The organism is Chitinophaga eiseniae (assembly GCF_012641265.1).
Taxonomy (GTDB): Bacteria; Bacteroidota; Bacteroidia; order Chitinophagales; family Chitinophagaceae; genus Chitinophaga; species Chitinophaga eiseniae_A.
Genome location: NZ_JABAHZ010000001.1, coordinates 1,834,818 through 1,892,488, shown reverse-complemented (window position 1 = coordinate 1,892,488; position 57,671 = coordinate 1,834,818). Strand labels below are relative to the sequence as shown.

The following is a 57,671-nucleotide window of genomic DNA, read 5'->3' as shown; positions in this document are numbered from 1 at the left end:
ATCATAAAACCAAATACCAACCAGCCGGGTGAAAAGCCGGGGGGCAATAATATGTTGAATGAGCCCCCCCCGGCTCCACCCATTACCGTCACCGGTAAGGTGTTGGATGAGGATGGGAATCCACTGGTAGGAGCCTCCGTTGCCCTCAAAGGACAAACCCAGGGAACGGTAACTGATCAATTAGGGAATTTCTCCATTAATATACCTGCTAATTCAGCGGGTATTTTGGTCATTAGTTTCGTGGGGTATGAACCCCAGGAGTACAGAACAACGAAGTCGGAAACAATTTCCGTTACGTTGGTGAAGAAAATAGAAAACGGGAAGGAAGTTGTAGTGGTGGGCTACGGTACCCAAAAGAGAGATCATCTCACATCTGCCGTGTCTACTATTACTGCAAAGGATGTAGAGAATATGCCCTACACCAACATTTATGAAATATTAAATGGCAGAATTCCCGGCTTCGATATTACCCAGGATTATTCTCCCGGTGGGAGGAACAGTAATATGCTGATTCGGGGGAAAAATACGGGTCTTGATATATTATCCACAGCTTCCGATGTTGGTCAGGCCACGAACCCCTCCAGTAATAATTTTGGATTTGGCAACGCGCAGCCGCTTATACTGATTGATGGCTTTGAAGGAGATATCAACCTGGTAAATCCGCAGGATATTGAGTCCGTTACAGTGCTGAAAGACGCTTCTGCTGCCATCTATGGTATCCGTGCTGCCAATGGGGTAGTGCTTGTGACCACCAAGAAGGGTCAAACAGGCGCTGTAAGAGTAAATTATGATTATTACGCAGGCCTTACTTTTTTTACCCGCAGGCCCAGCTACCTTCCTTCCTGGCAGCAGGCCACACTGGTAAATGAAGCCATCGGCAACGAGCAGGCGCCAGGCGGCGGCGGTGGAGGTTTTCCCGGCGGTGGTTTTAACATCGGTGGCGGCGGCGCAGCCCTTACTCCTTACACCGCTGATCAGATTCAAAAATTTAAAGATGGTTCCGACCCGGTAAATTACCCAAATACCAATTGGGAAAACCAGATTTTGCGCATTCCGGCTGTACAGCAGCGGCATAACCTCAGTGTATCCGGAGGGGACAAAAAATCCAAATATTCCTTGTCACTGGAATACCTGCAACAGAATGGAAATATCCCTGGAAATAAAAACGAACGATACAGCTCCAGGTTTAACCTTAACACCAAATTCAGCAAGCAACTGGCATTGACTGGTGGATTGAGTTTTGCATATAGTCCATTGTCTGGGCCCGTAATGAGTCCTGGCTTTTCACAAGGAACCCCTGATGGAAACGTCTTGGGAATTCTTGCTAGCTTCTCACCGACGATTCCTTTGAAATGGGCAAATGGGGCGTACAGCAACAATGGAGTAGTGATCAATCCCCAGGCATACCTGGAATCTCCATCAGGTTACAAGACAAGCAATGCAAATACCACCGGTAACCTGGGTTTAACATGGACTCCATTGAAGGGATTGTCAGTAAAACCTTCACTCGGCTTCAACTATACAACAGGCGCGCTGAAAACGTTCCTGAGTGAAATGGAAGTTTACGTGAATGGGCCGGCTGGGGCACCGCTGGTGGAATCGCCTTTTCTTTCTAATTATGTGGGTAAGCTGGATGAAACCACAAGCAGGTCTTATAGTCTTACTTACCAGGTGGTGGCTGACTATAGCAAAATTTTTGGCAACCATGAAATAGGAATTATGGCAGGAGCCATGCGCGGTTATGCCTATTCCGACTACCTGATGGTTCACAAAGAAGGGTTTCTTAACTCCGCCATACAAACACCAGGTGTAGCTACCGGCCAGGGAAACCAACCGCCTGTTGGCAGTGAACTCGAAGCGGTACAGCAATCTGTTTTTGGACGCCTGCGCTATAATTACAACGATCTGTTCATCCTGGAGTCCACACTCAGAACGGATGGAACCACCGCTTTTGCGCCAGAGAATCGCTATAAGCTGTTCCCTTCAGTTTCTGGCGGCTGGATTATTTCCGGCCATGATTTCTATAAAAATGCAGAACGGTTAAATAAAACACTGAACTTCCTGAAGCTCCGGGCATCCTGGGGTATACTGGGAAATAGTTCCGTGGGATATTATACCTATCTCCGCCAGCTGCTTGTTTCCAGCTACTCCTTCAATAACCAGGTACAAACGGCAGTAGGGCCCTTGAATGGTTTTAATCCGGATGTGAAATGGGAGGAGACGAATGTAGTGAACTTAGGCCTGGATGCCCGCCTGTTTAATGACAAACTCAGTGTTACACTGGATGCATATCATAAGCAAACCAACGGACTAATGCTCTATCAGAGTGTACCAGCCAACTATGGGTTGACCAGCCCATTTGGAAATGCCGGAAGCATGTATAATAAGGGGGTAGAATTTGATGTCAAATACAGCGGTAAGACAGGCGCCGTTAACTGGAGTGTGTCCGCAAATGGTTCCTACAACATAAATAAGATCGAAGAATACCGGGTGAAGCAGCGCTCAACAGACCTGGCGGTAGCCAGCGACAGAGTGGAAGGTGAGAATCTGTATGCCATCTGGGGCCTGGTGTCGGACGGAATTTACCAGAATCAACAGGAAGTAACTGGTTCTCCGGTGCTGAATTCGAAGGTAGGGCCAGGCGATATCCGGTATAAGGACCTGAGCGGGCCGGATGGTAAACCTGACGGAAAGATTGACGGGTACGATAGGGTGAAAATCGGACAGGCGGTAGCCCCATTCAGATATGGCGTGGCATTGGAAGGACAGTGGAAAAATTTTGGCCTGCGCCTGTTATTCCGTGGTGAACAAGGCAGGGATGTGCTGATGGGACCTGCACTCGGACAAATAGCAAATGCAAATAATAAAGTTGTGTCAGATTACTGGGAACGATGGACACCGGATCATCCGTCCGGCAAGTTCCCACGCGCCTGGAATAATTTTACGCAAAATAACCCTAACGCCACCATTTCAGACTTCTGGCTGAAGAAAGCTAATTATGTGAAACTGGCCAATCTCACTTTTTCATATAATCTGCCTGCATCTGCCTGCAGGGTTGTCAGGATGAGTTCCGTGCGTATGTACTATAGTGGGAATAACCTTTTCGTTATTGCCCCTGGTTTCTGGCATTGGCTGGATCCGGAAACAACTTCAGGGATTGCAGGTGTAGTCGCATATCCAAGTACCACATTGCATAGTTTAGGTATCACCATTGGCTTCTAGTGATGCTACTTACCACATATGAGAAAATAAAGATTTTTTCAATGTCAAAATTCACAAACATGACTATCAATCAACATAAATATGCTTCCCGGGTGGTAACTGCAATCTTTTGCTGCAGCCTGATGACAGCTTGTAAAAAAGATTACCTGGACAGGTCCCCGAAGGATGTGTATACGGATCAAACATTCTGGACCACCAGTAAGGATGTAACCGCGGCCATTAATGGCTGCTATCTTAACTGGGAGAGTGCGGACAATATTCTCTATAACGATTGCTATACTGATAATGCCCTGTATGCAACTGCGTTTAGCGGAGGACCATTTGCATTGAACTACGAAAATTTTACCAATGGTTCACTCACTGCCAGCACCAATAACAACAGGCCTAACCTCTACTCCTATCAGGCAATCTACGCCTGCAACTGGTTCCTGGAAAATGTAGACAGGGCCGGTGATAACATTGTTACCCCGGCACTGAAAACGAGGATGAAAGCAGAAGCCCGTTTCCTGCGCGCTTACCGGTATTTCATCCTGACGCAGTTTTACCGTGATGTGCCCTTTGTACTGCACACCATGACACTTACAGAAAGCCGCCTGCAAAAGCAGGTGAAAAGAGATATCGTACGTGATGCTATTATCAAAGAACTGGCGCTGATTGCACCGGATTTACCGGTAAGCTACCCAGGCCAGGAAGATATCGGTCGGGTTACCCGCGGTGCGGCGCTGGCGCTGAAAGCGCGTATTGAACTATTCAGCAATAAATACGATGATTGTATTGCTACCTGTAACCAATTAATGACAGCTCCCTTCAATTATGAGTTATACGCCAATTACGAAGACCTGTTCCGGCCGCAGATCGAAAACAGCCCCACTAACCGGGAAGTGATGCTGGACATTCAATACAAACTGGGGTACAATGTTAAGCAGGCGCTTTCCGGCTATGCTATTGCACCCGTTGGTGGCTCAACGGTGGCTGTCACACAGAGCCTGGTAGATGAATTTGAAACGCTGAATGGTAAAACTATCCAGGAAGATGCATCTTATAACCCCCTGCAGCCATATATGAATCGCGACAGACGACTGGATGCCACAATTATCCGTCCCGGGCTGTTTTATAATGGTATCTATTTTGATCCGATTACCCCATCGAATGCAGGTAGTGGCGGTCCCTTCGGAGGGGGTGGCGGTCCGTTTGGTGGTGGAGGTGGTCCCATTGGTGGCGGTGGAGGACCTATCGGAGGCGGTAGCGCTAATGGCTATAGCCTAAACCCCAGCAACTATAAAGGCGATATGGGGAATTCTATCACCGGCTATAATTTTAAGAAATACCTCAGCAACCTTAACGACTATTGGAATACCCCTTATGGAGCCACAACATTGCAGGGGACCGGTGGTAATGTAATCGTGATCCGTTATGCAGAAGTACTGTTAACTTATGCTGAAGCGAAAATAGAAGCAGGACAAATAGACGCATCTGTATACAATGCCATCAATAAACTTCGTCAGAGGGCAGGGTTACCCAATGCCACAGCAGTTACTCATCCGGACCAGGCATCCCTGCGAACACTCGTAAGACGTGAGCGCAGAGTGGAACTTGCAGGTGAAGGCCTCCGATGGTTCGATATTGTTCGCTGGCAGATAGGGCCGCAAGTCATTAAAAATGTGTACGACTGCCTGAATGGTACGGTAGACAGAACAAACGGTAATCTCATGCTGATGCCAAATTCCAGTACAGTCGTGAGAGCACGTCAGTTTTCCACCAGGTATTACGTTTTCCCTTTTGCTCCTTCAGAATTGCAGGAGAATACCAACCTGGTACAAAATACTGAGTACCGCTAACAACATATTGGAGGGAGCGCCTGTCGTTAAATACGGGCGCTTCCTTTACCAACTGCGTTTAATAAATCAATTTGGATTTTACGAGCCCATCATCTGTCTTTCTATAGGAAAGGTGCCAATCCTTTGCCAGAACGGAAATACATTTCAGTGTATTACAGATTTTTTCCAAAAAAACAAATGGTTGAAATAGTAGTTCTACCATTCTTTCACGTCTTCTTAATAATATGGTAACATTTCTTACATACTAAGAGTAAATCCAGCCTCTAATAACAATATAAAAGAAACCAAAAATGAAACGTAAAACATTGGCCTTCTTATTTTCGCTTTGTCTGTTGGCAGCGGTACAGCAGGAAAGTATGGCACAGGGAACCATGCCCGCTGTAAAAGTAGAAGCACTGAAAAATATGGTTGCGCTCAATCCATTTAAACTGAGCCCGGAACAGGCGAAGAGCTTTGATTTCAGTAAAGGGAAAGGACTGTATTTTGAAGACGGTACTGTGCTCACTACAGACCAATTTATTCAATATTCGTCCCGGCCGGAAAAAGATTATGTAATGGTGCCTTATGCCAATGCCGGAGATACTAGCAAGATTGTGGCTATGCTGGTACGTAAAGCCAGCAACGATGAGCAGACACAATTAAAGGGAGTGGTAGCAGCAATGGAGAAAAAGAAAAATTATGCAAGTGAGTTTCCCGCTGCCGATGATCCAGAGGCTATGAAGGCTATTCAATTTGACCCTAACCTTAAGGCGGCTGACTTCTTAAAGGGTCTGAAGAAAATGGACAGGAAAACAGCTGGCGCTACAGCCATAAATATGGGCAGGGTGGCTCTTTTTGATGAAAAAGGAGACTTGGTTCCGCTGCTGGGCACTGATGGAAAGATGAATCCGCTAGTAAGAAAGTATCAACGCAGCACCTCCTATGCCGACGATTATTATATCGATGAAGAAGAGGTGATCCGGGCAATTGTTTACCGTAAAGCTACCATGGAAGAGCGGAAAGCAAATGGAAGCGGAGAGGAAAAAATCGGCATCGTGGAAGAATCAGCTGGTGTAGACGATAGCGGCGGTGGCGGAGAATTCAGTGCTTCAGCTAAACTGTTGCAGCCAGGTAGCGCGGCTGGCAATAAATCCGGTAACATGGAAGGCGTAAAGTTGCTGACAAATACAGAAAAGCCTAAAGGGGAGAAACGCAAGCCATTCAACTTCAATGCCCCGGATATGAATGGGAATAACGTTGAATTAGCAGCTTTTGAAGGAGAAAAAGTAGTGGTGCTTAATTTCTGGTTTATCCAGTGTAAGCCTTGTGTAGCAGAAATGCCTGAATTGAATAAGCTGGCGGAGCAGTACAAAAACAATAAGAACGTAGAATTTATTTCTATCTGCCTGAATAAGAAAGAAGAAGTTGCAAAATTCTTTGAAAGTACGGAATTCAAATACCGTTGTATTCCTGATGCGCAGCTGATAGCAGGTAAATATGCCGTAACTGCTTTTCCTACTCATATTGTAATTGATAAGAAGGGGCAGGTAGTATTACGCCAAACCAGCTATTCTGATGATTTGGTTGCCAATATCAAAGCAGAAATAGATAGGGGCAGCAAATAAAATAGTCAAATCTAATCATAAATGCCTGTAAGGTGCAGATATCAATCTGGGTTACAGGCATTTTTTTTTCGAGTCGGATGGAAATATATATCCATATGGCGGATAATATTTGTTGTTAATCCCACTCTTTAATATATTCTTTCAAATACTGAAAATATCTGCTCATGTTGAAGCAACTGAAAGCAACTGCTATTATTGTGCTGGCCATTTGTTCAGCCTGCATCTGCGAAGCTCAATCCGGACTTCTTTTAAATATTAAAAAAGGGGATAAATATCTGGTGGAATATAAACAGCAGGTATCGGTGCGTGTAAGTGGTCAGAACCCCGACAGCGCATTTGTATTTACTACTGAAAACATAATGTCCACTGTTTATGAAGTTTTATCGGCCAACAATAATAAGTACCAGGTAAAAGCTACCTATCTGTCTGTTCGGTTTAATTCCAATCCTCCCGCAGGATCTGGTAATTCTCCTGTTCAATTCGACTCAGACAAACCATCCGATATGGAGGGAGAGATAGGAGATCCGGTGAAAACAGTCTTAGGGAAATCAACCACGTTTACTTTTGACGGTACAACCAAAAAATTGGTGAGCATAGATGAAGATCCGGGTATCCAGCCGGAAAATAGCCAGGGTGGACCTGAATTGGGTTTGTTCTTTTTCAATGAAGATGGGTTACGTGCTTTTGCTCCAAAATTGTTGGGCGGCGATCTTCCCGCTGACGCCAGAATAGAAGTTGGATATAAATGGGATCAGAATAATGCTAATAACAATAGCGGTATGGCCACAAAGTTTGAAAGGCATTCCAATATTTCAAAAATTGAACCAGGAAGCATCCTTGTTGACGTTAATCAAACGGTTACATCTGCAGGCAGCCCTGAAGGTAGCAGCATGACGATCGATTCAAAGTCAACAGCAACAGGCAAGAAAGTAATTGACCGTGCTACCGGCATGTTGCTGGAAAGCAGGTTCGACGACAAAGGCCTTATTCAGACAGAAAGTGAAGAGGGTAGAGGCACCACCGAAAAAACAACCATTACCACACTGACGGTTAAAAAAATGTAGCAGGCGTTTGCCAGCTTTTTCCGGTCAGCAGGAAAGTGCGCTTAAACCCGATATCAGTTGTAAAAAGACAAATGATCAATATGTTGAAGAAAATATTAATGCAGGGTGTAGTCATGCTGTTGTCGGCGGTTTCCGTATTCGGACAGTTTGCCGGCCCATTTCAGATCAATGGAAGCACTGTCAATATTGCAGATGTAGATAAGGTGGTACTGCGCTACAGGAGCGCCGATGGTCTGCAGAGCGATACCATAAAGGTGGTGGATGGCAGGTATTCTTTTTTCGGGCAGATCGTGGAGCCGCAACTGGTCTGGGTAAATATGCTGCACACCCCCAATGAATACGGCCGGGTAAAATATCCGAAAAAAGATGAAGTATATCAGATGTACCTGAATTCCGGGGTTGTCGAAGTACAATCGGCAGACAATTTTGCTAACATGCATGCAACCGGTACAGGTGCAAAATGGCAAAAGGACTATGCATACCTGGCGCAGCAACAGCAGTTAACAAAAGACAGCGGTGAAACGATGGTGATTACATACCGCGAAGCGTCGTTGCGCATGAAGGGTGGATTGGTGCCGAATTACACGGCTGCCGACAGGCAGAAAGACTCTATAAAGGTGAAAGAGATTGATGACAAGTATTTAACACTGACTGAGCATCTCAATAAAAATATCCTCCTTCCCTATATAAAAAACAGCCCTGGTTCACCGCTTGCACTCTGGGCGTTGAAAATCTATACCGGGGAAAGGGTAAATGATTACCAGGAAGCCAAAGCTTTGTTCGAATCGTTGTCGGACAATGTGCGGAACATGCCCATTGCGAAGCCTTATACTCAATTGCTGCAGGCTGTTTCAATCTCATCCGAAGGGGTTATTGCTCCCGAATTTTCCTTGCCGGATACCAGCAACACCATGGTTACACTGGAATCGCTCAGGGGAAAGTATGTATTGCTTGATTTCTGGGCCAGCTGGTGTGGACCATGCCGGGCCGAAAATCCCCATGTGCGCAAACTCTATCAGCAATACAAAGACAAAGGCTTTACTGTCCTGAGTGTATCAATCGACAACAAATCGCAGCTGAAAGCCTGGAAAAAAGCGATAGAGGAAGATGGGCTGACCTGGACACAGGTAGTAACAACAGATGGTAACGTAGCACGCCTGTATAACGTAAACAGTGTGCCGCAGAACTTTCTCATCAACCCTGAAGGAAAAATAATTGCGAAGAACCTGGAACGGCAGGCGTTATCCGATAAACTGAAGACATTGTTCGCTCATTAAATCAAAACCAATTGTACGCGATGAAAAAGATATTTTATCTCTTGGCCTCAGGCTGTTTTGCTGCCGGCTCCGTGGCGGCACAAAGTGGTTCCTTCCAACTGGATGGAACGCTTAATAATATGCCCTACGTAGAAAAGATATTTATGCAGTACCGGGGCGATGGAGGTGTGAAAATCAGGGATACCGCCACGGTAATAAATGGTAAGTACAGCTTTAAAGGTACGGTGAATGAGGCGCAGGATGTAATGCTGAGAGCTAAATATGTGAAAGACCAGCAGCATTTGCAACTGTCGCCTTTCGCAAAAAAAGGTAGCGACAGATTTAAAATATTCATTTCTCCTGGCGCTAACGCGACACTCAATTCTATTGATTCGCTTTCAAATACCTCCGTAAAAGGATTGCCCTGGCAAGCAGATTTTTTATTCCTGGATAGTTTGATGACAGCTTATAATGACAAATTCCAGGAAATTTCACGTATGGATATGAAACTGAATCCTGTACAGAAGGCGGCGTTCAGAGATTCAGTTATGGCGGATCCTAATGCCTTGGGGATGATTACGTTGCTACAGACAAATCTGGACTACGCAGCAACGCATCCGGAATCTCCTTTGTCACTGCATGCACTGTGGATGTGTAGCGAAAATTGCCAGCATGTGGGAGACGGGATGCTTATGCAGCAGCAGGTACAGCTGGCGTACGACAGGTTATCCCCGGCACTCCGTGCGTCGATGGCCGGTATAACGATTGGAGAAGGCATTAAGGAGAAACTGGCCACTATCAGTAAATTGGCCACTGGTAAACCGGCTCCTGATTTTTCGCTAGCTGATACTTCCGGCGCTATCGTTTCTCTCCATTCTTTCAAAGGTAAATGTGTACTGGTCGATTTCTGGGCCAGCTGGTGTGGACCTTGCCGGGAGGAAATACCTAATATAAAAAGATTGCATGAAAAATACCATACAAAAGGGTTTGAGGTAATCAATGTTACCGTAAACCGGGAGAAAGGCTATGATAGCTGGATGAGGGCTATCAGGCAGGAAGGGATGAACTGGTTCAATGTATGGGATAAAACAGGCGCCGTTGGTGAACTATACAACGTTGGACCCATACCGGATAATTTCCTCATTAATAAGGACGGCAACGTTGTAGCAAGGGACCTGAAAGGAAAAGCTTTGGGAAATAAACTAAAAGAGTTGCTGGGAGAGTAACCAACTGCAGAAAAATACCTGATAATCTAATGAAAAACAAAATAAGAATATTTACTGTGTTGGCTATTCTGCTCCCATTTGCATTGGCAGCACAAGCACCTGGTGATGATTTCAATAAGCTTTTTCATGGTGTGGCCAATGTCTTAAAAGCCAATCACTATAGCCAGCGCGCCTACGATGATTCTTTCGCTATAAAGGTGTATGCGCAATACATGAACTGGCTTGATAATGAGCAACTCATCTTCCTCCAACCAGATATTTCCCTGCTGCAGCAGGCAGGCATGAATATCGACGACGAATTGAATGGTGCTCCGGTTCAATTTTACCAGAAAGTTGCTGCTGTATTTAGAAAGCGCATAGTAGAAACAGAGGCCACCTGTAATAACATTTTGGATAAACCTTTTCGTTTCACTATTAACGAAACCTGGCAATCATCACAGCCGGGCCAGTCCAGCTATCCGGCCAGTAAAGCTGATCAGGTGGCGAAATGCACGCGGTGGCTGAAATCGCTGGCGCTGGAACGCCTGGCGGCTATGCCACTGAAAGAAATTGGAAATGTCCGGGCGGAACAAATTGTCCGAAAAATTCTGTTGCAGAATATTCGTAAAAAGTTTGCTGATTACAAGAGCTACTCAGACAGCCTGTTTTTCTATCAATACCTGAAAACTATTCCTTACTCCGCAGATCCGCACTCATTCTATCAAACGGAGGAGGAATCGCAGGCCTGGAAATCCACCATGGATGGAAAGCGGGCTGCATATTATGGCGTGGGTATGCAATTGAGTGAAGCAGGTGGCTACCTGACGGTGAAGGCGACTATTCCGGGTGGATCAGCAGCAGCATCACACCAGGTGGAGGCGGGCGACATTATTGTCTCCATTGAGCAGGAGAATGGTGAGAAAGAAGCCGTGGCGGGTCACAACATGAATGAAGTGCTGTCGCTCATTATTGGTCAGGAAGGGACCATTGTCAAACTACATCTCAGGAAACCAGGGGGGGCGCTGCATACGGTAGCATTGAAACGCGCCGAACTGTCGCAGGAACCGCCACGAGCAAATAGCCTGATAGTGGAAAAGGATGGGAAAAGAATCGGTTACCTCAGGTTCCCCATGTTTTATAACGGCGCCTTCATGGATATCAGAAAGGAGATGAAGAAATTGAAGCATGAACAGGTAGATGGCGTTATCATTGATCTGCGTAATAATGGAGGTGGATCTTTTATGGATGTTGCACAAATGATTGGCGACTTCATTCCCGCAGGGCCACGGGTACAGATCCGGGACAAAGATGGCAAAATAGATGACAACAGGGATATCGATGGTAAGACCATCTACGATGGATCCCTGGTAGTAATGGTAAACGGCGGCTCCGCCTCTGCATCAGAATTATTCAGTTCTGCTATGCAGGACTACAAACGAGCCATAATTATCGGGGCTCCCAGTTTTGGTAAGGGAACTGTGCAGGGTAACCAGCCTATCGTAGAGAAAATACCCAATTTCAATGGCGGATATATCAACACCGATCCCCTGGGCGGCGCACTCTGGCTGACCTCCCAGAAGTTCTATCGTATTAGTGGCCGCTCAGTTCAACTGAAAGGGGTTACACCGGATATTGTATTGCCCGACTACCTGGATTATACGAGAAGCAGGGAAAAAGACAATGCAAACCCAATTCCTTACGACGAAATCCAGCCTGCAGTCTATACGAATTGGAGTGCCGGCTACGACCTGAAGGCTGTAACAGAAAAACTGCAACAGCGGGTAATAGCAATACCTGTAATAAAACAGCTTCGGGAGAACCAGGACCAGCTCAGGAAATTATCCCAGTTACCATTAAACCTTCAGTGGAACAAATACATGGATCGTCAGAAAGCAATTGCCGAACTGCTGGCTGCCAGTGAAAAATTGCAGAAATCGGATATAACGCAGGCGGTACGATTGCTGCAGGCCGATGCTGACAATAATCGAAGAAGCCCCAGCCAGGTGTCGGGACAGCTATTGATGATGAAGGAAGTGGAGACGGACAGGGAAGTTGCAGTGGCAGCAGATGCTTTGCTGATGATGACCACCGCGAAAACAAAAGAATAAAAACGAATGCTGTTTATGAAAGATAATATCAGGAGTATAGCAATGCTATTATTGAGCATTGTATCGATGCAGTATGTAAATGCGCAGTCAACAGGAAAACCAGACTTAAAAGGCTGGCACCTAAAAGATAAAGCTACCGACGGTGTTTATGGTATCAGTTTGCAGCAAGCATACGATTACATCCGTGATCATAAGTATAAAGTTCATCCCGTAATAGTGGCCGTGATAGATAATGGCATGGACACCAGCCATGAAGATCTGAAAAACGTACTATGGAAGAATTCCCGTGAGGTGGCCGGAAATGGGGTGGATGACGATAGGAATGGCTATGTGGACGACGTTTTTGGGTGGAATTTTTTGGGAAATAAAGAGGGCGGAAACATTACTACAGAATCTACAGAAAGAGAAAGGGCATATCAAAAATACAGCACCAAATGGCAACATTTTGATAGCACACATATCTCATCCCTGTCGGCGGCAGATCAGAAGGAATATACAATATGGGAAAAGGTAGCCCTGGCCAATCGTAAGCCCGTTTATGTGAAGTCCGATTCCACGGTGAATTTAGCACAGGAAATGTATAATTCAGTTGACAGGGTGAACAAACGGCGTAAAGAGATAGTAGGAGATAATTGGGAAGATATAAATGACAGGAACTACGGGAATGCAAATGTTGCTGCCGGTAAACCCAGCCACGGTACGCACGTGGCTGGCATAATCGCGGCAGAGCGTAATAATGGTTTGGGAATAGATGGAGTGGCAGATAAAGCGCGTATTATGCCCATAAGGGCAGTGCCAGATGGAGATGAGCGCGATAAAGATATCGCCCTGGCTATACGCTATGCGGTGGATAATGGAGCAAGGGTGATTAATATGAGTTTTGGGAAAGATTTTTCACCGGGGAAAAATTGGGTAGATGAAGCGGTGAAATACGCGGAAGCCCACGATGTGCTGTTGATCCACGCAGCCGGAAATGATATGAAAAACCTGGACGTTGCTGAGAACTATCCTTCTCCGGTTTCCGAAGATACTACTTACAAGGCAGCTAACTGGATCACTGTGGGCGCCAGCGATGTGCCATTTGGAACAGCGTCTTTTTCGAACTATGGAAAGAAAAGCGTCGATGTATTTGCGCCCGGCACCAGGATCTATGCTACTGTGCCTAAAAAGAGCAACTACATGTTTATGGATGGCACCAGTATGGCAGCACCAGTGGTTGCGGGCATTGCAGCGCTGATCAGAGAATATTTCCCGCGGTTATCAGCGCGGCAGGTAAAATACATCATTGAACATTCTGTGCTAAAACCGCAGGAGACAGTTAATATACCCGGCGCCAAAAGAAAGAACGGTGTAGTGCCTGCGAAAGTAAAGCTATCCGAGATTTGCATCACAGGCGGCATTGTTAATGCCTGCGATGCAGTAAGGCTTGCTGCCGCTACAAAGGGGGAATTAAAGAAACGTGCGATGAAGAAGATATTAAAAGTTCAGGAACGCTAGAAGGTATATAGTTATAATACATAATATTTATATATGAGATTTATTACCGGTCGCTATTTCGTTTTGAATTGCGTAATGATTTTATGCTCGGTTGTTGCGGTTGCGCAGCAGGCTACAGACTCCATGCAGAATAGTTTACTTTGGAGAATAAGTGGCAACGGGCTAACAAAGTCTTCCTACCTGTTTGGCACCACCCACCTGGTTTGTAAAGCGGATTTGAATACCCTCTTGCCCGCAACACTGAAAAAAACAATCATATCTGCTGATGAGGCAATCTTTGAAGTATATGAAGCAGACCCCAATGTGCTGGCGCAACAGTCCATGCAATACAATATGATGACTGGAGGTATTACATTGGATAGCTTATTGTCGCCACAAGAATCGGATACCGTCAACAATTACTTCGAAACGCATCCTATGAGGGGCTTAATACTGCCTCTGGCCAAAAAAATGAAACCAGTTCTGCTGCTTGGTATGATCGGTGCAAGGCAATCATTTGTATGTGAGGGCGACAAGACCAGTAGCATGGAAGAAGAGTTGCAGTATCTGGCGAAGTTGTTTTACAAACCCTGCAGCGGGTTCTCTTCCTATAAGGAGCAGATGGGATACCTGGACAGCGTACCCTATAGGGACCAGGCTGTGATGCTGTTACGTGCAATGGGGAAGATGAATGCCAATCCAGCAACAACGGTGAGTGAGAACTCTATTCAGAATATGTATGAACTCTACAAACAACAGAAAGCTGCACAGCTCTACAGAATTATTGAGGGGGAAACAAAACCGGACGATCCCTGGCTGAAGTTTACCCGCAACGCGCGTAACAATTTGTGGGTGCCTCGCCTGGAGGCGAAAATGAAGCAAGGTTCAGTATTTGTTGCTATTGGGTTTGCACATATTCCGGGTAAAAATGGCCTGATACAGCTGTTGCGCAATAAAGGATATATTGTCGAGCAGATATCTAATAATTAGAAGTATATCTGTCAGAGGTTGGGTGTTAGCCTGTAAGTAAAACAAAATCTAAATAACTGATGAAGAAAATATATTTGCTGCTTATTTATATCAATATAGTGGTTTCAGCGCTCGCTCAGCAATCCTATCAGTACAAAGTTGATCTTACAAAAGCGGGTAAGCATTCAGTGTTGGTAACATTGCGGACGCCTAAAATGAATAAAAGGGACGTCAGTTTTTGCTTGCCTGCCATCATTCCTGGTACCTATCAATTCAGTAACTTTGGTCGCCTTGTTTTCGACCTGAAAGCGTATGACAGCAAAGGAAAGGAGTTGCCTGTAATGCATGAAGAGGGTGCCAATTCCTGGAAAATCAGCAAAGCATTAAATCTTGATAGTATCTCCTATACGGTGGAAGATACCTGGCATCAGCCTAAGGATTTAGGTATTTATCCAATGGGAGGAACGAGTATTGAGGCGGGTGAAAATTTTTCAATTAATGCCCCAGGATTTTTCGGCTATTTTGAAAATATGGAGAATCTTGCGTTTCAGGTAGAATTTATTAAGCCAACAGGATTCTACGGATCATCAGCACTGGAAGCTGTTAACACCAGTGACAGCTCAGATTTGTTTTCGGTGGGAAGCGTTCACGACTTATACGATTCACCTATTATGTACTGTAAACCTGATACCGCCAGCGTAAACCTGGGAAGAACAACGGTGTTGGTATCCTCCTATACTACAGATGGTAAAAAGCATGCTCCTGCGCTGGTGGCGGAAATGGAGCGGTTACTCACCGCTACGCAGAGCTACCTTGGAGGGAAACTGCCGATAAAGAAATATGCTTTCCTGTATAATTTTGCAAACCGGGCGCCAATGCAGGGTGCTCTCGAGCATAACTACTCTTCCTTTTATGCGCTGGGCAGTATGCCGGAATCTAAGATGAAAAGCATGATCGTAAGTATTTCGGCTCATGAGTTCTTCCATATTATCACTCCTCTTTCCATCAGCTCAAAAGAAATAAGGGAGTTCAACTATCAGGTACCTGTTTTGTCGAAGCATTTGTGGCTCTACGAAGGCACTACAGAATATGATGCGCATCACCTGCAGGAATTATACGGCCTCACAGATTATAAACAATTTTTTAAAGCACTGACAAAAAAAATAGCGGAATCTTACAATAAATATAATGATACGCTGCCATTTACTGTTATGAGTAAGGAGGTGGCCACCACCTACAAAAATCAATACGGCAACGTTTATGAAAAGGGGGCCCTGATCAGTGCCTGCCTCGATATTTACTTATTACATCTTTCGGGCGGCCGTTATGGTTTAGGACAACTGAAACATGATCTTGGCATCAGGTATGGCCGCAATACCTACTTTGAGGACGATAGCCTTTTCGATCAAATTGCTATGCTCAGTTTCCCGGAAGTAAAGGATTTTCTGAATAAGTATGTAGCAGGTAGTATGCGGATTCCTTACACTGATTTTTTTGCCATGGCGGGTGTGGACTATCACACCAATTTGCAAAGGCAGGTATATTCTATCGGTCAACCAGGTATCGCAGTTATGGCAGGGAAAAAAGTGACAATTGTTGGTGTTAGTAACCTGGACGACATGGGGAGAAAAATGGGATATAAACTGATGGATGAGATTGTAAGCGTAAACGGAGAACCTGCATCCGGGAGTGATTTCTACGAGCTAATTGATCGGCAGCGTGAAGCCTGGAAGGAAGGCGACGTACTGACGATGGTCGTGAAACGGAAGAATGATGCAGGTGAGGAGGAGTTGAAAACACTAACGGCACCAGTTTCGGTTAAGGAAACTATTACCGAAGCCTATAGAATGAAAATGATGCCTGATAAGGATTTGACGCCACTACAACGAAATGTTCGGAAAGCCTGGCTTAGCGGGATTTGATGTTTTACGGAAGAAAATTATGTAAATGGTTTGAATGTCAGAGATACCTTTGAGCTCATCGCAAATCTTGTAAACCTGTAGACAAAAGTACCCCAATTTGAGCACAAATTTAGACCCTCTTTTTTTCTCGCGGGTATATCTTTGAATGAAGTCATTGAGTACTGGGATTATATTTTTTGAACAATGTAAACTCCCTCCTGGGAGATCAACCAAAATCTGTTTAACATGTCTTCTACCCGGCCTGGGCTTTCTGTAAATGCAGATTAATATCAAATGGTAACCAGTTTCCCCAGGATCGGGATAGGGAGATTATTCATCAATTATACCGTTATGAAGACAGCTTCTTTCCGGCATCTGGTGCCTACGCATTAGTGCGCAGAATAATGTGTTAGTGGCATTGCGTAAATTCCAGAATGAATATGGCCAAGGTGGCGGTGGTATCCGTTGGTGGAATCAATACGTTTTTCATTATGCCTGAGTCTTAAAATGAAAAAGGCGGTTAGATAACCGCCTCTTCCTCATTTTGAACCAATTCAGGAAATACTCATCGCATTAACGGCATTTAGCCCATGATTAGTGGCCTGTATGCTTGCCCGTAATTCCGCTGTAAATTTTACCGGCGATTGGCCGAAGTGTTTCTTAAATTCCTTACTGAAATATTTCCATTCATTAAATCCTACCTCCCAGGCAACCTCCACTACCTTTTTATCCTGGCACAAGAGCATGATCGCTGCTTTTTGGAGTCGCAATAATTTAATAAGCTCTGCGGGAGAACTACTGGATGTTTCCTTAAGCCGCTTATAAAGGACAGATCTGCTTATTCCTATTTCCCTGGCCAGTTTTTGGGTAGTAAATGCAGAATTGCCAATATTGGCTTCTACTATTTCTTTCAGCTGTCCAAGAAATGCCCCCTGTTCTTTGCAAATCATCCCTTCCGGTACATTCATGTGTTTTTTGTGTTTGAAATGCTCACTCCAGGTGTGTTTCATTTGTAACAGGTTATGTATGTAACTGCGTAGAATCCGGATATTACATGGCTTGGTGAGATACAAGTCGGCGCCGCTGTTGAGTCCCATGAGCTGTTGTGTCAGCGTTGACTGCCCGGAAATAACGATAATGGGGATATGCTTTGTCCGACTATCATTTTTAAGCCGCCGGCAAATGTTCAGCCCATTCTCAGAAGGTAAATCTACATCTGCAATGATGAGATCAGGTATTTCTTTGGTGGCTGCGTCCACCCCACCAGCACCGGAACATGCCTGGATCAACTCATATTCCAGTTCAAGCTGCATTTTGATAAAGGCCCGGAGTTCATAATTGCTCTCAATAAGAAGAATTCTACTTTCAACCATTTTGCTCGCATTTTATTTTCAAATGTCAAAAGCAACGGCTCCTCTTGATAATACTTGGTTACAGGGGAACAATTGCACGACGTTTATTTCAAATAGTAATGCATAGGGGTTGTAACATTTTTTTTAAAGTGGGAAAATCTGTTGTTTTTAAAATTTTTTAATAATTCAGACAATTTGATCCGTAACTAAAAGTAGCATATTAGACAGTTGCGTAAACGCGCAGTACCCATCCTTTTAGAATTGCCCCCACAATTATTTAGGATTTCCCCCCAAGCGGAAATGCCCTGTGGTATTGTGTTAAGAGGAATGCTGCCAGGACGATACTGAATGTTATCTTTGCCGGGTGGGTGGGGGGACAGGCCGGCCATGAGGGCACGCCTTAATTTGGGGGAAAAGAAATCCCTGTAGTAAATGTTATTATGCGCTTGCCGGTTTATTGTCTCGCGTAATCTCCGGGAGTGACATCGAACATTTTTTTGAATTCACTGGTGAAATGTTTTCTGTCGTTGTAGCCCACCATGTTCATCACCTCGTACACCGCAAACCGTTTTTCACGTAAAAGCGAGGCTGCTTTTTTAAGCCGGACCTGTTTCATGAAATCGTTAACAGACATATCGGTAATCGCCTTGATCTTTTTATAGAGGATGGGTTGGCTCATCAGCATGTGTGTGGCAAGCAATGGTACGCCAAAGTTGCTCGCAGACATATTTTCCTCTATAAAACTGATTGCTTTCTGTAAGAATAGGTCGTCAATGGAGTTGATTGTTGCATTATCCCTGGCAGGTTGTTGCTGGCTGTATTTTTTGCGTATTTTTTCCCTGGATACAAGTAGGTTATACATATGAAGTTCCAAAATATGAATACTGAATGGTTTGGTGATATACCTATCAGCGCCCATTTGCAGTCCATTGATTTGGCTGGGGGTAGTGTTTTGGGCTGTAAGCAGGATGATGGGTATATGGCTGGTTCGTTCATCGAGTTTTAGTTTTCCGCAAAGTGTAAACCCATCCATGCCCGGCATCATCACGTCGCTGATAATAAGGTCGGGGATCTCAGTTGTAGCTGATGCGAACCCGCCTATTCCGTCTGCGCTTTCAAGTATATTGTAGCCAGGATGAAGAGTTTGAACCAGGAAGGATCTTAGATCGTGGTTGTCCTCTACTATTAATATGTTATACTTATTCTCACCCGGTCCATTGGGTGCCTGCACAGGATGGCTTTCAGTGGGGTCCAATGTTTGTGCTGGTAGGTGCGGGATGTGGTGCGTGTTTTTCCTCCGTGCTTCCAAAGGACCTGGCGTTGCTGAAAGATGCATGCATCCCTTTAGCAGGGAAACCGTAAAGCATGTTTTGACGCCCATTTCGCTTTCTACATATATTTGCCCATTATGCAAATCTATAATGCTTTTTGAAAGTGCGAGCCCGATTCCGTAGCCGGTATTATACTGACCATAGTCATTCTCCTGGAAAAAATTCTCAAAGAGCCGGTCTAAATTTTTATGGGCAATTCCCCGGCCGTTATCTGTAACACTTATCTCTACCAAAGTTGTTTGTTCCTCAATGAGCATAGTTACCATACCGCCATCCTGTGTAAATTTAAACGCATTCGACAGCAGATTCACAAATACCTTTGTCATCTGTTTACCGTCGAACAGGAGGGGGATATTGTCAGATGAAGCATTAAATGCAGTTTGAATGTTGCGGGAGCTGGCAACATCTTCGAATGTGGCATAAATATCCCTGGCAAATGATACGATATTCGTTTCTGCTACATGCAGGGGCGTATAACCGGATTCTGCTTTTCTAAAGTCCATTAATTCGCCTACCAGTTGTAACAAGTTATCCGAATTCTTTTTTACATATTGAAGTTGCCTGAGGTCTTCCCGATCCCTTTGCCGCAATTGCATTTTCTCTATCGGTCCTATAATGAGGGCAAGGTGTGTACGGATCTCGTGCGAAATATTGGTAAAGAAATTCAGTTTTGCATGGTATAGGGCATTTTCTTTTTTTACTAATTCCCTGAGCAGGAAATACCGGAAGATAATGGACAGAATGGAGGCCAATAAAATAAAGTAGAGACAATATGCCCACCAGGTGCTCCAGAAAGGAGGATATATCTGTATTTGCATTTGTTGTGGTTCGCCCCACATTCCGTCGTTATTAGCCCCTTTTACGTAGAAAGTGTAATGGCCGGGAGGAAGACCCGTGTAAGTGGCAGACGTAGTGTTGCTATGGTTCCATTCCTTCTCGATTGGCTCCATTTTGTACATATACCTGTTTTTTTCAGGCTTGATGAAGTTGAGGAGTGCAAAATGAATGGTGAATGCGTTTTGATCGTAATTGAAATCCAGCTTTTTCTTAAAGGTTATTACCCGGTCCAGGATTTTGTCCGGTCCGCCTATTGCTACAGGCTTGTTGAATAGATCAAGGGATGTGAACCGGAGGGGGGCTTTTTGATTATTGGTCGCTATCTCTTTGGGCGAAAATATAGTAAAACCATTGTAGCCACCGAAAAGCAACTGGCCATTTGCGGCTTTGAAACTGGAATTGTAATTGAATCCACTGGTCATCAAGCCGTCTTCGACAGTATATGAACGGCATATGCCAGTCTCCGGCTGAAAGCTACTAAGCGCATTATTGGTACTGATCCATAATTGGCCGGAATTATCTTCTTCGATACTTAGAATGTTGTTGTCCGGGAGGCCATTCTCCTTTGTAAAGGACTGTATGCTGTTTTTTTTAGGAGAGTAGGCGATGAGACCTATTGAATAGGTGCCGAACCAGATAGTTCCCTGGTGATCTTCCTTTATACAGTTGATTTCGGTGGTATTGGCAACGCTGTCCTTTGTAAGATTAAAAGGTGTAAATGAAGTCGATCCATTTTTTAATATATATAATTTCCTTGCAGTAGCGACCCATATATTTTTCCTGGAATCCTCAATAATAAAATGAGCAGAATAGCTATTCCTGACACGGGTGATATCGATATTCTCCGTAAATGGCTGCAGGTCGCTTCCATGGCGCTGAAATAAGCGGAGCCCCATTTGTGTTCCCACCCAAAATCGTCCCTGGCTATCTTCCAGGATTGATTTCACTTCCGACGTCAGGGCTGCAGTATCGATATTTTCAAAAGTGAACTTTTTAAATTGCTTCCCCGCCGATGTCAATACATCTAATCCACCACCATGTGTGCCAATCCAAAGATTTCCTTCCCTATCACAAATCAATGTTTTAACCAGGTTGGATGAAAGACAGTTGATCTTTCCTGGTTGGCTCTTGTAGCTGGTAAACTGGCCGGTAGCGGCGTTGAAATAATTGATGCCACCTCCATCTGTCCCTATCCAGAAATTATGTCGGCTATCCTCCGCAAAGGAGCTGATGACATTGTTGCTTACACTGGACCGGTACTTATTGTACTGGTGCACTGTGAATGGTGTGGTGATGTTATCTGCAATATTTACTCCTCCGTAATAAGTTCCTATCCAGATCGACCCTGCTTTGTCCTCGAAGGTGCTGAAGATGGAGTTCTGACTCAGCCCCTGTTTGAGATCCGGATCATTTTGGACATGAGAAAGCTGGTTAGTTTGTGTGTCATAGATATAAAGCCCATCAAATGTGCCGATCCATAACTTTCCTCTTTTATCACACGTAATACTCCGGATGTTATTGCCCGAAAGACTGGACCTGGCTGCAAGGCAGATTGGAATATTTTTAAATTGGCCGGTTGACTGATCGTAGGAATAAAGTCCCTGGTCATTTGTCCCGATCCAGAGGTGCCATGGATCCCGTCTGTCAGGAACAACCGTAGTGATCATATTGCTTTGGAGGCCTTTGTTGTCTTCTTTTCGAAAAACCTTTCCGGATAATACGTTTTTTTGCTGTTCCAGGCATATTAACCCCTCCATGCTCCCTATCCATAATTTTCCCTGGGCATCTTCGCAGATCGATTTTATTTCATTGCGTAACGGGGATGGTTGTTTATTATCCGGAAATCGTGCCTCCACCGGTAAAAAGGACTCACTATTTTTTAGGGTCTGCCGGTACAAACCGGCAATAGTGCCCAGCCACAATATTCCATGATGGTCCTCGTAAATACATTCGATGTCGCTTCCGATTGTCCCCGGGGGCTCGGGAAATATTCTCTTAAAGATGTCCTTTTCCGGCAAATATTTATTTAATCCGGATCTCGTACCAACCCATAAAATATGTTGCCTGTCTACCAGCAGCGATATAACATTATCAAATGAAAGTGTTGTGGAATCTTTATAATCGGATTTGTATACTTTAAAGTGTGCGCCATCGTAGCGGTTCAGGCCGTATCTCCCGCCAAGCCACATAAAGCCCTGCTGATCCTGCGTGATGGCAAGGATTGTATTTTGAATTAAACCGTTGTCCATGTTCAGGTGCCGGAAAGTTCTTTCCTGGGCATGAAGCAATTGTAAATTGTAGCAAGTGGTTAATAGAAATACGAAGAAGAAATGAATATTATTGCGAAGCCTTTGTCCCGACATTATTTTTCACAATTTTTCTTTACGAAATTTGCCTTACTACAGATGGTTGGCTGATGGTATGTGGCTAATCAGATATTGACTCCATATAACTCTCCCCCCTAATTTAAGGGAAAAATATATAAAATATAATATTATTTAAGTTATGTGCGAAATCGGAAGCAGAACGACCGTATTTGACCGATCCTTTTGGGGGATTTCTAAAAAAAAACTAAATTGGGTAAAATACTTTTATTGACTGGAGGCATTTTGAAAAGAGAGCGCAGCATTGCTCATAATACCTATACTGTATAATAATTATACCCCAAAAAAGACTATACCTTATGGCAAGTCAAATGATCCTGCACGAACTTGAAATATCTGAATGCTATACGCACCTTACCTGTCATATCAAATCAACAGCAATCTGGCCCCTGGGTGCTGGTATCGCTAGAGCCAAACCAGATCTGAAAATTACTTTGCCAGAAAATTAAGCTACCCCTGTTACTTTATTTTATAAACCAAAATCTCAATACACTATGGATAACTCAAACAATGCTTCGACTGTTGTAATCGGCAATCCACCTGCCGCCACCAACGGTACTACCCCGTCCCCCGACACAATTGGAAAAAAATTGCAGCCGCTCCTTGTAGTCATTCTTGGATTGATAGCATTTATGGGCGCATTTAAGCTTATTCTGAACGGTGAAAATGAACAACTACAGTTCCACGAGATAAACTGGAATCCCAGGCAGGTACTAAATAATGTTATAGATAGCTCACTGCAGGACTCCGCCGCCGTCTTGTCATTGGTGCAGGAAAGGCAAAAATTACAATTATTGCCACAGACAGATACACGTTTGAAGGCATTAAAAGACAGCCTGCTCGGTAAACAACGGGACGCACTACTCAGGATCAGGGGAAGAGTGGCAGTGATGAACGACACCGAGCTGCTGCAGTTTTCCGGTAAAAGTCTGCGTATCGACTCTTTGGATTTAAGGTTGCTTAAAAGGATGAATGGACATGAGATAAGCCAGTATCAACAACCTGTGACTGTCGTTTTCTGTGATTCCACACTGCAGGTAAAGGAAATCCGTAAAAAGATTACGCTTACAGCGATTCCGTATGATTCCGATCGTTTTATGGTAAAATATCCGCTCTTTGGTTATTGGATAATTTCATTAGTCATCCAGGCAACACTGTATTGCTTATTAATTCCGTACTTACTGTCAATAATCTTCAGGAAGAATAGCGGAGAGTACCGGCTATCCATCAAGTGGAAGGCTATTTATGCTGTAATCGTGATAGCTGTATGTGTTTCATTTTATTTTTTATTTTTGAATGCGCCCAGCGATGAAGACAATATTGTACGTAACGAACTATTCATGCGCAATCTTCACACTGTTTTTACTATCATTAATTCATTGGGCTATTTTACTGCAGCGTTATGCTTAGCCGGCATGCTTTTTACATATAGTGATACCAGGGCATTGCTTGCAGCTAAAAGTGCACCAACATATCTTTCTGACTTATTATCTGTTAACAAAGATTTTAAGGTGTATTTTGTGTTGGCCGCATTGATACTTACGTTCGCCGTGATAACAACGGGTCAGTTTTATGCTGCTCTGAATACGCTTTCGTTTGTAAAAGCATATAATTCATCTATCGGTTATGATTATTTTCGGCTTGATATAGTTTGCTTTTATGGGATTCTGCATACGTTTTTATTACTGTTGTTTTACATCCCCGTTCAATTGCAATTAGCAGAAGCTAATGCGGAGGTGGTTGCGCAGGCCGCCGCTGCTGGTCCTGGCGATGCTGCCAAGATTGGAAAGACCTTTGAACCAGCTGGAACGGCAAAGAAAATAATAGATCTGTTGGTAGTCGGTTCACCAATGATAGCTGCCTTCGTGAAAAGTTTAGTTGACCTGGTATTCAGTTGAGCGAAATAGTACCGCGACTGGTGTAACGATGAGAGCCCTTCCGTGTAGATTTTAGGAAGAGCTTTAAAAGAAAGGTGTTTAAGACTAGAGGGTAGCCGACGCTACCCTCTAGTCTTAAACACCTTTCCTGGGAACATAGCCGGATGTCTAAAGTCTAATCCTGGAACGCTATTTTAAATAGATGGGTTTCAGTAAGCGGTATTTGCCCTGATTTTTTTATATTGATTTGGAATCCGAATAATTTTGCTAAATTACTATCCGTAATTCCCTCAATGCAGATTTAATAATCATATTAACCCTGGTTATTTTTTCACACTCAAAATACCATTACTATGGAATCCAACATCAATCTCAATCCTGATGAACTGAAGAAAATTGCGGTACGGCTTTGCAATGTGGCCGGCGATGCGGACCCGGACAATGACATTAAAACGCTTATGCCGGGCTGGCGTGTAGCCTGGAGCAGTGGCAAGGTTACTTCCCCCAATTACTTCTTTATAGCGGAACACGAATCCAAAGATGTTTACGCGCTCGCTGTCAGGGGCTCTGTCAGCAAGGATAACGGGTTCAGCAGCGACCTGGATGTTTTTGTAGACTGGGGATTGGAAGACCTGGATGCCGCCCTGGCATACTGGCCTTTTACCAGTCATGATGTTGCTGCCGGCGCTGATAAAATGCCTTGTATTAGTGCCGGGGCCTACACTGGTTTTACAGAAATGTTATTGTCGAGGAATAACCTCGGGCTCCTGCCACTGTTGTCACTTCAACAGGCGCTGATGTTCTTGACAAAAAACGGCGATAAAAAGCTGATCATTACAGGACATAGTCTCGGCGGAAACCTGGCCAATGTTTATGCCTCTTATTTTGCCGAATGTCTTAAAAGGCAGTTCTCTAAAACGGCAGATAACGTGTTGCTCGTTACTTTCGCAGCACCTGCATCCGGTAATGCGGATTTTGCCAATGACCTGGACGCTAAAATTACCAACGCGTGGCATTTGCATAATATCCGTGACGTTGTTCCCAACTTCCCGGTTGCCGGACGGCTGTTGTTAGTCAGCGATTTTTATAAGCCTAAAACACCCGACGCTACGGTTATCCAGATTCCAGCTCAAAAGGGACAAGATCCAATGACAGTACATGATTTCTACCAAAAAATGGCGGACGTCTTACTCCTGTTTGGCTATCAACAACCTAAAAATAACTATGAATATTTCGAAGCTGCACTGGATTCCAGGTGGAAGGAAAATACCATCGACGATTGGCACGGTCAGGTCGGTTTCCAGCACCAACTCTTTAACTATGCTAAGCATCTGGGCGTAGATCTGCAGCCGATAAAGAACCCATTAGTTACTGCAGCTGCTGTAGTTTAGTATCTCTTTTGTAAATAATTACCCTGGCGCCTGCCATGTTGAGAAGCATCCGGCAGGCGCTTTTGTTTGTTGTTGAAGGGTAGGTGGGGTAACTTGCAATGTTGCCAGCAATTTGCCGGAAAGTAGCATTATAATGGCAGATCTTTCACCGGTAACATATTATTGACATCCACCGGGAAGCTGTCGTACTTATTATACAACTTCAGATATTTGGCTGGGTCAACAGGTTGCTCGCTAAGGATATCCACCAGCCCGCGGAAGAAGCCTTCTCTTTTTTCTGCAGGATTGAAAATGAGTGTGAGTACAACCTGTTCATCCGTGTCGTTGGCAAAACCATGTGGCGTGAAACGTGGCACATATACCACTGATCCGGGTTGCAGGTAATGCGTATCTTCACCGGCGTATACTGTAAGCGTACCCTTGCCTACAATAAAGGTTTCATCCATAAAACGGTGGTAGTGCAACCTGGCGCCAATGGTATGTGGTGGTAATGTGATCTCATATGCACCCAGGTGACTGTTCGACATTTCGCTGGTCACTTTAAAAACAAAGGAGGCGCCTCCCATCTCCAGCCGTTCTCCCTGGCCTGGGTGATGTACGGTGGCATTATTGGCGAGCTGGTCTTCCAGGTAATCTGTCTTCTTCATAAATTTTATTTTTATGAAGACAAAATTCAGCCATGCCAGCCTCAAAAACATTTACAAATGTTGACGTTTCAAAAAAAACTATAACCCGGCGCGTATACGACTCAGTTGCGTAGGTGTAATACCAAGGTAGGAAGCGATCTCGTGCTGCTTCAGGCGGTGTTCCAGCGTAGGGAATTGTTGCAGGAAGGCAGTGTAGCGGCTTTTGCCGGTATCATAGCGCAATGATATTTCCTGTGGCTCTTTTTCTATTACCCAGTGTATTTCCAGGTAGCGGATATACAACGCGGCCATATCAGGATAAAGCGTTGTCAACTTTTTAAATTCATCAAAATGATATACTAACACGGTGGTATTTTCCAGTGCCTTTATCGTGAACTGGCTGGGACTTTGGGTCAACATCGCACTTACAGATGCTGCCAGAAACGTTTCCGGGAAAAAACGTTTGATCACCACATCTCCATTCGGCGCTGTATAATACTGGGAGAATAATCCCTTTACTACGTAGGCCACCAGCCGCGGCACCTGGCCCTCTGCCACCAGCGTTTCATGACGTTTGTAGGTACGGCTGGTAATAATATTTCCCCATGCCTGCCGGCTTTCATCTGATAGTGGGTGATACCTCGTTACTTTTTCCCAGAAGTTGTTCATGAACGTGAATTTAAAAACAAAAAGTCTTCAGGCCATGGCATTATAAATTTTTTCATAGAATATGATTACCAGGAGGATAAAAAAACGCCGCATGATGCGCATCACGCGGCGTTTCGATATTATGCTACAGCAATACCTAAATACTGCAGGTATTGATCCAGCACAGCTTTGTCAAAAACAGGCTCCGGTATGCCCGATCCCTGCATGAATTTATCCACGTTCTCGCGGTGCCATACGTAAGTGTCCTGGTATAGTTCCACCGTGGAAAGCCCTTCGTGCATGTTATCCCTGAAAAGACTGGTCAGCGGGTAGAGACGGTTAGTACTGTCATCTTCCCATTGCCTGCGCCAGTCGCGGTACGACAGTGGCCGGAGGTTAAAACCATAGGTATCTATCAGGCGTTGGAAAAACTGTTCGAGTGTGAGGTTCGTTTCGGGGGAACAGATCAGGTTAAACTTCTGCCCGATAGCTTCCTTGTTTTTGGTGATGTGTACGATCGCTTTTACCATATAATCCACCGTGATAAGGCCTTCGCGTAATTCGCGGAGGGCGGGATAGGAGGCGTATTGTACACAGTTTTTTACCAGGCTGGCCCACCATTGGTAGGGAGCGCTGGCGCCAGACTGGCTGTGGCACATCGCATATCCCAGGCGGAAAGTGATGACGGGTACGCCTGCTGCAGCAGCGAGATCGGCTACGGCTTCCATCACCCATTTACTTCTAACATAACCAATGTCTTTGCTTACCGCGAGCAGGTTTTGGGAAATGTCATCGGTTTCTTTCATGATGGTTTTGTGTGTGAACACATGCCCCCAGCTATACACAGAGATGGTGGACAGGAGCGACAGGCACTTCATTTTACCGGTAGCCGCAAAACGAATGATCTCCCGGAGACCGTCTACATTTGGCTTTTTCATGAAAGAGTAAGGCTCAATGAAGTTCACAGAACTGCCAGAGTGATAGATCACTTCTACTTTGGCAGCCAGCTCCCAGTAAGCTTCTTCAGTGATGCCCAATGATGACTGCGCAAAATCGCCTACCACAGCCACAATACGGTGCCTGGTATTTTCCTGCACCGGGATATGATAGGCCGCAAAAGCCTGGTGGATTTTATCAAGCGCATGATGTTCATCACGGGCGCGAACGAGACAATACACGGTAGCGGTGGTATTGTCCAGCAGTTCCTGCAGCAGGTGAATACCCACAAAACCCGTCGCGCCGGTGAGCAATACCGCCGACTGGCGTTCCAGCACACTGGCATCAAACGGTTGCCGGTATTCCACGTCGGGCAGCAGCCAGGCATCCTGTTGCAGCGATACATAAGGTTCTACATCTTCTTCCGGGATACCGGTGTCTCCGGTCTTTACGCGGTTGTCGATCATTGTGGCCAGTGCCCGTAGTTCGGAATACTGGTACAGATCACGGAGATACATTTTGATGTCGAAGCGGTCTTTCAGTTTAGTTACCACAGTGGCCACCAGCAGGGAGTCGCCGCCTATATCGAAGAAGTTATCACTGTGATGGATATACGGTCTTTCCAGTATATCGGACCATACCTCTGCAATGATGCGTTCTGTTTCGCTGACAGGTTCATCCGCTTCGTGGTAGTTGCCTGCAGCCTGGGCAGACAAAGCTGCCAGGGCGGCTTTATCTACTTTCCCGTTGGCATTCACTGGCAGTTCACGAACGGTAATAAAACGGGCCGGCACCATATAACCGGGCAGGTCCTGTTTGAGTTGTTGCCGGGCAAGCGCAATGCCTTGCTGTTCGTTGGGATGGTCCTGCACCATAAATGCTACCAGTTGTTTCTGTTGGCGGTTGTTGTCTACCGCAATGAGCGCGGCACTTTTCACATGCGGCACCAGTAACAGGGCTGCTTCTATTTCGCCTGGTTCCACACGAAAGCCACGGATCTTGAGCTGGTTGTCGATGCGGCCGAGAAACTGGATGTTGCCGTCGGGCAGGCGGCGGGCCAGGTCGCCGGTGCGATATAATCGCTGGCCTGGCATAAAGGGATGCGGCACAAACTTGCTGTCGGTGAGCGCAGGGTTTTTAAAGTACCCCTGTGCAATACCGATACCGCTGAGGCATAGCTCCCCAACCGCGCCGGGCGCCAGTAGCTGTAGTTCGCGGTCCAGGATAAAAGCCTGGGTATTGGCAATGGGGCGACCGATAGTCGGAAAATACTGTCCGTCTACATCTGTTACGGGGCGGTGTGTGGCGTACACGGTATACTCGGTAGGTCCGTAGTAGTCGATCAGCTGGTACGATAATCCGCCAGTTAATACGGGTTTCATTTGTTCACCGCCGGAAAACAGGTATTGCAGTGTTAATCCGGGTGTTTGCCGGCTTAACGCGATCAGTTCCGGCACCAGTACGGCGGGTGCGAAGGCATGGGTGAGCTGGTTGCTCCGGTAAAACTCCATCAGCAGTCCTGCGTGGGTTCTTTCCTCATTATCGGCGATAAAAAGGGCGGCTCCGGAAAGAAGGGCTGACCAGCATTCCCATACGGAGATGTCGAATGCGAGGCCGGCTACGAGCGATAGCCGGCTGTTGCTGTTGACGGCATACTGCTGCTTGTGCCAGCAGACCAGGTGCTGAATGGACAGATGCGTGATCATCACCCCTTTAGGCTGACCGGTAGATCCGGAGGTGTAGATGATGTACGCCAGGTCTGTTGGTGCCGGCATCCGGTCGGGTGCAGTAACCGGCTGTTCCTGGAGAACCGTGAGGTTGTCGAGGTAAACCACCGTGGTGTGATGTACCTGGAATAGTCGTGAGCCCAGCGATAGCTGGGTAATGATCACTTTGGCCTCCACTTCTTCCAGGATAAAGGCCACTCTTTTACCGGGATAGATGGCATCTACCGGGATGTAGGCGGCGCCGGTTTTCAGGATACCCAGTACGGCGATGGCCCATTCGGCGCTACGTTCCAGGTACACCGGTACATAGCTGCCAGTGGAAACGCCTTGTGCCAGCAGGTAATGCGCCAGCTGGTTGCTTTTTTCATCCAGCTCCCGGTAGGTAAGGGAATGGCCCTTGAAAGATACGGCCAGGTTACCTGGCGTACTGGTGGCCTGTTTGCGGAACAGGGACACCAATGTTTCCCGGGAATTGTAGTCTTCCCAGGGTGCGTGTGTCAGTAATTCAGCTACATGCTGATTGTCCTGGGCCGCAGCAATAGGGTGCTGTTGCCCGTGGGCGTTGTGGTGGATCGCGTGGTCCATAGAATTACGGTTTAAATTGAGGGTTTAAAAAAGGATTTTCAAAAAAATACGTGGTAAGTGTCGTTAGTTAGTGTGGTTTAAAAGATGAGCAAATAGGTTCACATGAATCGTTGTGGTATGAAAGATGAGCAAAAAAGGTGTTCACTGGATAGTTTATAGATTAGAAAAAAGGTACCGGTTTTCAATAATATACTCGAACAGGAAGGTATAGCTAAACAAATGGTTATTGAGTTGATCATGTTCGAACGAGGAGCAAATTAAGGTGCACCACTGAGATATATCCGCAGTGAAAAAAATTGTTACGCCATCACCGACACCATATTTAATGCCTGCTCTCCCTAATAGTTGCATTTAGAAATAGTATATTTACATTCAACTATCTTCAAAATGCCGGTAATTTAACTGGTAGTACTGTTTGTATTATTCCTGATTTAAACCAATGATCCCCTATTGAAACAACAAAATATTCTCAAGTTCTGGCGAGACATTGAAATTTTCAATTTACCTGATGTTAAAAAGGATTTCAAGTTTATATCGGACGAAGATCCTTTGTCCTGGTACAATGACAGAGCTGCTGCCCGCCAAGATTATACCTGGCAGCACACCCTGCTTTTCGGGTATATTCCCAAAAAGCAGGTAATAGACTGTATCTATGAGAGATTGAAGACCAACGCTCCTGAAGCAGATTATGAACAACCTGTTACTGGCTATACTTGTCTTGCGGCGCTCACTTTGGATGAAAACGGTTGCCCTGATCAACAAAGCTATCTTCCAGCTGCCTATATCTTCGGTTTACGATGCCTGAAAGAAAAGGAGGGCCTTGCCAATGTGAAGGAGCTGCTTAATACAGCTATGCTGGAATTTGAACTGCGATATGACTTGCCACCGGTATCGGAGGAGCCAGATGAAGACGCAGGGGGGAAGCAAAAGAAGCGAAAAGGCCCTCAGGTTAACTGGGCGGGAATCAGGAAAGAAATAACTTACCTGGCGGGATTGTGTGATTGGGTACAAGGACCAATAAAGCTACGTATCTTCTCACAAGAGATGCATAAAGACGCACAACCGGATACCAATTTTCTGAATAGCTTTTACCTGGAAGATCTGGATAAACTTTTGGAGAATCCCGGCTATTTTAATAATTCCCTCAGCCAATATCTGCAAACCGACATTCATACGGGCCATCGCCAGGATCTGATCAACGAAAGGGAATATCTGGTGAATTGGGTTCATCCAAAACTAATGTCTCCTGGCCGATGGCCATCGCCGGTACAATATGGCATGTATACCGCTCAACTTGGCGCCGTTAATAGTATCCTTGCACTACAACCCAAAGAAGGTATCCAGGGGGTAAACGGTCCCCCGGGTACAGGTAAAACTACCTTGCTAAAAGACGTGGTGGCAGATATTATTGTTTCAAGAGCCCAAAAGATGCTGTCTTGCGATGTTGCCGATTTATTTGGGGCCTACAAAAAAATTACCCGGGAAGATGGATATGTATGGCATACATATACGATCAACCCTAAAATAGCAGGGGGGACAGGCATCGTTGTTGCCAGTAATAATAATTCCGCTATTGAGAATATAACCAAGGAGCTGCCTGCGGCAACGGCCATCGACCGTACTGTATTTTCAGCGGCAGACCATTTTTCCACAGTAGCCGCCAGGCTGGTTGATACAGAGGCGTGGGGGATATTGAGTGCTGCATTGGGCAATAGTGAAAACCGGTATAAGTTTAAGCAGCACTTCTGGGCATCCACGGAGGCGGCGGCAGGATTTGAGGATATACTGTGGTCGGTTTATAATGGCGGGGATCAAACACCTGTTTACCGTGAGCGATATGCGGCATGTCGTTCCGAGCTTCGCGAATTATTAACCGCTTTTGAAGATTTTCAGCAAAAGTCAGGATCTTTTCATGAGCTATTACAATCCTATCTCCAGGCACTGGCAGATTATAATAAGAATGAAGATATACTGGAGCAATTGGAAGAGGAAAGCAAATCCCTCGAAGACGAACTTGCGGAGATAGACTTGCAGTACAAAGCTGTAATAGAAGATATCGGGGATATTGAACGGTTAAAAAAACTATCCGGCCTGCAAAAACCTTCTTTTTTCTGGTGGAAGAAACTATTGGGTACGACGCAATACAAACAATGGAAAGCGGTTAATGACCAGTATCTCCAAGAGGAAGCTGCAGCCGTCAATAAAAAACGAGCCCTTGAAAAGAACAGCACAACAATAAAAGCTGCACTAACTGGAAATAAGAGGAAAGAAGATGAAATTGAAAGGAGACAGCAGGAATTAAAATTAGTCGTCGAAAAGTATCAGCAGTTTAAATCACAACTTAGTGAGGAGTACGGTATATCAAACGATAATCTCGTTGACGAAAACTTCTATTTTGCGCCAATAGCCGACGTACACCTGCGCACCCCTTATGCATCTGAACAAATTAATAAACTAAGAAGCGATATATTCCTGAAAAGCCTCGAACTGCATAAGTATGCAATACTCGCTAACGCCAAGATGTTTAGGAATAATCTAAAAGTCTTTTTTGACTTGCTTACCGGTAGGGGGACTGTGAAGGAATCTATCGCCTGCAACTTTTGGAATACTTTCTTCTTTTGTGTACCGGTAGTGTCTACAACCCTGGCCTCCGTAAGCAGACTTTTCTCTTCAATAGGTAAAGATGGTTTAGGCTGGTTGTTACTGGACGAAGCAGGACAGGCAACCCCACAGTCTGCAGTAGGTATCATCTGGCGCGCCCAAAGGTGCGCTATTGTTGGAGATCCCCTTCAGATAGAACCGGTGCTGACGATTCCGCCGAACCTGGTGTATAAGTTAAATCATCAATACCAGGTGGAGGATACCTGGAATCCCATAAGCAGCTCGGTACAAATACTGGCCGACAGGATATCTCAACCGGGAACGTATATACGTACAAATAATGAAGAAAGTATTTGGACGGGCTTTCCACTGCGAGCACACAGACGATGTGATGATCCAATGTTCCGGATTGCCAACCAGATCGCGTATAATGGACAGATGGTGAAAGTATGCATAGAGCGCAAAGAAGCGCCATACATTGGTCCATCCTGCTGGTTCCAGGTGGAGGGACGGTCTTCCGGTATCAGGCATGTAATTGAGGAGGAAGTGTTATTGTTGCGGGAGAAAATAGAAGTCTTGTTAAAAAATGGTTTTGACAGGAAGAAAAGAATCTATGTTATTTCCCCTTTTGTTGCAGTAGCAAATGAATGCAAAAGTAGGTTACGAGGTATTGAAAATGTTTCCGTTGGTACCATCCATACTTTCCAGGGGAAGGAAGCAGAAGTAGTATTTTTAATATTGGGCAGTGATCCAAATGCAGAGGGAGCCAGGGCGTGGGCCGCCCAAAAGCCTAATCTGCTGAATGTTGCGTTAACAAGGGCGCAAAGGCGGGTTTATGTGATAGGCAATAAAACGCTTTGGGGACGTCAATTATATTTTGAAACACTCGCCAGGGCGTTATAACGTCATAACCTGGCCCCGGGAGCTACTCCTGCACCGTCACACCAGGCTCCACCAATGATTTAATATATTCCGTCGGTGTAAGCCCCGTGATCTTTTTAAAATACTGGTTAAAAGATGATTTCGCCTTAAAGCCGCAATCATATGCCAATGTCAGCACATTCACCGGCAAGGCCTTTTCGTTCATAAAGCGGATTTGCTCCATGGCCCGCCGGATGCGCCACTCATTGACGTATTGGTAGAACGATTTGCCGGCATAGCTGTTCAGGGTTTCTGAAATATGATATTTGCTGATGCCTGTTCCCTGCGCAAGTTTGTCGAGGTTAAGCTCCGTATCCGTATATATTTTTGTTTTATGGAGATGCGCATCCAGCAATTGCAATACCTGCTTTTGGTCTTCGGTACTGAGCTGCATTTTACGGGGAGGGGGTATCTCCGTTGTTATGGGTGGCGTGTCTGCTTTGGCTGGCGGTGATCCCATAATACCCACATATTTGTAGCGGATGATCATGAGGCATATGAGCACCAGCAGGGAGTATACGATATCCCGGCAAACAATATTATACGGGCCATGCAGCAGGTGAAGCGATTGGGCCGTTTTAAATCCTATTGAAATAATGCTGATCGTTCCCAACAAATAACTGATATAGTTGATCAGTTTCTTTTCCTGTGGCATATCCGGTAAACGCTTTGCAATGCGGAGGGATAGCCCCGGGAAAAGAAACCCCAGCAGCATCATGGCCCAGGTGGTGGATTCATTATAATAATACAGCACCGCATGACCAGCTTCCGCAGACCATAAGAGCACGCACATCACCGTAAGATAACCTATCGCACCAAATATAAATGGGAGGAAAACATACCACCGCGATGCCGGTATAAATGCCGTATTCTGCCGCTGACAGGCATACAGGTAGAGTAGTGGCCCGTAACAAAAGCCAATAAAGGTATTCATCTGTGTACGAACTTCCGGGTCGTTCACAAAAGAATAGATACAGAATTTAATAGCAAGGTGCGTGGCAATACAGCACAACAATAAGATCAGCAGGTAGTCTGCCTTGCTACGCAGTTTACTGCTACTTAGTAAAGCTACACCGGTTAACGCCTGAAATGCTCCGATGGCAATAACATAAATCATGTGCGCGGATATGCCATCGAAAGTATAAAACCAATATTAACGCAATGTTAAATGGCCGTTTCTTCCCGTCATCTCCCCATTTGGTAATGATTTCGTAATACATGTTAAGGTGTTGATTTTCAATAGAAGTAAGTACGTTTAAACCGGAAAATACGTATACACGTAGTCGTAGTTGGACGTGGTCGGGCACATTGTTAACAATGTTCACCTTTGCTGAAAAATACCTTCACATGGATCACATTTTTATACCATTAACACATCGCTATTACTGCACACAAAAAATACGATGTAATATGAAAAGAATAATGTGGGTACTGGCGATGGCCATACCAGGAACAACTTTTGCGCAGTTAGCTGATAGCGCTCAACGGGTAGTACGCATGCAGGGAACGGTGAACTTCCGCGATGTGGGAGGATATAAAACAAACGATGGTAAAAAAGTAGCATGGGGAAAGGTATTCCGCTCTGCTGATGTAAGCCACTTAACAGACCAGGATCTCCGGGTGCTGGAACAAAAGCATATTCATACGGTGATTGATTTCCGTGGCGTGAAAGAAGCCGCTGCGGCGCCGGATCATTTGTTGCCCGAAACAGATTACCTCTTATGCCCCGCAGGAAGCGATAGCCTCCCCGGTGTGGCGCAAATGGCAGCAGTTATTAAGAAAGGCGATTTCCTGGAGAAGTTTTACGGTAATACCCAATACCTGGGCGATCGTTATAAACCCTTGTTCCAGAAACTGCTGGTGCTCCCTGCCAATGAATCCATCATGTATCATTGCACCGGCGGCCGCGACAGAACCGGTATGGCTACTGCTTTGTTTCTTTACGCACTGGGCGTACCGCAGGAAACCATTGAGGCCGACTTTACCGCCAGCAACGTATACCTGCTGCCGATGAATAAACGGATGTTCCAGGGTTTACAGCAAAATACCGGTCTTGATGAGGAAACCATCCGCAAGGCATTAGAACTGAAACCAGAACTACTGCATAGCTTTTTCAGCGCTATTAAAGGTAAATATGGTACGGTAGAAAATTTCTTTGAGAAAGAGTTGGGTATTGGTGAAAAGGAGCGGGCGATCCTGAAAGAGAAGTATACTAACTAACTGTTTAAGCGGAGGGGACTACCGCTCCGCTTAAACTATCCGGATACGGGATTATCAATTTTTATACTTGCCCACCATCATGGAAGGTAATGTGCCCAGGTATACTTATCAGTTGAAAACAGGTATTACTACGGATCGCCATGGGATGATCATTATTGAAAATGAAGGATTGATAAGCTTGATCCGCAAGGGAGAATAAGGCTTGCCTATTATAGCAAGGGATTGTTTTATTTTCAGACTAACCCGATGAGAAGAAGGCGTGCGGCGATGTCATTGGTTTTCAGATACTGGACCGCTTCACTTCAAATGTCCTCATCGAAGTGATATCGCCTCTTGCTTTTAATTTACCTGCGTCCACAAGCGCCTTAATCCTTCCACTGACTAAAACTTCATTCACCGGGTTTCGGGGATTGCTAAACCCCATTGTTTGCCCTACAATCCGCACGGCTGATCTCCATCGTGTTGGGTGACAGTATCCTAAAATTTCCTCATCATGTGTGGATAGGTCAAGAAAAAGTAGCTGACCGTTCTCGTCACACTCCCGTAATAGTTCCGGCCGGGCCACAATTCTTTCGTATTCGGCAGCCAGCTCATTCCGTGTGGCGGCATCCAGCTGCCTGGCCTGTGTAATATGGGGCGCCAGTTCAGTATCGCTGTATACATAAAGGCAGGAGTTGTCATGATGTGGAGGGGGCTGCACCAGCCAAAGGTCAACGGAAGCAGTTTTTAGCCACCAGCATACCATACGCACAAACACATAATCATTCACGTCGCTGCCTGCCCAGATAACTACGCGATCAACTGGGAGATCGTGTACACGCTGCTGTAAATTACGCCAGATTTCAAAGGCATCGCTGTGGTGGGAGAGGTTGCTCATACCATTGTCAAAAATGAGTCCCCGCAAATATTGAATCCTTTTTGGGCCGTCGTCCAAAGGACCTAATCCGGGGCACTCGTCGAAACCCAATGCTTCTCCTGTGAGCAGTTTTTTACTGATGGCGCTACGAAGGGTACCCGCTGTACTTAATAAGGTGGTGAGGTGTAAATCTTTCATGAAATAAATGTATAGAGGCGCAGATATAATATGAATATAATAAAATAAGATTGATTGGTATATAGATATTTTGTCGAAGGGACAAAATTATTATTGTATGAAAGACGTTTAATATTTATATTCGGGTTTAAGTATCTTCAAACCGACTAAACCCCTTATTACAGCTATTATGATAAGAAACAAAACTATCTTTAGTTTGGCCATCTTCTGCCTGGTATCGTTATATACAACACCTGGTTTAGCACAATATAAAGAGAAAACACGCGGCACAGTACAACGGATAAAAATCCACAGTAAACTGTTGGATGGAAATCTCAGCGGTGACAGTGCCAACCGTTATGTATCCATTTATTTACCTGCCGGTTATCAATCCGAAAGTAAGAAACGATATCCTGTTGTTTACTTCCTGCACGGTTATACGGACAACGATGCCAAGGTATTTGGATTCCAGCAACATTGGATGACGTTGCCTGTTATCCTGGATACCGCATTTGCTAAAGATCCGGCCCACGAAATGATTATTGTTACCCCCGACGCCTATACGCTTTTTCAGGGCAGTATGTATTCCAATTCTGTTACAACAGGGAATTGGGAGGATTTTGTTGCCCGGGAACTGGTAAGTTACGTCGACAGTCATTACCGTACGCTTCCGGCAAAAGAAAGCAGGGGGATCTGCGGTCATTCTATGGGCGGTTATGGCGCCTTCCGGATCGGCGAAAAGAACCCTGACGTATTTTCGGCGGTTTACCTGTTGAGTCCCTGTTGCCTGAACTCTCCTGATGAACCTGCAACAGCGATGACTTCACAGTTCCTTCGTGCCGATAGTATTAAAACGATTGATGAGTTCAAAAAGGCTGATTTTTTCACAAAGGCGCTCTTTGCCTCAGCTGCCGCATGGTCGCCTAATCCGGTAAATCCTCCGTTCTACCTGGATCTTCCCATAAAAGACGGCAACTTGCGGCCGGAAGTGCTGCATAAGTGGGATGCCAATCGCCCATTGAATAATTTGGACCAATACATCTACAACATCAGGAAGTTAAAAGCAGTGGCCTTCGATGCAGGAGATAAGGACAAAGGTATTGCGGCGAGTATCGAAAAACTGGATGGCGAGTTAAATAAATATGGCATTGCCCATTCATTCGAAATTTATGACGGCGACCATATCAACCGGGTAGGAAAACGGATTGAAGAAAAAATGCTGCAATTCTTTTCGAAAAACTTATCGTTTACCGGGAGTAAAACCAGCAAATAAGGGCAGCACTATTGTAAATCGCCTGTTGCTATGTAGCTGCAGGCTATAAGAATTTATCCCAGGTTGATATTTCTTTTGTATTTTAGCAGAGGCTAATACACGATACCTATTCTGTTCAAAAAAGTAATGCAGGGCTTACCAAGTAGTTAATCACCAAATAAGCTCCTGATGAAATTTAACTATCTAACACTTATCTCCATTTTATGCATCGTTGCGTGCAATAACGGCACCAAACCTGCAACGGGTAAAAAGACGCCTGATATTCCCTGTTATACTTCCAGGATAACAGACAAGGACTGGTATACATCTGGCAAAAAGGCGCCTAAACTGGAAGGCTTGAAAGGACTCGATTTCAGGATTACCACAAACAGTACCGCTGCACAGGATTATTTCAACCAGGGAATGATGTTGGCGTATGGCTTTAACCATGCAGAAGCGGCGCGGTCTTTTTATGAGGCTGCACGGCTGGATTCTGCCTGTGCCATGGCGTATTGGGGCTTTGCTTATGTGTTGGGACCTAATTACAATGCGGGTATGGAAGAAGATCATTTCCAGCGGGCCTATGAGGCGGTAACTAAAGCCAGGTTGCTGGCAGCGCACTGTACGCCGAAGGAAAAGGCGTTGATCAACGCGCTGGCTTCCCGGTATCAGATGCCGGCGCCTTCCGATCGAAGACCCCTGGATATAGCTTATGCCGCGGCCATGAAGAAAGTATATAACCAGTATCCGGCGGATGCTGATATTGGTGCCTTGTATGCAGAGGCCCTGATGGATCTTCACCCCTGGGATTTATATGACAAGAAAACAAAGCAGCCCCGCACCTGGACGCCGGAATTGCTGGCAGTGCTGGAGCACCTGATGAAAATCAATCCCCGGCATCCGGGGGCACATCATTTTTATATTCATGCGATAGAGGCGTCTGCGGCCCCTGAAAAGGCACTGGCGAGCGCCCGGCTGTTGGATACCCTGGTGCCCGGATCGGGGCATTTAACACACATGCCTTCGCATATCTACATTAATACGGGTGATTATCATGCCGGGTCCCTGTCCAATGTACATGCCGTGGAGGTAGACAGCATTTACACGGTTGCCTGCCATGCGCAGGGGGCATATCCGCTTGGCTATTACCCGCACAATTACCATTTCCTGGCAGCTACGGCTACGCTGGAAGGCAACGGGGCGCTGGCATGGGCGGCCGCCAAAAAACTACAGGAACATACGGCAACAGATATCATGCGCTTACCTGAATGGGGTACGCTACAGCATTATTACACGATACCGTATTACGTGGCTGTGAAATTCGGGATGTGGGATACCATTCTCGCTATTCCTGCACCGGGGAAGGACCTGGTGTATCCGCAGGCCATCTGGCGTTACGCGCGGGGCATGGCATTTTTGGGAAAGAACAAAATGGAGGAGGCACAGCAGGAATTGGGCCACCTCGAAACACTCGCACGTGATACTTCGCTCCGGCACCTGACCATCTGGAATATTAATACCACAGCCGACCTGGTGCAGATAGCCGTAAAAGTATTATCTGCTGAGGTAGCAACAAAACAACGCCAGGCGGATATCTCCATTGCTTTGCTCCGTGCAGCAGTGGCGATAGAGGACAACCTGAATTATAATGAACCGCCGGACTGGTTCTTTTCTGTCAGACATTACCTGGGCGCCGTGCTCCTGGATGCAGGAAAATACAGGGAGGCGGAGCAGGTGTACCGCGAGGATCTGCGAAGCTGGAAAAAGAATGGATGGGCATTAATAGGGCTGTATCATTCGTTGATCTCTCAGAAAAAAAATGGCGAAGCACGGGAGGTTAAGCAAGCATTTGACGAAGCCTGGCGATTCGCTGATGTGAGCATTACATCGTCTTCCGGTGTCCAACGGTAAGTGGTCAGAAAATTATCTTCAGGGCTTAGGGTTCGCGTGCCCCCTGGTTTTTAATTACTCCTGAAACTGATGGCATCGAAAAAAATTCCAGCATTGAGTAATTGGAGGTCCGTTGCATAATAAAGGAAGGCCGTGCCGTGGCATGGCCTTCCTTCCAAAAACTGAGTTACAGTTTGATTTTTAATCCTCCATTCACTACAATACCATCCAGCGGTGCATATATATCCCGGAATACCGGATTAGTAACAGTTCCTGTATATATGCTGTCGAAGCGTGTTTGCCGGGTATCTGTAAAGTTTTCAAAGTTGATGAATAATGAAAAATGTTCCCATAATTTCTCTGCCATGAAACCAAATGTCCAGTAGGGCTTCCCGGAGGTACCATCATTCAGCGCCTGTTTACTGTAATAATAAGCTTCCAGGCCAATTTTCCATTTCTCTTCTACTTCATACATCAGTATGTTATTCAGCCGATGCTTCGCGGTAAGTGGGTTGGGCCTTTTGACAGCGCCCTCATGCAGAACAGCATCCGTGAAGGTATAACCCACGAATAATTTGAAATCTTTGTATCCAAGTTTGACATTCGTTTCCAATCCCCTGGTGTCAATGTTGCCATCGGCATTCACCAGTTGATAAAGGCCGCTTGCTCCATTTTGTAGCAACAGTGGATCATTGATGCGGGTGTAGAAAAACAGTTGGTTAACACTGAAACTCAATTTGTCAGAGAGCGAAGTGCGATAGTTGAAATCCAGGTTAGCCCCGTAAGATCGTTCCAGTTTATTGGCATCTGAACTGATAGGCAGTACTGACCGGAATTGTAACTTCTCTGTTTCTTCGGTAAAAATGGTTGGCGTTTTATAGCCTAAACCACCACCTAGCCGGGAGGTAAACTTCTCCGAAAATTTAAACAGGGAAGAAACCCGCGGCAGGAATGCAAACCCGTAATTTATAATGTAGTCCCCGCGAACACCGGTTTCCAGCTGCAGCCAGTCAGTGGCCTTCCACGTGTTTTGTATAAAAGCCCCCATTGTTTGCTGGAGATAATTTCTTTTAGGGAAATTGTCTTTCGGATACTCCATAAACTGATCAGTATAGTAGTTGGCGCCGGCTACCCAATCCACGCGCTCACCATTGGTATGATAGTTAACTTCTGAATAAGTGGACCACTGTTTTCCGTCGAACACATAACCAGGTATCGTAACAGTGCGGTTGAAATTGTTCACTGAGTTCTTAATGGTCAAACCGCTATGCTCATTGAACCGGTGGTCTAAAGAGAACTGCGTGGAGAAGCGATCACTTTTGTTTTGCTCAAAATAACTATGAATATTATCGCCATGCCCTTTAATATACGCAATATCCCCACCCGTGCGGTCTTCAAAGGTAGTATTTACTCCGAGCATCATTTTTGTCTGCGGACTAAAGTATACAAACAGTTTTGGATTGAAGATATAACGTTGCGTTTTCGGTATCGCGGTAAATCCCGTTTCCGATGGATCATAAGGCCGGCTACTGTTCCGGGAAGCAAAAATGGTTAGTCCCACCTTCTCAAATTTCTGCCCGTAAAAGCCACTCAGGTCGAGCCCACCGGCCGATGTGCCATTCACCAGGAACCGTAGTTCCCTTTCTTCGGTAGGTTCTCTGGAGATCAGGTTAACCAATCCGGCGATGGCTCCTCCGCCATACAGGGTAGAAGAGGCTCCCTTGATAACTTCTACCTGCTTCAAATCCAGTGGAGGCGTTTGTAATAGCCCTAATCCGCCGGAAAAACCTGCATACAGCGGAAAGCCATCCTTCAGTATTTGTGTGTAACGTCCGTCAAGTCCCTGTATGCGAATGCTGGAGTTGGCAGAAGTGGCAGATACTTGTTGGGTTTGAATGCCTGTACTCTCGTTGAGCATCATCCTGATATCGCCTGGCTTCATGTTTCCTTTTTCTTCCAGTTCCTCTCCTCCAATGAACTCAACTCTTGTTGGGATGTTTTGGATGGTTCGGGTACTGCGGGTTGAACTGATGACCACTTCTTCCATTTCTTCACTTTCGGGTTCCAGTAATAGGATGAGGGTATCGTTATACGGAAAGGTCAGCGTTTCACTACGGGCTTTAAATCCCATGAAGCTGACTTTAACCTGGTGCTGGCCAGCGGGGATGCCGGTAATAGTGATAAGGCCGTTAACATCCGTTTGCCCGCCTTTCTTCAGGCCCGGAAACAAAATGGTGGCGCCAGGTAAACGTTCTTTAGTATCGGCATTTTTTATAACAGTGGTAAACGCATGTTGTCCCATGCATATATTGGCTGCCACGAAGAGCAACATGGTAAATATAAATTTCATTATCTGAATACAAAGTTTAAGCAATAAAACATCCTTACGGGAAAAGACCCCCGTCCGTCATCAAAATTGTATAGTGTAGGCTTGTTTGGGCGGTTGCCAGATAGAGGGAGGAAAATCGCGTAGTGCTGGTTCGATGTAATCGCTATGCGTGTTGGTTACGGGCTGTAAAAGTAATGGTTTTGCCCTGTAGGGCTCAGGTACCACTATTGCATGAATAGCCCCACAGGCAAAGAAAGGAGAGCAGGGAGATACTGGTTTATGGTTTTTACCTGTTCCGGATTCCTGGTGTTCCGTTAGTGCTGTAAAATTACTACAGCAATCGTCATCGGCTTCGCAAGGAACACCGGTCAACAGCAGCACGTATAACGAAAACAGATAAACAAGCCATTTCATCGTGCCAAATATACGATTATGTGACAAAAAACCATTTGGGTAGCGGACATGGACTCCCTAAATTCAGTATCTTTTACCCATCAAGATGATCGCTACTTAACAGCTAATCTACATAACAAGTAATGGATAAGGATAATTTAATGCAGTTTGTCCGGAGAATCTTACCCATGAGCCGGGACAAAGCAGCACAGTTGGTGGAGAAGTTCCAGCCGATGAAAATCGGCAAGAATGAGTATCTGCTAAAGGAAGGCAAGGTATGCAGCGAAACGCATTTTATTGAGAGCGGCACACTCAGGGCTTATACATATGATTTTGATGGTAACGAAGTGACCACTGCATTTTATTTGAAGCATACTTTTGCGGCCGACCTGCTTTCCTTCTTTAAAAGCAATCCTGCAAAGGAGTATATCCAGGCGGTTACCGATTGTGAAACCTGGTACCTGACTTATGAAGATATGCAGGCCAACTTCCACACTATCCCTGAGTTCCGGGAGTATGGCCGGCTAAACATCGTGGAACAGTACAGCCAGTTAAAAGAAAGAATGTTGTCGATGCTGCAGGAAACGGCAGAGCAACGCTACAGCCGTTTGATCAGTTCAAGCCCGGAAATTTTCCAGGAGGTGCCGTTAAAATATATCGCCTCTTACCTGGGCATTGCCGATACTTCGCTGAGCCGGATAAGAAAGGAGTTTGCTAAAAAATAAGGGCTGCCTGATTTCTTGACATTTGCGAAGTAGAAGCCCGGATATTTGATTTTCCTTTGTCTTATCATTAAAACGATGTCAAATGGAAACTTACGTATCGGCCATGCCACTTTGGGCCATTATACTATTTATTGCAGGTTTTCTCTACTCCATTATTTTTATCAGCAAACCGGTAAAACAGGCTGCGCTGCATGCAGGTATGACGCCGCGGAAAGCAAAGAATATCCAACTCGGTATTATTATCTTCTATGTAACTTATCTCAGTTATGTTTCGGTATTCGCCTTAATGGGCGCGTTTGATGTGGACGCCATTCCACCCAAAGTAATGGTGTGGGCAGGTTTTCCGCTGATGGCTATCCTGTTTGGTTTTATTGGCAATACCCGTTTATTTAAAACATTGCTTCGGTCTATTACCCTGGAATCGCTCATCGCCGTTCATGTATTCCGGGTACTTGGTATCTTTTTTATCATGCTGTACGGGTATCACCTGCTGCCGGCGAAATTTGCTTTTTCAGCCGACCTGGGGGATATCATTACCGCTATTTTAGCGTTGCCGGTGGCCAGGATGGTGGCCAATAAACATCCCTGGCGAAAGGCAGCTGTTTATGCCTGGAATATTTTTGGCATACTGGATATCATCAATCTCCTGACGGTGGCTGTTTTGATTGGCGCCAATGGCAACCTCCGGGAAATGACCATCTTCCCGTTTGTTTGGTTCCCTGCTTTTGCGCCGGCTACCATCTTATTTTTGCATACCGCAGTTTTCCGGAAATTATATATGCTCGAGCATGAGCAACCTGGTTATTTTAATGCCCGTTTAGCGCCTTTGCCGGAATAGTGCTGATTGAAACAGTCGCAAGTTGATTACCTGCATGAACGATTTGTAAATCGACCAGTAAGTACCCTGATCTTTGGATCGGGGTATTTTGTTTAAATATTTTTATAAACTTATTTAGAACTGCCTGCTTTTGAAAATCTCCCCAATTATGTAAATTTGTTCAATTGTAGTACAAAAATGAAACCAATGGTCAACGGTATAAAGCCAATTGCTTCCAGATCCATGGCGGAAAGGGTAGAAGCCAGTCTGCGCGAATATTTTGCAAAGGAAAATTTTAAGCCGGGCGATCCCCTGCCAACAGAGCTGGAGCTGGCCGCAGCGTTGGGCGTTAGCCGGAATGTGGTACGGGAAGCGCTCAGCCGGTTCAAAATGCTGGGGATCATTGAAACGAAGAAAAAGACTGGCATGGTCATCTCAAATCCCGATATCGTGGGCACTTTTGAAAAGGTGCTGACCCCCGAGATCATGGACGAATCTACCTTACAAGACCTGTTTGAATTGCGGCTGGTGCTGGAAATGGGTATTGCCGATCTGCTGTTTCTCCGTAAAACACCCGCCGACCTGGATGAACTGGACGAGATAGTGGCCCGGGAAGTGAAGGACAAGCATTTCCGCATCAGCAATGAAATTGCCTTCCATGGTAAGCTATACGAAATGACAGGGAATGAAACGATGAAACGTTTCCAGAACCTCCTGCTGCCGGTTTTCGGCTATGTGATGAAATTGGAGAACAGGAAGAGCGTTTCCGGCAAGGTTTCTCACCAGGACCTGGTTAAAATACTACGCAAAGGCACCGTAAAGGACTTCAAAGACGGGATGCAGGCACACCTGCAGCCACACTTCGACCGGTTGCAACACCAGAAAAGCAAACCCTGAGTTCACTCACGATAAACCATATTGACAGCGGCGCTTCCTGCGCCGCTTTTTTTTTGCCCCGGAATTTTCTCCCTAAATATTTTGAAATCAAAAAACAATTCCTACATTTATTATGTAGAACATAACTACTAATGCTATTTTTACGTTATGAATTGACTTGGATTCCACGTTCAGGAATAATGCGTGTCTGCGCATATCTGTTCCTGTGGTGAAAAAAGGACCTATACATCACATTTAAACTCGCGCAAATGAGGTTATTAAAACTTTGTTGCTGCCTCCTGCTATTATCGGGGGTAAAGGAAAGCTTTGGCCAGAATGGCGGATTTACTGTAACAGGATCCGTAAAAGATGCTACCACGCATGAACCGCTGATAGGAGTAAGCATAGCGGTAAAAGGAAAAACAGGTACGGGCACCGCTACAGGCGCCGATGGCCACTTTACGTTGCGGTTACCTTCCGGTAACGACACCCTGCTGTTCCGTATGATGAACTATTCCGCCAGGATAGTACCGGTCAACAACCGGTCGTTGATCAACATCACACTGGCCACCTCATCCTCCCAATTGGGGGAAGTACTGATAGTCGGTTATACGGAGCAATCGGTGAAAAAGAATACCGCAGCCATTGCTAAAATGGACGTAGCCGAACTGAAGAACAATCCCAATCCTAATCCCGTGCAGGCCATGCAGGGCAAGGTGGCAGGGGTATCTATTCCTGTCAACCAGGGACAACCAGGCATCGGCGCCGCCAACATTATTATCCGCGGAGGGACGAAGCCCAATGTGTATGGTTCCGGCCTCGGCAACAACAACGGCGCCCAGCTGGGCAGCGTGGAGGGCACTAATCCCCTCGTGGTAATAGATGGTGTTTTCCGCACTATCAACGACGTCAACCCGGATGATATCGAATCCCTGCAGGTGATGAAAGATGCGGCTTCCACCGCCATCTATGGCGCCCGGGGCGCCAACGGCGTTATTGTGATAAAAACCAAACGGGGAAAACTGAATACTAAATCCACCGTTACGCTCAATCACCGTACCACCTGGGAAACACAAGCCAGGGATTACGATTACCTCAGCGCAGCCGACTATCTGCGCCTGGCACGTACCACTGTTGCCGCCACCAGCGATGCACTCGACAAAAACAACCTGCTGTATAATGGTGGCTTCTCTGCCGGTACAAAGAAATTTACGCAAAAGGGCCAGTATGGAAAGAGTACCTATCTCACTGCGCTCTATGACAATATTGTGCAGGTAGAAGGACAAGCCTATGTAGACAACCTCCTCGCGCATGGTTGGCAAACGATGGACGATCCCATCAACCCGGGAACCAAACTCCTGTTTGCAGATAACCATTACCAGGACATGCTCTGGAACACCGGTATCAGCAATACCGATAACGTAACACTCAGTGGTGGTACCGATAAAGCGGATTATAACTTTTCTATGGGTTACACCAACCAGAAAGGCGTGTTGGTAGGTACCCGGTACCAACGCTATAATGCACTCGGCAATTTCGGCTACCGCGCATCGGATAACCTACGGCTCGAATTCATGATCAACTATCAGAACGTGATACCCAATTACGTGGATGCCTACCAGAACGACCTGGTACGCGCTATCCGTATCACGCCATTGATCCGTATTTATAAAGATGATGGCAATCCCGCACCAGGGGAACTTTATACGGTGCGTAACCGCTTTCATACGCTGAAATACGACGATATGCGCACTAATACCGAACGACTGGTGAGCCGCGTGGGCGCTGATCTTACTATCATTAAAGGGCTGCACTGGCGCCCGTCTCTTTCCTATATGCTGGAAGACTATACAGAATTGTTTATGCGCAAGGCTACCCCATCCGACGAAATCCAGCCTTCCATGCTGCGCTGGAAAGACGACTATACCAATGCTTCCCGGCAGCTGATGCTGGACCAGGTGCTGCAATACGATTTCAACGTACAGGATAATCACCACTTCTCCGCACTGGCCGGGATGAACTTTACCCGCAATACCAACCACGAAAAAGACATGGGTTCACAGCGGGCGGCTAACGACTACGTATATACGATAGAGGAAGATCCTACCACCATCATAAACGGCCAGGTGGTCAGCAATGTGGTCGACTTCCGTACAGGATTGGGAGAAAGCCGTTCAGCCAGCCTTTTCGGGCAGTTCAGCTACGATTATAAAATGCGTTACCTGCTGGGCGGCTCGCTGCGCTATGATGGATTCTCCAACTTTGCACCCGGTAATAAATATGCGTTCTTTCCATCCGTCTCCGCCGGCTGGAACATAGACCAGGAACGCTTCTGGCATAGCCGTAAGGTTAGTAGCCTGAAACTGCGCGCCAGCTGGGGGGCCGCCGGATTGAGCGGGCTTAGCATTGCCGATACTTATGGCGATTACAACCCCGCCAGCTATGCGCTTAACTCAGGCATTGTTCGCGCAGGCCTTTCCAATCCCAGGCTACGCTGGGAATCTACCGTCACCACCGATATTGCGGTCGATGCAGGATTTTTCAATAATCGCCTGAACCTATCGCTGGATTACTACAGCAAGCTCACGAAAGACCGGCTGACCACCAAACCACTGCCATCGGAAGCGCCGTTCCCGGATATCACCTATAACAATGGCTCGCTGCGCAACCGGGGTATCGAGGTAGCGGTAGGCGGTACGGTGATCAAAACAACGTCGTTCAGCTGGAACGCCAATTTTACCTTCGCCTTCAACAAAACTACCATCACTGATCTACCGGATAACGGTCGCGCTAAAAATCGCCAGGGTGGCGATATCATCTACGATAAAGCCGCGGGTAAAGAGGTGGAAGCCGGCGGCCTGGCCGTAGGAGAGCGTCCCTATGCGATTTATGGTTACCACGCGCTGGGCGTATTTGCCACAGATGAAGAAGCAGCCGCCTGGAATGCTAAAATAAAGGACAACCTGGCTTCTCCGCAAGGTATAAAGGTAGGTAAGCGGGGTGGTGACTTTATCTTCGAAGATGTTAACAACGATGGGGTGATTGATACCAAAGACCAGGTGTTTATCGGTTACCGTAACCCCGATAAAATGGGCGGCCTCCAGAACACCTTCACCTATAAAGGCATTTCATTGCGCATTAACATGGATTATGCCCTGGGACATATGATCAGCAATGGCGCGTTGGCCCGCTCTATGGGCCAGGGCCGCGCTTTCAACGAAGGTGCCCCTGCGCAGGCACTGGCCGATGATGTATGGAAGCAGCAGGGCGATAAAGGTAAAAAATATGCCCGCTTCTCCTTTGCCGACTACGATTACGGGCAACGGAACTACCTCCGCAATGCCACCCTGGGAAACAACAGTAGTTATAATTCAGATGTATCTGTGATGTATGAAAAAGGCGATTTCCTGGCACTACGTGAGATCACACTTTCTTATGAGCTGCCCGGCGCCCTCCTCAAACGCATCCGGGTATCCGGCCTTAATATTTCCGGAAGCATCTACAACGTGGGATACCTGACTGCTTATAAGGGACTGAATCCTGAGATCTACAGCGGATTTGATCCCGGCGGTTATCCCAGGCCGAGACAATTTTCACTGGGCGCCAACCTCCGGTTCTGATGCCGTTCCTATCATCTAAAAACTTGACGTATGAAAAAGACGAGCTGTTATATAATTTTCCTGGCATTGCTGTTGACTAGCTGCGACAAACTACTGGAAGTAAAGCCGCAATCGCAGATTACCGACCAGGTGTTTTTCCGCAGTGAAGGCGACTTTGAGCCAAATGTAGTAGGGGTCTACACGGTGATGCGTAGTATAGCCAACAACGTTACCTATGGTACTGAAAGGAGCGAGGAGCTGATTTCTGCTACCAACTCCCGCTTCACGGTGGCCTGGTCGCAAACACTGTCGCCCTCCTCCGGTGCGGTTAATTATTCCGAATGGTACCGTGGCATTGGTCACTGTAACCTCCTGCTGGAGAAGATCCAGGGCTTTGCTTTTGCTTCCAGCCCAGATCTGAAAAAGAAGATAGTGGGTGAAACGCTGGCCCTGCGCGCTTATTTTTATTTTCACCTGCTGCGTGTATTCGGTAGCGTGCCCATTGTGTTGGAAGCCATCACAGATGAGCAGGTAGTGTTGCATAAACGGGCCAGTGCATCTGAAGTGATCGCGCAGGTGCTCAGCGACCTGGATGCAGCTACCGCGCAGTTTACAGGGATGACTGACTTTTCGAAAACAAGCTATCCTTCCAAATACCGGTTTGCCTATGGCAGTGTGATGGCCATGAAAGCCGATGCTTTGTTGTGGAAGGCCAGGGTGGCCGGTGGCGGACCAGCAGATTTGCAGGCTGCAGTGGCAGCGATCACAGAAGCAGAAAGTACCGGCGTATCACTCCAGGCAGATTTTGCCAAAGTAACTGGCGTGCGGGCTGCGGCCAACAGTGAAGTACTGATAGCTGCTTATTACAATAAAGATGAAACACCCGGTGGCAACTATGCGAAGAATGCTTTACCTTTTAAAGATGTACTGGAAGGGGCTACTAACAAGGAACAGATTCCATATGTGAAAAATTCGACCAATGGTCAGGGTGCATACCAGATCAGTCCCTTGTCGAAATCGTTGTTTACCAGCCCGGCCGACAAGCGCATTCCTTACACCTGGATCGCTGATATGTACGCTTCGGGTCCAAAAATCAGCTGGATCACCAGGTATCCCGGAACGGTATATGCAGATGATCGATATGCTGATAACGACCTGATCATCTATCGCCTGGCCGATCTGTACTTGTTGAAGGCAGAAGCCTATGCTGCGCTGGATGACGTAAATAACAGTAAAAAATACCTGGATAATGTAAAATTAAGAGCAGGTATAGCGGCATATGCAGGCGATATGACGAAAACTGCGCTGGAGAAGGAGATCCTGGATGAGCGTGGCCGCGAACTGTTCTTTGAGAACAAACGCTGGTTTGATCTCGTGCGCTTTCATAAAGCAGGCATCATGGATGTATACAACTACGTGCCCAATCTGAAAGGTAAAACCACGCCGTTGTTCTGGCCGGTGAATACCACTGTATTGGCCAACAACCCGGATATGACACAAACAGATGGTTATAAATAATATTAATCACGCCAAGATGAAAATAGTAAAGATCAGGTGGTTCTTTTTGATGATCGTCGCCGCTGCTATAGTAGGCGGTTGCCGTACTACCCGCACCGCTGCGGATCATATCATTAATGAATCACACGTTGTATTTGAGCCGGATAGCCAATACGCATCCATGAGGATTCCTGCCCTTGTGCTGACGCCGAAGCAAACCCTCCTGGCCTTTTGTGAAGCAAGGATAGGGACTGCCAGCGATTGGGCAAATATGAACCTGGTGATGCGCCGCAGTACCGATGGGGGAAAGACCTGGAGCGAGATCCATATACTCGATACTTGCCGCAAGGGCCCGGCAGGAAATCCCACGCCGATTGTCGACGACAAGGGCGTGGTACACCTGTTGTACCAGAAAGATTACAAAGACGCATGGTACATCCGGTCAGAAGATGACGGGAAAACCTGGTCGCAGCCGGAAAACATCACCGCCGTATACGATCAGTTTAAACCGGCATACAACTGGAATGTGTTGGCCCCCGGTCCAGGCCACGGTATACAACTGAGCTCTGGCCGGTTACTGGCGGCTGTTTGGTTGGCCAATTCCCGCAGGCTCACGCCCAGGAGAAGTCATGGTCCTTCCTGTGTGGCCACCATTTACAGTGATGATCACGGGAAAACCTGGCACAGCGGCGCTATTGTGGCCGATTCTTCTGCCCGCATGCCCAATCCGAGTGAAAGTCAGCCGGTGGAGTTATCGGATCAGCGCGTGTTGTTGAGTATGCGTAACCCTGCTCCCGTGAAACGCCGTGCATTCAGCGAAAGCAAAGATGGCATTTCCGGCTGGAGCCCGGTGCGGTATGAGTCAGCGTTGTTTGACCCCACCTGCATGGCCAGCATTGTGCGTGTAAAGGACTGGCGTCCGGAGGGTAAGCCGGCACTGGTTTTTGTTAATCCCGACAGTAGGAATATAGAAAAACAGCCGCGTGCCAACCTCACTGCCAGCGTATCGTTTGATGAGGGTAATACCTGGAACGTACACCAGGTGCTGGACAGTGGGCCTGCTGGCTACAGCGATATGGCCGCCGGTTCGGATGGTACGATATACTGTCTTTATGAAACAAATACACAACAAAACAAAGGATTCAACTATAGCCTGGTATTAAAGAAATTCAATACGACGTGGCTGCAGCAAACAAGCAAAAAATAAGTAATAACCCATGAGAGTACAAGGATTGATCGCTGCTACGTTCAGCACATTTAATGAAGATGGTTCTCTTAACCTTTCGCTGGTACCAGGCCTCGTCGATAGCCTGGTTAGCCAGGGTATCAAAGGCGTATTTATCTGCGGTACCAACGGGGAAGGGCCCAACCTGACTACCGAAGAACGTATGGCTATCGTTGACGCCTATGTGAAGGCAGTAAATAAACGTTGCCTGGTAATGGTGCATGTGGGACATGCGTCCATTGTGGAGGCGCGCAGGCTGGCGGCGCATGCACAGCAGGCAGGTGCCGATGCTATTTCGGCCGTGTCGGCGTTTTACTTTAAACCAGGTTCCGCCCGCATCATGGTGGATTGCATGGCGGAAATTGCTGCGGCTGCACCATCGCTGCCATTCTATTACTACCATATTCCTGCTATCACCGGGGTGGCGGTAAACCCGCTGGAATTCCTGCAGCTGGGAGAATCGCGGATACCCAACCTGGCCGGTATCAAGTATACGGCCGCCACACTGCATGAGTACCAGGCCTGCTTAAATTATAAAGACGGTAAGTTCGATATCCTTTTTGGTTATGATGAGCTGTTGCTGCCAGCACTGTCGGTAGGAGCAAAAGGAGCCATTGGTAGTACTTATACCTTTGCGGCGCCTTTGTACCTGCGGGTCATGGAGCTTTTCAATAAAGGCGATATCGCTGCGGCCAGGGAGCTGCAATACCAGGCGGTAAAAATGATTCAATGCCTGGGATGGCATTCGCCTATCCCTGCGCAAAAGGCCATTATGAAACTGCTGGGTAGAGACCTGGGACCTTGCCGCCTGCCATTGCAGGCACTTGGTTGCGCACAGGTGGAGGAAATTGACAGCTATCTCCGGGAAATTGGTTTTGCTAAAGTGTTGGAAAATGTAACCACAACATAAGCGGAAAGCATGCACAAATATTTTTTTATAATAATGGCTTTATCTTTTTTGATGAACGAAAACTGTAGCAACCCAGGGGCGGGAGCAATGGAGCTCCCGCTACAATGGGATACCCTGCCGCCGATTCCCGACCCTACAGGATTTGCGGGCTCCTTTGCCGGCACATCTAACGGTGTGTTGATAGTGGCCGGCGGTAGCAATTTTCCCCATGGTGGTACGCCCTGGAATGGAGGAAAGAAAACCTGGTACGATCATATCTTTATATTGGATAAACCCGGTGGAAAGTGGCAGCTGGCCGGTAAGCTGCCACGGCCACTGGGTTATGGTGTTTCCGTTTCCGACGGGAAGGGACTGATCTGCATCGGGGGCAGTAATGCCGATGGACATTATCCCGATGTATTCCGGCTCTGCTGGCAGAATGGGACTATCGTAACGGATACTTTACCGGCGCTGCCCGCGCCACTGGCCAATACTTGCGGGGCTATGACCAAAAATCGTGTATACGTTGCCGGTGGACTACATGCTCCTGCTGATCAGGCTGCGGTGAATGATTTTTATATGCTGGATCTTTCCCAGTTAGATACATTTCCCCGCTGGCAGCAATTACCATCCTGGCCCGGCCCGGCGCGCATGCTGGCTGTGGCAGGAACCGAGGGGGAGGATTTTTACCTCTTTAGCGGTACCGCGCTGGAACATGGCAAACGAAAATACCTGAGCGATGCTTATCGTTATCAGCCAGCCGGCGGCTGGAAGCGGGTGAGCGACTTGCCCGCACCTGTGGTGGCCGCGCCCACGCCCGCCTGGGAAACAGCCGCTCATCAGCTCACCATTTTTGGAGGGGATGATGGTAGGCATGCCGACCAGGCTGCGGAGCTGCGGGAACACCATCCCGGTTTTTCTGATGCCATCCTGTCTTATAATACCGTGAGTGATCGCTGGGAACTACAAGGCAGCATGATAACAAAGCATAACGCCGACGCGCCTGCGAATCCTAATGGCAGCTACTGGGCGCCGGTTACTACTACGCTGGTCGACTGGAATGGCAGGCTGGTATTGCCGGGAGGAGAGGTGAGGCCCGGCACCCGGACGCCGCATGTATTAACAGCCACCAAAATATTGCACTGATATCACTCAACACACCATCAAAGGTTATGAAGAACGGCAAGTATTATCCATGGATCGTAGTGGCATTGTTGTGGTTTGTAGCATTGCTGAACTATCTCGACAGGCAGATGCTGGCTACCATGCGGCCGGCCATCCAGCAACAGCTGCCAGCGCTGGAAAGCGCTACCAACTTCGGCAGGCTGATGGCGATCTTCCTCTGGATCTACGGACTGATGTCGCCCGTGTCGGGCATTATTGCCGACAGGGTTAATCGAAAGTTCCTCATTGTAGGCAGTTTATTCGTATGGTCCGCCGTTACTTTGCTGATGGGATATGCTACCAGTTTCGACCAGCTGTATTGGCTGCGGGCCATCATGGGGATCAGCGAGGCACTATATATTCCCGCCGGGTTATCACTGATCGCTGACTATCACAACACGCGAACACGGTCGCTGGCAGTGGGCATTCATATGACCGGGCTATATATGGGACAGGCGTTGGGAGGCTTTGGCGCTACCATCGCCGCCGCATTTTCCTGGCAGCAAACATTCCATTGGTTTGGCCTGATCGGCATCGCCTATTCGCTGGTGCTGATCCTGTTCCTTCGCGAACACCGGCCGGCAGACGATCCTGGAGTGCCACGCCAAAAGACGCCGTTCTTCCGTGGAATAAAAGGTGTGTTGTCGCTCCTGCCTTTCTGGATTATCTTCCTGTATTTTTCTATCCCCAGCATCCCGGGGTGGGCAATTAAAAACTGGCTGCCCACGCTGTTCTCCGGATCATTGCAGGTGCCCATGAATGAAGCCGGACCATTGGCCACTATTTCTACCGCCATTTCCTGTTTTATTGGCGTGGTGATAGGCGGGTCGTTGTCGGACCACTGGGTACAGCGTAACCTGAAAGGCCGTATTTATACCAGTGCCATTGGTTTGAGCCTCACCGTGCCCGCGTTGCTGTTCCTGGGGCTGGGCAATGCCCCCGTTTTCCTGGTAGCAGCAGCCTTCTGTTTTGGCGTAGGCTTTGGCATGTTCGATGCCAACAATATGCCCATCCTCTGCCAGTTTGTGCCTCCCAAGAGCAGGGCCACTGCCTATGGACTCATGAACATGGGAGGCGTATTTTCCGGAGCAGTGATCACCGATTTCCTGGGACGGTCTACCGACGCGGGACATTTAGGACGTGATTTCGCACTGATATCACTTGTTATCGTGGCAGCAATTGTTATGTTGTTATTATGCCTGACTCCTCGTACAAGTGATTGTAAAGAATAGGAAATCATTTAGGATAACAAAGCCGCCAGCGGTAACTGTACATCTTTCTCCATACTCCCCCTCCAGGCTACAAACCCATCCGGCCTTACCAGCAGGGCATCGCCGGATACGGCACCGGTAGTTGCTTCCCATTGTGTTATCAAATCACAGGCTAACGGGTATACCTGTACGAAAAGATCATGTTCATTTAATGCCGTCTGCCAAGGTGTGGCATCACCATGTACAAATAATGTGAATTGCCCCTTTAACAAGTCGAGGGTGGACACTGTGCGGGCTGCATCCATCCACAGGTGTGGCACCCGCGTACCTGGAAGGCCATAGAATACTTTATCTGGCGGAAGGAGGGGGCATTCAGAAATTACCTTAACAGGATATTGATAGTCGGGAATACCGATCAACGTCCTTACATTTTGGGTAACCTCCATATTTTTCTGCGTTTCGCCAGCTGTTTCTTTTGACGTTTTCAATAGCCCAGCCGGCTGCCGCAGCATGATTTCCTGGTCTTTTAGTATTCCCTGTTCATCGGCCAGGGTGGCGGAACGCAGGGTGTTGAAAAGTCCTATGGGCTGCCTTTCGATAGTATACGATTCCAGCAGGGCCGGGGTGGCGTGTCCTTTTAACACAGCAGCTATCTTCCAGGCAAGGTTTTGCGCGTCCTGAACGCCGGTATTGGCGCCTTTGCCGCCGTAGGGTGTCATCACATGGGCTGCATCGCCGGCGAGGAAAATACGGCCGCATTGCATGGTATCGGTCACGCGGGCAGTCATCTCCCAGGGGAGCACGCTGATAATCCGTATAGGTAGTTCCGGCATGCCTAAAGCAGCATGCAATATATCGAGGAGCCGCGCTGTGGTATAGTCAGTTGCTTTTTCGCCTTTATCAGGATAGTAGCGCAGCTGGTATGCCCAACGATCGCTGTTGTTGATAGCAGAGACAAAACCGGTTAAGCCGGGTGTATCAATGATACAGAGACTGAACTCCCGGTTGCGCACCAGCTCCGCCATGTCGGCTTCAAAATAGATATTGAGAAAGTGCGCCAGTACACCGGGGCCGGTGGTAGGCAATTGCAATTGCTGCCGGATGGGGCTATTGGCGCCATCGGCTGCTACGAGGTAATCGGCCGTAACGGTAGTGGTGGCGCCGGTTTCCCGGTTGAGCAACACAGCCGTTATCAAGTTTTCCTCCTGCGAAAAGGAAATCATCTCGGTATAAAACCGCAGGTCGGCGCCCCGTTCCTCTGCCGCCGCCCGCAGTATGGGTTCTGCCAGGTCCTGCGTGCAGCGGGCGCCTGTTTCAGGACTGAGCGCCGCCAGGCTTTCCAGTCCTTTCAGTTGACTGGGGTAAGTGATCTGGCCGCCTTCCCTTGCTTGTATAGGCGCCAGGGCTTCTGCCAGCGTGTTGGCACGCAGTACGCCCCAGGCCGGCCCCAATGCTTTGCCCGCCTCACGTAAGCTTTCGCTGAGGCCCAGCTCCCGGAATAATTCCATGGTACGAATATCAAATCCCCGGGCACGGGGATGGATGGAAGTGCCGCGATGGCGCTCTACCAGCAAGGGCTGGATACCCTGTTGTAAAAGAAATAAAGCGGCGGAAAGACCGGTTACCCCACCACCGGCTATCAATACCGGCACATGTTGTTGAGTGGATGTTGTCATGAATAAAATATTTAGGACAAAATTCCCGGTTGAGTGGGACGGACGAGTGCACAAAACGGATAAATAAGTACCATTTTTGAAGTACTTCCCCGGAGGCAGGGGAAATAAGGATAGAATCGTATTTACAAATAATTATTTATTTCATTTTAATAAGATGATGATAGATAAGACGAAAATAAATACCCTTTTAATAGCCGTTTCCGGCTACATTTGTACTCATGGAATCCTCTACTGCCCATAGCGTTGCCTTCAATGATATCTTCCAGATTCCCCAGGGGGAAGTGCATGAGTACAGTCTGCCGATGCCTGGGATAAACGGCGCCGGTAAGTTCGTGCTCTGCGATGAGATGGCCATTGCCGATGGGAAAGTAATAGCAGGACCACCAGAATTCTCCTGGCAGCATTACAACGAACAGGCTTTTGTGGAGCTTAATTTTGTTATAGCGGGGCAATTATGTCAAACACATGAGGGGCTGATCGACCGCCAGCTATTCAGACAGGGTTATTCCAACCTGTTGTTTAATCCCCGGTCCTGGGAAAAGAATGAGCTGGCCGGTGGGCAGGGATTTCGTAACCTGGGTATTTATATCGGCCAGGAAAAGATGATAGGGCTGATCAACAATTATGCGCCGGAGTTGCAGCACCTGGTGACCAAAATAGAAAAGGGGATACCTTTTGTAATGCATGCACCCACGCCTCACTTCAGTCCCCGGTTACAGCAGGCGCTCGGGCAGGTATGGGAGAGCCCTGTTCCGCAAGGCCTCCGGCGTTTGCATTTTGAAACGCAGGTACTGCAACTTTTCTACCTGCAATGCGAAGCCCTGTTGCCTTCCCGTACACCTCATCCGGGGGAGGGATTGCGTACCGGCGACAAAGAACGGTTGCACCAGGCACGCCAATACCTGCTTGAACACCTGGCTTTTCCGCCTACCCTGGGAGAGCTGTCGAGGATTTGTGGTCTCAATGAATTTAAGCTGAAGAAGGGCTTCCGGTTACTGTTTAACCAAAGTGTGTTT

The 57,671-nt window shown here is 46.7% G+C and carries 36 protein-coding genes (2 of these 36 cut by a window edge); 26 read left to right on the top strand and 10 right to left on the bottom strand.

Going from position 1 to position 57,671, the window contains the following annotated elements:
• The 10 genes from HGH91_RS07245 to HGH91_RS07200 all read left to right on the top strand — a co-directional run.
• Positions 1–3,222: the 3' portion of a TonB-dependent receptor gene (locus HGH91_RS07245; protein WP_168737751.1), read on the top strand. Its footprint begins 354 nt before the window's first position; 3,222 of the gene's 3,576 nt are visible here — the last part of the coding sequence; the start codon falls outside the window, past its left edge; it ends in the stop codon at positions 3,220–3,222.
• Positions 3,223–3,281: 59 nt separating this feature from the next.
• Positions 3,282–5,060: a RagB/SusD family nutrient uptake outer membrane protein gene (locus tag HGH91_RS07240; RefSeq protein ID WP_168737750.1), complete on the top strand. Its 1,779-nt coding sequence runs from the start codon at positions 3,282–3,284 to the stop codon at positions 5,058–5,060.
• Between the two features lie 290 nt (positions 5,061–5,350).
• On the top strand, positions 5,351–6,664 hold the full coding sequence (locus HGH91_RS07235) for a TlpA family protein disulfide reductase (RefSeq protein WP_168737749.1): 1,314 nt from the start codon (positions 5,351–5,353) through the stop codon (positions 6,662–6,664).
• A gap of 164 nt (positions 6,665–6,828) precedes the next feature.
• A complete protein-coding gene (locus HGH91_RS07230) occupies positions 6,829–7,728 on the top strand; it encodes a DUF6263 family protein (protein ID WP_168737748.1) in 900 nt (299 codons plus the stop codon).
• A gap of 80 nt (positions 7,729–7,808) precedes the next feature.
• A complete protein-coding gene (locus HGH91_RS07225) occupies positions 7,809–9,005 on the top strand; it encodes a TlpA disulfide reductase family protein (RefSeq protein WP_168737747.1) in 1,197 nt (398 codons plus the stop codon).
• Between the two features lie 20 nt (positions 9,006–9,025).
• Complete coding sequence (locus HGH91_RS07220) at positions 9,026–10,210, top strand: TlpA disulfide reductase family protein (protein WP_168737746.1); 1,185 nt, start codon at positions 9,026–9,028, stop codon at positions 10,208–10,210.
• Positions 10,211–10,239: 29 nt separating this feature from the next.
• Positions 10,240–12,297: a carboxy terminal-processing peptidase gene (locus HGH91_RS07215; RefSeq protein WP_168737745.1), complete on the top strand. Its 2,058-nt coding sequence runs from the start codon at positions 10,240–10,242 to the stop codon at positions 12,295–12,297.
• 15 nt (positions 12,298–12,312) lie between these two features.
• Positions 12,313–13,794 (top strand): S8 family peptidase, encoded by a 1,482-nt coding sequence (locus HGH91_RS07210; protein ID WP_168737744.1) that lies wholly within the window; start codon positions 12,313–12,315, stop codon positions 13,792–13,794.
• 33 nt (positions 13,795–13,827) lie between these two features.
• The gene (locus tag HGH91_RS07205; protein ID WP_168737743.1) at positions 13,828–14,763 is read left to right on the top strand and encodes a TraB/GumN family protein; all 936 of its coding nucleotides are present in this window, start codon (positions 13,828–13,830) and stop codon (positions 14,761–14,763) included.
• A 59-nt stretch (positions 14,764–14,822) separates the two neighbouring features.
• Positions 14,823–16,664, top strand: coding sequence for a peptidase M61 (locus tag HGH91_RS07200; protein WP_168737742.1), 1,842 nt, complete (start codon positions 14,823–14,825; stop codon positions 16,662–16,664).
• Between the two features lie 533 nt (positions 16,665–17,197).
• Here the strand turns inward: HGH91_RS07200 and HGH91_RS07195 are convergent.
• On the bottom strand, positions 17,198–18,016 hold the full coding sequence (locus HGH91_RS07195; RefSeq protein ID WP_168737741.1) for a helix-turn-helix domain-containing protein: 819 nt from the start codon (positions 18,014–18,016) through the stop codon (positions 17,198–17,200).
• A 433-nt stretch (positions 18,017–18,449) separates the two neighbouring features.
• Positions 18,450–22,526, bottom strand: a complete 4,077-nt coding sequence (locus HGH91_RS07190; RefSeq protein ID WP_168737740.1) for a hybrid sensor histidine kinase/response regulator transcription factor — start codon at positions 22,524–22,526, stop codon at positions 18,450–18,452.
• A gap of 515 nt (positions 22,527–23,041) precedes the next feature.
• On the opposite strand from HGH91_RS07190, the gene HGH91_RS07185 reads away from it, so the two are divergent.
• Both HGH91_RS07185 and HGH91_RS07180 read left to right on the top strand, forming a co-directional pair.
• Positions 23,042–24,445: a hypothetical protein gene (locus tag HGH91_RS07185; RefSeq protein ID WP_168737739.1), complete on the top strand. Its 1,404-nt coding sequence runs from the start codon at positions 23,042–23,044 to the stop codon at positions 24,443–24,445.
• A 332-nt stretch (positions 24,446–24,777) separates the two neighbouring features.
• Positions 24,778–25,815, top strand: a complete 1,038-nt coding sequence (locus HGH91_RS07180) for a lipase family protein (protein WP_168737738.1) — start codon at positions 24,778–24,780, stop codon at positions 25,813–25,815.
• Positions 25,816–25,943: 128 nt separating this feature from the next.
• On the opposite strand, the gene HGH91_RS07175 is transcribed toward HGH91_RS07180, so the two are convergent.
• The 3 genes from HGH91_RS07175 to HGH91_RS07165 form a co-directional block, all read right to left on the bottom strand.
• The gene (locus tag HGH91_RS07175) at positions 25,944–26,462 is read right to left on the bottom strand and encodes a cupin domain-containing protein (RefSeq protein ID WP_168737737.1); all 519 of its coding nucleotides are present in this window, start codon (positions 26,460–26,462) and stop codon (positions 25,944–25,946) included.
• A gap of 78 nt (positions 26,463–26,540) precedes the next feature.
• Positions 26,541–27,110: a Crp/Fnr family transcriptional regulator gene (locus HGH91_RS07170; RefSeq protein ID WP_168737736.1), complete on the bottom strand. Its 570-nt coding sequence runs from the start codon at positions 27,108–27,110 to the stop codon at positions 26,541–26,543.
• Between the two features lie 119 nt (positions 27,111–27,229).
• Positions 27,230–30,337, bottom strand: a complete 3,108-nt coding sequence (locus HGH91_RS07165) for a non-ribosomal peptide synthetase (protein ID WP_168737735.1) — start codon at positions 30,335–30,337, stop codon at positions 27,230–27,232.
• 450 nt (positions 30,338–30,787) lie between these two features.
• Here HGH91_RS07165 and HGH91_RS07160 point away from each other — a divergent pair, with 450 nt between their 5' ends.
• Positions 30,788–33,841: a DEAD/DEAH box helicase gene (locus HGH91_RS07160; protein WP_168737734.1), complete on the top strand. Its 3,054-nt coding sequence runs from the start codon at positions 30,788–30,790 to the stop codon at positions 33,839–33,841.
• 22 nt (positions 33,842–33,863) lie between these two features.
• Here HGH91_RS07160 and HGH91_RS07155 read toward each other — a convergent pair whose 3' ends face one another.
• The gene (locus HGH91_RS07155; RefSeq protein ID WP_168737733.1) at positions 33,864–34,976 is read right to left on the bottom strand and encodes a helix-turn-helix domain-containing protein; all 1,113 of its coding nucleotides are present in this window, start codon (positions 34,974–34,976) and stop codon (positions 33,864–33,866) included.
• Positions 34,977–35,269: 293 nt separating this feature from the next.
• On the opposite strand from HGH91_RS07155, the gene HGH91_RS07150 reads away from it, so the two are divergent.
• Positions 35,270–36,079, top strand: a complete 810-nt coding sequence (locus HGH91_RS07150; protein ID WP_168737732.1) for a tyrosine-protein phosphatase — start codon at positions 35,270–35,272, stop codon at positions 36,077–36,079.
• Positions 36,080–36,359: 280 nt separating this feature from the next.
• On the opposite strand, the gene HGH91_RS07145 is transcribed toward HGH91_RS07150, so the two are convergent.
• Positions 36,360–37,133, bottom strand: coding sequence for a DUF3658 domain-containing protein (locus HGH91_RS07145; protein ID WP_168737731.1), 774 nt, complete (start codon positions 37,131–37,133; stop codon positions 36,360–36,362).
• Between the two features lie 169 nt (positions 37,134–37,302).
• Between HGH91_RS07145 and HGH91_RS07140 the strand changes: the two genes are divergently transcribed.
• Both HGH91_RS07140 and HGH91_RS07135 read left to right on the top strand, forming a co-directional pair.
• A complete protein-coding gene (locus HGH91_RS07140; protein WP_168737730.1) occupies positions 37,303–38,385 on the top strand; it encodes an alpha/beta hydrolase in 1,083 nt (360 codons plus the stop codon).
• Positions 38,386–38,553: 168 nt separating this feature from the next.
• A complete protein-coding gene (locus HGH91_RS07135; protein ID WP_211092214.1) occupies positions 38,554–40,275 on the top strand; it encodes a hypothetical protein in 1,722 nt (573 codons plus the stop codon).
• A gap of 166 nt (positions 40,276–40,441) precedes the next feature.
• On the opposite strand, the gene HGH91_RS07130 is transcribed toward HGH91_RS07135, so the two are convergent.
• Together HGH91_RS07130 and HGH91_RS07125 are read right to left on the bottom strand one after the other, a co-directional pair.
• A complete protein-coding gene (locus tag HGH91_RS07130; RefSeq protein WP_168737729.1) occupies positions 40,442–42,604 on the bottom strand; it encodes a TonB-dependent receptor domain-containing protein in 2,163 nt (720 codons plus the stop codon).
• 60 nt (positions 42,605–42,664) lie between these two features.
• Positions 42,665–42,997, bottom strand: a complete 333-nt coding sequence (locus HGH91_RS07125) for a hypothetical protein (protein WP_168737728.1) — start codon at positions 42,995–42,997, stop codon at positions 42,665–42,667.
• Between the two features lie 122 nt (positions 42,998–43,119).
• Between HGH91_RS07125 and HGH91_RS07120 the strand changes: the two genes are divergently transcribed.
• The 9 genes from HGH91_RS07120 to HGH91_RS07080 all read left to right on the top strand — a co-directional run bounded on the left by HGH91_RS07120 (position 43,120) and on the right by HGH91_RS07080 (position 55,000).
• Positions 43,120–43,701, top strand: coding sequence for a Crp/Fnr family transcriptional regulator (locus HGH91_RS07120; protein ID WP_168737727.1), 582 nt, complete (start codon positions 43,120–43,122; stop codon positions 43,699–43,701).
• A gap of 82 nt (positions 43,702–43,783) precedes the next feature.
• Positions 43,784–44,539: a hypothetical protein gene (locus HGH91_RS07115; protein WP_168737726.1), complete on the top strand. Its 756-nt coding sequence runs from the start codon at positions 43,784–43,786 to the stop codon at positions 44,537–44,539.
• 186 nt (positions 44,540–44,725) lie between these two features.
• Positions 44,726–45,415, top strand: coding sequence for a FadR/GntR family transcriptional regulator (locus tag HGH91_RS07110; protein WP_168737725.1), 690 nt, complete (start codon positions 44,726–44,728; stop codon positions 45,413–45,415).
• Positions 45,416–45,663: 248 nt separating this feature from the next.
• A complete protein-coding gene (locus tag HGH91_RS07105) occupies positions 45,664–49,014 on the top strand; it encodes a SusC/RagA family TonB-linked outer membrane protein (RefSeq protein WP_168737724.1) in 3,351 nt (1,116 codons plus the stop codon).
• A 30-nt stretch (positions 49,015–49,044) separates the two neighbouring features.
• Entirely contained in the window at positions 49,045–50,511 is a 1,467-nt protein-coding gene (locus tag HGH91_RS07100; protein WP_168737723.1) for a RagB/SusD family nutrient uptake outer membrane protein, read from the top strand.
• 16 nt (positions 50,512–50,527) lie between these two features.
• A complete protein-coding gene (locus HGH91_RS07095) occupies positions 50,528–51,697 on the top strand; it encodes a sialidase family protein (RefSeq protein WP_168737722.1) in 1,170 nt (389 codons plus the stop codon).
• 10 nt (positions 51,698–51,707) lie between these two features.
• Entirely contained in the window at positions 51,708–52,625 is a 918-nt protein-coding gene (locus HGH91_RS07090; RefSeq protein WP_168737721.1) for a dihydrodipicolinate synthase family protein, read from the top strand.
• 51 nt (positions 52,626–52,676) lie between these two features.
• Complete coding sequence (locus HGH91_RS07085) at positions 52,677–53,750, top strand: kelch repeat-containing protein (protein ID WP_247651664.1); 1,074 nt, start codon at positions 52,677–52,679, stop codon at positions 53,748–53,750.
• Between the two features lie 26 nt (positions 53,751–53,776).
• The gene (locus HGH91_RS07080; RefSeq protein WP_168737719.1) at positions 53,777–55,000 is read left to right on the top strand and encodes an MFS transporter; all 1,224 of its coding nucleotides are present in this window, start codon (positions 53,777–53,779) and stop codon (positions 54,998–55,000) included.
• 8 nt (positions 55,001–55,008) lie between these two features.
• Here the strand turns inward: HGH91_RS07080 and HGH91_RS07075 are convergent, their stop codons facing one another.
• Entirely contained in the window at positions 55,009–56,655 is a 1,647-nt protein-coding gene (locus HGH91_RS07075) for an FAD-dependent oxidoreductase (RefSeq protein ID WP_168737718.1), read from the bottom strand.
• Positions 56,656–56,873: 218 nt separating this feature from the next.
• On the opposite strand from HGH91_RS07075, the gene HGH91_RS07070 reads away from it, so the two are divergent.
• Positions 56,874–57,671 carry the 5' portion of a helix-turn-helix transcriptional regulator gene (locus tag HGH91_RS07070; RefSeq protein ID WP_168737717.1) on the top strand. 165 nt of this gene lie beyond the right edge of the window, so only the first 798 of its 963 coding nucleotides appear in the window; its start codon is at positions 56,874–56,876; the stop codon falls past the right edge of the window.

What these genes read in the sequence shown, in the direction of transcription:
- HGH91_RS07105 (WP_168737724.1), top strand. Translation starts at nt 45,664, where the DNA reads ATGAGGTTATTAAAACTTTGTTGCTGCCTCCTGCTATTATCGGGGGTA.
- HGH91_RS07130 (WP_168737729.1), bottom strand. Translation starts at nt 42,604, where the DNA reads ATGAAATTTATATTTACCATGTTGCTCTTCGTGGCAGCCAATATATGC.
- HGH91_RS07080 (WP_168737719.1), top strand. Translation starts at nt 53,777, where the DNA reads ATGAAGAACGGCAAGTATTATCCATGGATCGTAGTGGCATTGTTGTGG.
- HGH91_RS07145 (WP_168737731.1), bottom strand. Translation starts at nt 37,133, where the DNA reads ATGAAAGATTTACACCTCACCACCTTATTAAGTACAGCGGGTACCCTT.
- HGH91_RS07150 (WP_168737732.1), top strand. Translation starts at nt 35,270, where the DNA reads ATGAAAAGAATAATGTGGGTACTGGCGATGGCCATACCAGGAACAACT.
- HGH91_RS07095 (WP_168737722.1), top strand. Translation starts at nt 50,528, where the DNA reads ATGAAAATAGTAAAGATCAGGTGGTTCTTTTTGATGATCGTCGCCGCT.
- HGH91_RS07195 (WP_168737741.1), bottom strand. Translation starts at nt 18,016, where the DNA reads ATGGTTGAAAGTAGAATTCTTCTTATTGAGAGCAATTATGAACTCCGG.
- HGH91_RS07085 (WP_247651664.1), top strand. Translation starts at nt 52,677, where the DNA reads ATGAACGAAAACTGTAGCAACCCAGGGGCGGGAGCAATGGAGCTCCCG.
- HGH91_RS07170 (WP_168737736.1), bottom strand. Translation starts at nt 27,110, where the DNA reads ATGAACAACTTCTGGGAAAAAGTAACGAGGTATCACCCACTATCAGAT.
- HGH91_RS07115 (WP_168737726.1), top strand. Translation starts at nt 43,784, where the DNA reads ATGGAAACTTACGTATCGGCCATGCCACTTTGGGCCATTATACTATTT.
- HGH91_RS07110 (WP_168737725.1), top strand. Translation starts at nt 44,726, where the DNA reads ATGGTCAACGGTATAAAGCCAATTGCTTCCAGATCCATGGCGGAAAGG.
- HGH91_RS07190 (WP_168737740.1), bottom strand. Translation starts at nt 22,526, where the DNA reads ATGTCGGGACAAAGGCTTCGCAATAATATTCATTTCTTCTTCGTATTT.
- HGH91_RS07175 (WP_168737737.1), bottom strand. Translation starts at nt 26,462, where the DNA reads ATGAAGAAGACAGATTACCTGGAAGACCAGCTCGCCAATAATGCCACC.
- HGH91_RS07180 (WP_168737738.1), top strand. Translation starts at nt 24,778, where the DNA reads ATGGAATCCAACATCAATCTCAATCCTGATGAACTGAAGAAAATTGCG.
- HGH91_RS07140 (WP_168737730.1), top strand. Translation starts at nt 37,303, where the DNA reads ATGATAAGAAACAAAACTATCTTTAGTTTGGCCATCTTCTGCCTGGTA.
- HGH91_RS07090 (WP_168737721.1), top strand. Translation starts at nt 51,708, where the DNA reads ATGAGAGTACAAGGATTGATCGCTGCTACGTTCAGCACATTTAATGAA.
- HGH91_RS07210 (WP_168737744.1), top strand. Translation starts at nt 12,313, where the DNA reads ATGAAAGATAATATCAGGAGTATAGCAATGCTATTATTGAGCATTGTA.
- HGH91_RS07075 (WP_168737718.1), bottom strand. Translation starts at nt 56,655, where the DNA reads ATGACAACATCCACTCAACAACATGTGCCGGTATTGATAGCCGGTGGT.
- HGH91_RS07215 (WP_168737745.1), top strand. Translation starts at nt 10,240, where the DNA reads ATGAAAAACAAAATAAGAATATTTACTGTGTTGGCTATTCTGCTCCCA.
- HGH91_RS07120 (WP_168737727.1), top strand. Translation starts at nt 43,120, where the DNA reads ATGGATAAGGATAATTTAATGCAGTTTGTCCGGAGAATCTTACCCATG.
- HGH91_RS07225 (WP_168737747.1), top strand. Translation starts at nt 7,809, where the DNA reads ATGTTGAAGAAAATATTAATGCAGGGTGTAGTCATGCTGTTGTCGGCG.
- HGH91_RS07220 (WP_168737746.1), top strand. Translation starts at nt 9,026, where the DNA reads ATGAAAAAGATATTTTATCTCTTGGCCTCAGGCTGTTTTGCTGCCGGC.
- HGH91_RS07205 (WP_168737743.1), top strand. Translation starts at nt 13,828, where the DNA reads ATGAGATTTATTACCGGTCGCTATTTCGTTTTGAATTGCGTAATGATT.
- HGH91_RS07240 (WP_168737750.1), top strand. Translation starts at nt 3,282, where the DNA reads ATGACTATCAATCAACATAAATATGCTTCCCGGGTGGTAACTGCAATC.
- HGH91_RS07165 (WP_168737735.1), bottom strand. Translation starts at nt 30,337, where the DNA reads ATGGACCACGCGATCCACCACAACGCCCACGGGCAACAGCACCCTATT.
- HGH91_RS07135 (WP_211092214.1), top strand. Translation starts at nt 38,554, where the DNA reads ATGAAATTTAACTATCTAACACTTATCTCCATTTTATGCATCGTTGCG.
- HGH91_RS07125 (WP_168737728.1), bottom strand. Translation starts at nt 42,997, where the DNA reads ATGAAATGGCTTGTTTATCTGTTTTCGTTATACGTGCTGCTGTTGACC.
- HGH91_RS07100 (WP_168737723.1), top strand. Translation starts at nt 49,045, where the DNA reads ATGAAAAAGACGAGCTGTTATATAATTTTCCTGGCATTGCTGTTGACT.
- HGH91_RS07155 (WP_168737733.1), bottom strand. Translation starts at nt 34,976, where the DNA reads ATGATTTATGTTATTGCCATCGGAGCATTTCAGGCGTTAACCGGTGTA.
- HGH91_RS07230 (WP_168737748.1), top strand. Translation starts at nt 6,829, where the DNA reads ATGTTGAAGCAACTGAAAGCAACTGCTATTATTGTGCTGGCCATTTGT.
- HGH91_RS07235 (WP_168737749.1), top strand. Translation starts at nt 5,351, where the DNA reads ATGAAACGTAAAACATTGGCCTTCTTATTTTCGCTTTGTCTGTTGGCA.
- HGH91_RS07200 (WP_168737742.1), top strand. Translation starts at nt 14,823, where the DNA reads ATGAAGAAAATATATTTGCTGCTTATTTATATCAATATAGTGGTTTCA.
- HGH91_RS07185 (WP_168737739.1), top strand. Translation starts at nt 23,042, where the DNA reads ATGGATAACTCAAACAATGCTTCGACTGTTGTAATCGGCAATCCACCT.